General features: G+C 39.1%; 55 protein-coding genes and 1 other RNA gene (2 of these 56 running past the window's edge). 25 read left to right on the forward strand and 31 right to left on the reverse strand.

The genetic code is table 11. The features are described from left to right. From H5116_RS04955 to H5116_RS04995, 9 genes are all read right to left on the reverse strand, one after another. Positions 1-73: the 5' end (the start) of an Hsp20 family protein gene (locus H5116_RS04955; protein ID WP_024595972.1), read on the reverse strand. It extends 374 nt beyond the left edge of the window; only the first 73 of its 447 coding nucleotides appear in the window; it begins with the start codon at positions 71-73; its stop codon lies off the left edge, out of view. A 235-nt stretch (positions 74-308) separates the two neighbouring features. Then, complete coding sequence (locus H5116_RS04960; RefSeq protein ID WP_024595973.1) at positions 309-839, reverse strand: peroxiredoxin-like family protein; 531 nt, start codon at positions 837-839, stop codon at positions 309-311. Between the two features lie 113 nt (positions 840-952). Continuing rightward, complete coding sequence (locus tag H5116_RS04965) at positions 953-2,350, reverse strand: sigma-54 dependent transcriptional regulator (RefSeq protein WP_182715662.1); 1,398 nt, start codon at positions 2,348-2,350, stop codon at positions 953-955. Between the two features lie 9 nt (positions 2,351-2,359). Beyond that, the gene (locus H5116_RS04970; RefSeq protein WP_039489282.1) at positions 2,360-2,734 is read right to left on the reverse strand and encodes an Hpt domain-containing protein; all 375 of its coding nucleotides are present in this window, start codon (positions 2,732-2,734) and stop codon (positions 2,360-2,362) included. Between the two features lie 108 nt (positions 2,735-2,842). Continuing rightward, entirely contained in the window at positions 2,843-3,583 is a 741-nt protein-coding gene (locus tag H5116_RS04975; protein ID WP_024595976.1) for a bifunctional diguanylate cyclase/phosphodiesterase, read from the reverse strand. Between the two features lie 500 nt (positions 3,584-4,083). Then, on the reverse strand, positions 4,084-4,374 hold the full coding sequence (locus H5116_RS04980; RefSeq protein ID WP_182715663.1) for a hypothetical protein: 291 nt from the start codon (positions 4,372-4,374) through the stop codon (positions 4,084-4,086). Positions 4,375-5,062: 688 nt separating this feature from the next. Then, positions 5,063-7,873: a PAS domain-containing hybrid sensor histidine kinase/response regulator gene (locus H5116_RS04985; RefSeq protein ID WP_182715664.1), complete on the reverse strand. Its 2,811-nt coding sequence runs from the start codon at positions 7,871-7,873 to the stop codon at positions 5,063-5,065. Then, a complete protein-coding gene (locus H5116_RS04990) occupies positions 7,866-8,477 on the reverse strand; it encodes an isochorismatase family cysteine hydrolase (RefSeq protein WP_182715665.1) in 612 nt (203 codons plus the stop codon). Before H5116_RS04990 ends, H5116_RS04985 begins: the two co-directional genes overlap by 8 nt. Before the next feature lie 22 nt (positions 8,478-8,499). Then, the gene (locus tag H5116_RS04995) at positions 8,500-9,537 is read right to left on the reverse strand and encodes a response regulator (RefSeq protein ID WP_024595980.1); all 1,038 of its coding nucleotides are present in this window, start codon (positions 9,535-9,537) and stop codon (positions 8,500-8,502) included. Between the two features lie 258 nt (positions 9,538-9,795). Between H5116_RS04995 and H5116_RS05000 the strand changes: the two genes are divergently transcribed. The 3 genes from H5116_RS05000 (at position 9,796) to H5116_RS05010 (ending at position 12,891) form a co-directional block, all read left to right on the forward strand. Beyond that, entirely contained in the window at positions 9,796-10,059 is a 264-nt protein-coding gene (locus tag H5116_RS05000; protein ID WP_024595981.1) for a GrxA family glutaredoxin, read from the forward strand. A gap of 160 nt (positions 10,060-10,219) precedes the next feature. Continuing rightward, on the forward strand, positions 10,220-12,064 hold the full coding sequence (locus H5116_RS05005; RefSeq protein WP_024606656.1) for a DEAD/DEAH box helicase: 1,845 nt from the start codon (positions 10,220-10,222) through the stop codon (positions 12,062-12,064). Between the two features lie 236 nt (positions 12,065-12,300). Continuing rightward, a complete protein-coding gene (locus tag H5116_RS05010; protein WP_024596511.1) occupies positions 12,301-12,891 on the forward strand; it encodes a membrane protein in 591 nt (196 codons plus the stop codon). A 76-nt stretch (positions 12,892-12,967) separates the two neighbouring features. On the opposite strand, the gene H5116_RS05015 is transcribed toward H5116_RS05010, so the two are convergent. The 9 genes from H5116_RS05015 to prmB all read right to left on the reverse strand — a co-directional run bounded on the left by H5116_RS05015 (position 12,968) and on the right by prmB (position 20,633). Next, the gene (locus tag H5116_RS05015; RefSeq protein ID WP_182715666.1) at positions 12,968-14,521 is read right to left on the reverse strand and encodes an AbgT family transporter; all 1,554 of its coding nucleotides are present in this window, start codon (positions 14,519-14,521) and stop codon (positions 12,968-12,970) included. Positions 14,522-14,663: 142 nt separating this feature from the next. Then, positions 14,664-14,939 carry a YfcL family protein gene (locus H5116_RS05020; RefSeq protein WP_024596509.1) on the reverse strand — a complete coding sequence of 92 codons (276 nt, stop codon included), beginning with the start codon at positions 14,937-14,939 and terminating at the stop codon, positions 14,664-14,666. Next, on the reverse strand, positions 14,936-16,099 hold the full coding sequence (locus tag H5116_RS05025) for an ATP-NAD kinase family protein (RefSeq protein WP_154903375.1): 1,164 nt from the start codon (positions 16,097-16,099) through the stop codon (positions 14,936-14,938). Before H5116_RS05025 ends, H5116_RS05020 begins: the two co-directional genes overlap by 4 nt. Continuing rightward, entirely contained in the window at positions 16,089-16,643 is a 555-nt protein-coding gene (locus H5116_RS05030) for an elongation factor P hydroxylase (protein ID WP_182695803.1), read from the reverse strand. The genes H5116_RS05025 and H5116_RS05030 overlap by 11 nt, the downstream gene beginning before the upstream one ends. Before the next feature lie 118 nt (positions 16,644-16,761). Beyond that, positions 16,762-17,223: a zinc-ribbon domain containing protein gene (locus tag H5116_RS05035; RefSeq protein WP_029753288.1), complete on the reverse strand. Its 462-nt coding sequence runs from the start codon at positions 17,221-17,223 to the stop codon at positions 16,762-16,764. Positions 17,224-17,284: 61 nt separating this feature from the next. Next, positions 17,285-17,932, reverse strand: coding sequence for a glutathione S-transferase family protein (locus H5116_RS05040; protein WP_182715667.1), 648 nt, complete (start codon positions 17,930-17,932; stop codon positions 17,285-17,287). A gap of 106 nt (positions 17,933-18,038) precedes the next feature. Then, a complete protein-coding gene (locus H5116_RS05045) occupies positions 18,039-18,416 on the reverse strand; it encodes a DUF4112 domain-containing protein (protein ID WP_024591638.1) in 378 nt (125 codons plus the stop codon). Between the two features lie 119 nt (positions 18,417-18,535). After that, positions 18,536-19,633 carry a chorismate synthase gene (aroC, locus tag H5116_RS05050; RefSeq protein WP_002962170.1) on the reverse strand — a complete coding sequence of 366 codons (1,098 nt, stop codon included), beginning with the start codon at positions 19,631-19,633 and terminating at the stop codon, positions 18,536-18,538. A 64-nt stretch (positions 19,634-19,697) separates the two neighbouring features. Beyond that, positions 19,698-20,633 (reverse strand): 50S ribosomal protein L3 N(5)-glutamine methyltransferase, encoded by a 936-nt coding sequence (prmB, locus tag H5116_RS05055; RefSeq protein ID WP_007377743.1) that lies wholly within the window; start codon positions 20,631-20,633, stop codon positions 19,698-19,700. Between the two features lie 152 nt (positions 20,634-20,785). Here prmB and smrB point away from each other — a divergent pair, with 152 nt between their 5' ends. Together smrB and H5116_RS05065 are read left to right on the forward strand one after the other, a co-directional pair. Then, positions 20,786-21,343, forward strand: coding sequence for an endonuclease SmrB (gene smrB, locus H5116_RS05060; RefSeq protein WP_007377742.1), 558 nt, complete (start codon positions 20,786-20,788; stop codon positions 21,341-21,343). Between the two features lie 27 nt (positions 21,344-21,370). Further along, on the forward strand, positions 21,371-22,300 hold the full coding sequence (locus H5116_RS05065) for an AEC family transporter (protein ID WP_024596734.1): 930 nt from the start codon (positions 21,371-21,373) through the stop codon (positions 22,298-22,300). Between the two features lies 1 nt (position 22,301). Here the strand turns inward: H5116_RS05065 and H5116_RS05070 are convergent, their stop codons facing one another. The 3 genes from H5116_RS05070 to sixA are packed head-to-tail and all read right to left on the reverse strand — an operon-like array spanning position 22,302 to position 23,890. Further along, a complete protein-coding gene (locus H5116_RS05070) occupies positions 22,302-23,039 on the reverse strand; it encodes an SDR family oxidoreductase (protein ID WP_182715668.1) in 738 nt (245 codons plus the stop codon). An 8-nt stretch (positions 23,040-23,047) separates the two neighbouring features. Then, positions 23,048-23,401 carry a RidA family protein gene (locus H5116_RS05075; RefSeq protein WP_165743672.1) on the reverse strand — a complete coding sequence of 118 codons (354 nt, stop codon included), beginning with the start codon at positions 23,399-23,401 and terminating at the stop codon, positions 23,048-23,050. A gap of 18 nt (positions 23,402-23,419) precedes the next feature. Then, positions 23,420-23,890, reverse strand: a complete 471-nt coding sequence (gene sixA / locus H5116_RS05080; protein ID WP_024593905.1) for a phosphohistidine phosphatase SixA — start codon at positions 23,888-23,890, stop codon at positions 23,420-23,422. A gap of 191 nt (positions 23,891-24,081) precedes the next feature. On the opposite strand from sixA, the gene H5116_RS05085 reads away from it, so the two are divergent. Together H5116_RS05085 and H5116_RS05090 are read left to right on the forward strand one after the other, a co-directional pair. After that, positions 24,082-26,805, forward strand: a complete 2,724-nt coding sequence (locus tag H5116_RS05085; protein ID WP_182695806.1) for an insulinase family protein — start codon at positions 24,082-24,084, stop codon at positions 26,803-26,805. Positions 26,806-26,859: 54 nt separating this feature from the next. Further along, the gene (locus H5116_RS05090; RefSeq protein ID WP_154903373.1) at positions 26,860-29,112 is read left to right on the forward strand and encodes an EAL domain-containing protein; all 2,253 of its coding nucleotides are present in this window, start codon (positions 26,860-26,862) and stop codon (positions 29,110-29,112) included. Here H5116_RS05090 and H5116_RS05095 read toward each other — a convergent pair. Together H5116_RS05095 and yeiP are read right to left on the reverse strand one after the other, a co-directional pair. Then, positions 29,109-29,303: a hypothetical protein gene (locus H5116_RS05095; RefSeq protein WP_024604473.1), complete on the reverse strand. Its 195-nt coding sequence runs from the start codon at positions 29,301-29,303 to the stop codon at positions 29,109-29,111. The genes H5116_RS05090 and H5116_RS05095 overlap by 4 nt on opposite strands. Positions 29,304-29,442: 139 nt before the next feature. Further along, positions 29,443-30,015 (reverse strand): elongation factor P-like protein YeiP, encoded by a 573-nt coding sequence (gene yeiP / locus H5116_RS05100; protein ID WP_002962153.1) that lies wholly within the window; start codon positions 30,013-30,015, stop codon positions 29,443-29,445. Between the two features lie 194 nt (positions 30,016-30,209). Between yeiP and H5116_RS05105 the strand changes: the two genes are divergently transcribed. Continuing rightward, positions 30,210-30,596: an MmcQ/YjbR family DNA-binding protein gene (locus H5116_RS05105; RefSeq protein ID WP_024596739.1), complete on the forward strand. Its 387-nt coding sequence runs from the start codon at positions 30,210-30,212 to the stop codon at positions 30,594-30,596. Positions 30,597-30,631: 35 nt separating this feature from the next. Here H5116_RS05105 and H5116_RS05110 read toward each other — a convergent pair whose 3' ends face one another. The 3 genes from H5116_RS05110 to fadI all read right to left on the reverse strand — a co-directional run bounded on the left by H5116_RS05110 (position 30,632) and on the right by fadI (position 34,733). Further along, positions 30,632-31,141, reverse strand: a complete 510-nt coding sequence (locus H5116_RS05110; RefSeq protein ID WP_024596740.1) for a GNAT family N-acetyltransferase — start codon at positions 31,139-31,141, stop codon at positions 30,632-30,634. A gap of 74 nt (positions 31,142-31,215) precedes the next feature. Next, complete coding sequence (gene fadJ / locus H5116_RS05115; RefSeq protein WP_182715669.1) at positions 31,216-33,423, reverse strand: fatty acid oxidation complex subunit alpha FadJ; 2,208 nt, start codon at positions 33,421-33,423, stop codon at positions 31,216-31,218. Then, positions 33,423-34,733 (reverse strand): acetyl-CoA C-acyltransferase FadI, encoded by a 1,311-nt coding sequence (fadI, locus tag H5116_RS05120; protein ID WP_004335629.1) that lies wholly within the window; start codon positions 34,731-34,733, stop codon positions 33,423-33,425. The genes fadJ and fadI overlap by 1 nt, the downstream gene beginning before the upstream one ends. Positions 34,734-35,039: 306 nt before the next feature. Between fadI and H5116_RS05125 the strand changes: the two genes are divergently transcribed. The 9 genes from H5116_RS05125 to H5116_RS05165 all read left to right on the forward strand — a co-directional run bounded on the left by H5116_RS05125 (position 35,040) and on the right by H5116_RS05165 (position 44,333). Next, entirely contained in the window at positions 35,040-35,996 is a 957-nt protein-coding gene (locus H5116_RS05125; RefSeq protein WP_007377762.1) for a MoxR family ATPase, read from the forward strand. Positions 35,997-35,999: 3 nt separating this feature from the next. Next, positions 36,000-36,944 (forward strand): DUF58 domain-containing protein, encoded by a 945-nt coding sequence (locus H5116_RS05130; RefSeq protein WP_182715670.1) that lies wholly within the window; start codon positions 36,000-36,002, stop codon positions 36,942-36,944. A gap of 2 nt (positions 36,945-36,946) precedes the next feature. Then, the gene (locus H5116_RS05135; protein ID WP_004335624.1) at positions 36,947-37,381 is read left to right on the forward strand and encodes a DUF4381 domain-containing protein; all 435 of its coding nucleotides are present in this window, start codon (positions 36,947-36,949) and stop codon (positions 37,379-37,381) included. Beyond that, a complete protein-coding gene (locus H5116_RS05140; RefSeq protein ID WP_182712767.1) occupies positions 37,374-38,360 on the forward strand; it encodes a VWA domain-containing protein in 987 nt (328 codons plus the stop codon). The genes H5116_RS05135 and H5116_RS05140 overlap by 8 nt, the downstream gene beginning before the upstream one ends. Next, complete coding sequence (locus H5116_RS05145) at positions 38,360-40,291, forward strand: VWA domain-containing protein (RefSeq protein ID WP_182715671.1); 1,932 nt, start codon at positions 38,360-38,362, stop codon at positions 40,289-40,291. The genes H5116_RS05140 and H5116_RS05145 overlap by 1 nt, the downstream gene beginning before the upstream one ends. After that, positions 40,285-41,943, forward strand: coding sequence for a BatD family protein (locus tag H5116_RS05150; RefSeq protein WP_182715672.1), 1,659 nt, complete (start codon positions 40,285-40,287; stop codon positions 41,941-41,943). The genes H5116_RS05145 and H5116_RS05150 overlap by 7 nt, the downstream gene beginning before the upstream one ends. A 61-nt stretch (positions 41,944-42,004) precedes the next feature. Continuing rightward, the gene (locus H5116_RS05155) at positions 42,005-42,562 is read left to right on the forward strand and encodes a sigma-70 family RNA polymerase sigma factor (protein ID WP_032827217.1); all 558 of its coding nucleotides are present in this window, start codon (positions 42,005-42,007) and stop codon (positions 42,560-42,562) included. Next, positions 42,562-43,314, forward strand: a complete 753-nt coding sequence (locus H5116_RS05160; protein ID WP_138489429.1) for a DUF3379 family protein — start codon at positions 42,562-42,564, stop codon at positions 43,312-43,314. Before H5116_RS05155 ends, H5116_RS05160 begins: the two co-directional genes overlap by 1 nt. A 164-nt stretch (positions 43,315-43,478) precedes the next feature. Beyond that, entirely contained in the window at positions 43,479-44,333 is an 855-nt protein-coding gene (locus H5116_RS05165) for a Tim44 domain-containing protein (RefSeq protein WP_182715673.1), read from the forward strand. 46 nt (positions 44,334-44,379) lie between these two features. On the opposite strand, the gene ggt is transcribed toward H5116_RS05165, so the two are convergent. Together ggt and H5116_RS05175 are read right to left on the reverse strand one after the other, a co-directional pair. Continuing rightward, complete coding sequence (gene ggt, locus H5116_RS05170; RefSeq protein WP_182715674.1) at positions 44,380-46,053, reverse strand: gamma-glutamyltransferase; 1,674 nt, start codon at positions 46,051-46,053, stop codon at positions 44,380-44,382. A gap of 98 nt (positions 46,054-46,151) precedes the next feature. After that, the gene (locus H5116_RS05175; RefSeq protein WP_182715675.1) at positions 46,152-46,694 is read right to left on the reverse strand and encodes a GNAT family N-acetyltransferase; all 543 of its coding nucleotides are present in this window, start codon (positions 46,692-46,694) and stop codon (positions 46,152-46,154) included. A gap of 51 nt (positions 46,695-46,745) precedes the next feature. On the opposite strand from H5116_RS05175, the gene H5116_RS05180 reads away from it, so the two are divergent. After that, positions 46,746-47,111 carry a hypothetical protein gene (locus H5116_RS05180; RefSeq protein ID WP_004335608.1) on the forward strand — a complete coding sequence of 122 codons (366 nt, stop codon included), beginning with the start codon at positions 46,746-46,748 and terminating at the stop codon, positions 47,109-47,111. A gap of 101 nt (positions 47,112-47,212) precedes the next feature. On the opposite strand, the gene fabB is transcribed toward H5116_RS05180, so the two are convergent. Continuing rightward, positions 47,213-48,424 carry a beta-ketoacyl-ACP synthase I gene (gene fabB, locus H5116_RS05185; RefSeq protein ID WP_004335606.1) on the reverse strand — a complete coding sequence of 404 codons (1,212 nt, stop codon included), beginning with the start codon at positions 48,422-48,424 and terminating at the stop codon, positions 47,213-47,215. Positions 48,425-48,603: 179 nt separating this feature from the next. Here fabB and mnmC point away from each other — a divergent pair, with 179 nt between their 5' ends. The 3 genes from mnmC (at position 48,604) to H5116_RS05200 (ending at position 51,822) form a co-directional block, all read left to right on the forward strand. Then, the gene (mnmC, locus tag H5116_RS05190) at positions 48,604-50,613 is read left to right on the forward strand and encodes a bifunctional tRNA (5-methylaminomethyl-2-thiouridine)(34)-methyltransferase MnmD/FAD-dependent 5-carboxymethylaminomethyl-2-thiouridine(34) oxidoreductase MnmC (protein ID WP_182715676.1); all 2,010 of its coding nucleotides are present in this window, start codon (positions 48,604-48,606) and stop codon (positions 50,611-50,613) included. A gap of 67 nt (positions 50,614-50,680) precedes the next feature. Continuing rightward, the gene (locus H5116_RS05195; RefSeq protein WP_004335602.1) at positions 50,681-51,004 is read left to right on the forward strand and encodes a hypothetical protein; all 324 of its coding nucleotides are present in this window, start codon (positions 50,681-50,683) and stop codon (positions 51,002-51,004) included. A 182-nt stretch (positions 51,005-51,186) separates the two neighbouring features. Then, positions 51,187-51,822, forward strand: coding sequence for an NAD(P)-binding oxidoreductase (locus tag H5116_RS05200; RefSeq protein WP_182715677.1), 636 nt, complete (start codon positions 51,187-51,189; stop codon positions 51,820-51,822). Between the two features lie 178 nt (positions 51,823-52,000). Here the strand turns inward: H5116_RS05200 and H5116_RS05205 are convergent, their stop codons facing one another. Then, complete coding sequence (locus H5116_RS05205; protein WP_182715678.1) at positions 52,001-52,759, reverse strand: sulfite exporter TauE/SafE family protein; 759 nt, start codon at positions 52,757-52,759, stop codon at positions 52,001-52,003. Between the two features lie 185 nt (positions 52,760-52,944). Between H5116_RS05205 and H5116_RS05210 the strand changes: the two genes are divergently transcribed. From H5116_RS05210 to H5116_RS05220, 3 genes are all read left to right on the forward strand, one after another. Next, on the forward strand, positions 52,945-53,949 hold the full coding sequence (locus H5116_RS05210) for a YHYH protein (RefSeq protein WP_182715679.1): 1,005 nt from the start codon (positions 52,945-52,947) through the stop codon (positions 53,947-53,949). 35 nt (positions 53,950-53,984) lie between these two features. Continuing rightward, complete coding sequence (locus H5116_RS05215) at positions 53,985-54,281, forward strand: hypothetical protein (protein ID WP_182195342.1); 297 nt, start codon at positions 53,985-53,987, stop codon at positions 54,279-54,281. 135 nt (positions 54,282-54,416) lie between these two features. After that, positions 54,417-55,550, forward strand: a complete 1,134-nt coding sequence (locus H5116_RS05220; protein WP_182715680.1) for a hypothetical protein — start codon at positions 54,417-54,419, stop codon at positions 55,548-55,550. Between the two features lie 98 nt (positions 55,551-55,648). Here the strand turns inward: H5116_RS05220 and ssrA are convergent. Beyond that, positions 55,649-56,005: a transfer-messenger RNA gene (gene ssrA, locus H5116_RS05225) on the reverse strand. Positions 56,006-56,268: 263 nt separating this feature from the next. Between ssrA and H5116_RS05230 the strand changes: the two genes are divergently transcribed. Next, positions 56,269-57,671: the 5' portion of a DUF342 domain-containing protein gene (locus H5116_RS05230; protein ID WP_182715681.1), read on the forward strand. It continues 223 nt past the right edge of the window; only the first 1,403 of its 1,626 coding nucleotides appear in the window; it begins with the start codon at positions 56,269-56,271; the stop codon falls past the right edge of the window.

Raw genomic sequence — 57,671 nt, forward strand, 5'->3', positions numbered from 1 at the left:
CATCCATAAGTGATGCTAAATGTTCGAAGCCGATAAATGAACGATAAAGTGGTGATAAGTCTACTGTACGCATAATAATATCCTCATATTTAAGCGATATTTTGCATGTGCTCTTCTATTGAACAAGCTCAAGCAAAGTTTAATTAATAGTATAAATTTCAATTGTTTAAGTTTAATTAAGGACCCATCAGGCGTCCTACTTAACTATATATGGACGGTAAAATTGTTTTCAAGAGATTAATTTAAAAAAATTAAAAATAAATAAAAAAAGCACTAAAAAGTGCCTTTTGAAACCATGAAAATGAATGTTATTTAATAAATGTGCCTCGGATTGGATAGTCGTTTTCTCTAGAAAACTTAATTCCACCTAGCAGTTGCTCTAAATCAGGACGAACAAATGGGCTGTTTGATATATCGACCATTTGAAGCTGATTTTTTTCATTAAGTACAAAAATGCCTGGCTCAGCAAATGGATGATCAGTTTCTGCATCACTGCGAGGCTCGCTAATATGTAGCCCTAAATCGGTCATTTGTTCGATTGTTAAACCATAGTAAATTGGGAAGTTAATATCTATTTTTTCAAGATGTTTATTAAGCTGCTCATGGCTATCACCACTTACTGCAACCACTTCAACACCAGCATCTTTAAAGTCTTTATGAACTTTAGCAAGCTCGTTAAGTTGCGCAGTACATTTAGGGCAGTGCTGGCCTCGATAAACAACAATCATTTTCCAGGGAGAGTCACTTACTCTATCAACTAAATCTACCTTATTCTCATCAACATCTCTCACTACTAGTGATGGCATAATATCCGCAGGTTTTAAACTAGTGTTACTCATTGCGATCTCCTTTTACTGTTTCAGATTAAAAATTAATTTGCTCTTACCCATAGAGCTTAGGGTAACTTTTATTAATTCAACCTGAAAAGTGTAATTAAAAATCGATTATAACTTTAAGACCATCCCTTTATTTTTCTATAAATGGTAGATGCACTAACCCCTAGATAAGCAGCAGCAAGAGGAATATTGTCTTCACAACTTTTAATTGCATTTTCAATCGCCCTTTTTTCAACTTGCCACAAAGGTTCTATATCGTGAACAGACATAGGCGATAATTGAACACTCTGCTCGTTTGTATTGTGAACTGACTTAGCGGATATCGAATGCTTAACAGCGCCTAATCCAAATGAGCTTGGTAGCATGTCTTTTTCAATTACATCGCCATCATTAATAACAACGGTGTTTTCAATTACATTTTGTAGTTCGCGAATATTTCCTGGCCAATCGTAATTACAAAAAAGCGCCTTAACTTCATCAGAAAAACCAGTAAAATGCTTTGCATTATTATCGCTTTTTTGTTTCAAAATATACTCAGCAAGCAGTAATATATCGCCTCCGCGTTCTCTTAAAGGGGGGAGCTTTACGGGGATAACATTTAAACGGTAATATAAATCCTCTCTAAAACGCCCTTCTGCAACCTCTATGATAGGGTTTCTGTTTGTTGCACAGACTAAACGAACATCGCTGTGTAATACTTCACTACTACCCACCTTACTAAAAATGCCTGTTTGTAAAAAGCGTAATAACTTTGCTTGTAAGTTAAGTTCCATTTCACATAATTCATCTAAAAATAAGGTACCGCCGTTGGCCACTTCAACAGCCCCTTTTCGATCGCTTAATGCCCCACTAAACGCACCTTTAACATGACCAAAAAATTCTGATTCAAATAGCTCAGCAGGGATAGCTGCACAGTTTATGGCAATAAATGGTCCTGTATTTCTCGGGCTTGTATCATGAAGGGTTTGTGCGCAAACTTCTTTACCGGTTCCACTTTCACCTGTGATAAATACACACGCTTTACTTCTAGCTGCACTATCAAGTAATCTAAAAACGGTTTTCATTGCCAGTGATTCACCAACAAAATCTTGATTTTTATCTCTGTTTTTAACCAATGGTTGAACTTTAACTTGCTCTTTTGGCGTCAAGGCACTTTCTACTGAACTAATGAGTCGTTGACTTGTGAAAGGTTTTTCTAAAAAATCAAAACCGCCTAAACGCATTGCTTCCACTGCAATATCAATAGAGCTGTTTGAGGTGATCATGACTACATTAGCAGGATTTTTCTGCTTATTTACAAATTGTAATACCTCAAGCCCACTTATATCTGGCAAGCATACGTCTTGTACTATGACCGCTGGCATTTTTTCTTTAATACGTACTAAAGCAGAGTACCCATCTGTAAAGTGTTTGCATTGGAAACCAGCCTGTTCAAGCTGACTTGCATATAAAGCACCACTGGCAATGCTATCTTCAACTATATAAACAAGACCTTTATCGATTATATCTGACACGGCTTTCTCCTAGATAGCTATACTATTACTCATTATTTGATACGCATCTCGGGTTTTATCCAAGTTGTGTTTAATAACAAGCGCTGCGTGCAAGTTTTCTTGTGTAGTTGACGGTGGCGAATCGTGTAATTGTGTTGCTAACGCAGCTAAAGCAGATGCACCATATAAAGCTGCTGAATTTTTTAAGACATGCATTACTTCTTTAATTTTTATAGTATCTTCACTACTAATTGCCGTATCTAATTGGTTAGCCATAGTAACTAATTCATCAATAAATAATTTAATTAAACGAGCTAACACAGTTGTCCCAACATCCTTTTCGAGTTGAGTTAATACATTTAGCTCGGTAATACTTTTATCGACAAACTGCTCTGATATGGGCATAGATAACCTTTGTGTAAGTTAAAACTTCGTACACTAATAATATGTAAGAGTTGTAGTTTAAGAGTAATTTGTTTTTTGCATTTTGCAAATCAAAATGAATATAAACATTTACAAAGCCCAAGTATCAATACTTTTAGTTAACGTTTGCGGCTTATCTAGCAGGTACCCCTGAGCTATATCGCAACCAAGTTGTTCTAATATTTGTAATTGCTCATTCTCTTCAATACCTTCTGCTACCGTTTGTAAACCCAATCGTTGAGCCATCGCAATAATTGCGCTACATAACGTAAAGTCTTCATTATTAGTTGCAATACCACTTACAAAACTGCGATCAATTTTTAAACCATCAATATCAAATTGACGAAGTAAACCTAAAGAGGCATACCCAGTGCCAAAATCATCAATCCACACCTTTACGCCTTCTTTATGGAAGTTTTCAAACGCCTTAGCTATTTTATCAGGACTATGAATGAGCGCTGTTTCCGTTAATTCGACTTTAATAGCCTGTGGTGGTATTTGGTGCTTTTCTAGCAAAGACATTACTTTTGCAAACACATCACCATCTAAGATTTGTACCGGTGAAATATTTAATGAAACAGCAATATCTGTCATACCAAACTGCCGCATATGTTTTAAATCAGACAAACATTGCTCAAAAATCCAGTCACCTAATTCTAAAATCATTCCCGATTGCTCTACATGAGGGATAAACTCATCAGGGCCAACAATGCCAAAGCGCGGTGATTGGCACCTTACTAGCGACTCAAAGCCGACCAGCTTTCCAGATCCCAATGATACAAGCGGTTGATAAACCATTTTAAAATAATTATTTTGCATTGAATCAGACATGATCCTCTCTAACTCATGCCATCTTGCTAGATTGACTGGTTTTTCCGATTCTAGGTATTTAAACGCACTCATGATTTTGCTCCGGTTTCACTCTTAGTGACTTATTATATTAAAGAGCAATTTACAGGCCATTTTAAATACAAAAAAACAGAAATAAAAACCAATATATACAGGTAGTTAAATTAGAATATTAAATGGATTTACTTCTCCCATTTCATTCGCATTTTGCAATTCAGTTTGCAATGCAGCTACATTGGCAATGTGAGCGCTTAATCGAGCTTATAAAACACAGATAAGCCAGTTAATAGATACTGACCAAAGCTAATATTAGCAATTGTATTTGAGAAAAGAGAAAGCTTTGATAAAACCCTGTTTAGGTTAAGCACCATCTAAATTTAAGAGAAAATAAATAATTTTATGGGGAGGGATAAAAAATTAAATTGGTGGTAGGAACATAAAAAAACGCAGGCAACTATAAATAGTTACCTGCGCAAAAGTCTCTAGTTTGAAAGAGTGTCGTTATTTTCGTTTTTAGAAGAAGTTACATGTTGTGCATAGTTGGTATTTTGCGAGTCAAACGTATTACTCATCAACTGAGCGTTTTCAACATCAGCTTGTGTAAAAGTAATTGGCTGGATATCTGCCAGCGGTTCAATCGAATCGCTACCTCGTAAAACTGTTATACCTATTACTAAAGTGGCAACAAGCAAAATTGACAAAACCATAATTTCAGGTGTTAGTACCCAATTGTTACCTTTAGGCTGTTGTTTGGCTTTTGTGTTTGTTTGCATATTGCACCCCTTAAAAATTTAACTAAATTCGTCTTGATTTGATATTTAATATATTGCGAAAGTCGTGCCAACCAGATAACAACTTTACAAAAAAGTAAAAACCTTACAAAATCATGTCGTTAAAATAAATTAAAGGTATGATTGAGTATTTAAATAAAGTTCATAACATTTTATTTTTATTTTGAATTGCAATTTGCGAATCAAATTAAAAAAAACACACTAAAAAACACTCATTAATTACTAAAAAATAAATTTAACTTACCCCTAAAATACTAGGTTAATTTCTCCGTTTATCAAGTTTTATGCAACACAAACCCACTTTTTATATTGTCTGTTGATCTTTGCGGATTAAAATTCGTTCAAACTACAGGCGGTTTAATCGCGGCGCGAGGTTTATAACCTAGCGGGATCGGTAACTGCTCCTGCGTTACCCTACTGACTTACATCGATGTAAGACCGAGCAAAGCTTCCGCGTTCTGCTCACGCCCCTTACCTACATCCATGTTGGCAACAAAGAGTAAATAGCCCTTAGGAAGAAACCTTTGGGCAGCGCCTGTTTGGCATTAATGCTACGTTATCGCCCATTTATGGAAAATAACCACACTGCATAGGCTCAACTTTGCCTAAATACCAAACACACTGCTACAAACTTAACCCTAAACGTTTAACAAACCCTAGCCTTCATTGCTCAACTCAGCTTTTCCCACACTTGCGCTAAACGAGAGAGCTTTAAATTTTTAGATTCAATAACCTGCTCTGGGGCATATTTATCAAGTAATAAATAAAGTGTCTCACTTACAATTGGCTTAGCTAAATAGTCATTCATCCCCGCGTCTATAAATCGCTCTTTATCACCATGAATCGCATTTGCAGTGAGTGCTATTATGGGGGTGGTTATACCTAACTTTCTGATTGCTTTAGTTGCAGAAATCCCATCGAGTATTGGCATTTGGATATCCATAAAAATAATATCAATTTCATCGTTTTGCGCCTTTATTATTGCCTCTTGACCATCACTAACAATATGTACACGGCAACCTTTTTGTTCTAAAAACTGCCGAATTACAATTTGATTATTCGTATTATCTTCAGCAACTAATACCTTGGTTCCGCTTAACTGAGTTAACCCTAAGGGGCTTTCTAAAGTTTCTTTTTGCTCACGATTGGTAAATATAATATCCAAATGAAACAACTGCTCTTCTAATAAACTAATTGCCCGTAGTACATGGGATACTTTATAAGGGCCATTTAACCTAAGCTCTCTGTCGTTAATATTTTGCGGTAATAAGCTTTTACCTAGCAAATCTAGGATGAGTAAACACGGTGAATTAAGGGAGTTGTATGTATTTATACGCTCGCGTGTTTGGGCTAACATTTGAGGATCAGTTAGTACAATTGCATCAGGAAAACTATCGTACTTGGGTATATCTGGGCATACTTCGTAGTGTTCAAAAGTGATAGAAAACCGAGTGAGCGTATGCTCCAAGGCTGTTTTTAGAATTTCGTGACTTCCTACTATCCATACTTTTGGCTTTTTACTTCGTGCTGCAAACCCTTCTCTTAAAATTGAGTCAGTTGTGTCTATTTGCAGCGGGTAATTAACTATAAACTCGCTTCCTTTATTAAACTCAGAACTAACCGAAATATCTCCACCTACCACATCACAAATTTGCCTACATATCGCAAGCCCTAAGCCACTGCCACCATGCTTTCGAGTAATTGAATTATCGGATTGAATAAAAGGCATAAACATACTGTCAATTTTATTTTTTGCAATTCCCATACCCGTGTCTTTTACAGATATATAAAGGTTTAAATTATTACCTTCAATATGAGTGCACTTAACAGTAACCGTTATTACACCATGTTGAGTGAACTTAATCGCATTGGCTAATAAATTTATGACTATTTGTCTTATACGGGCATGATCACCAATTACTTGAGCTGGTACATCAGGATAAAAATCAAAAATAACCTCAAGCCCTTTTTGTAAAGCGCTTTGGGAAATTATATCTATTGCTTCTTCAATACACGTATCAATACTAAATGGCTGATTATTTAGTGTTATGGCTTGTGCTTCAAAACGTGAGTACGTTAATACATCGTCCAATACACTTAATAGCGCGTCAGAACTTGTTTTAATCATTTGTGTATAGCGCATTTGTTCAGAAGTTAAACCGGTATGATGCAAAATATCTGCAGATCCAATCACAGCATTTAATGGTGTGCGAATTTCATGACTAATATTTGCCATGAATCGGCTTTTTGACTCCGCTAGGGTTTCTGCCTGATGTTTAGCTTCAAGTAATATTTGCTCGCTTTCAATACGCTCTTGTATATCCACAAGTGTCGCAGCAATTGATGATAAATCACTTTCGTAGCCACCAACAATTGGAGTAAGTGTAATTTCGACCCAGTTATTTATACCTTGTGCATTAATTAAACGTATATCAAAGCGACGAATGTCACGCTTACCTTGTTTATAATCAAGTAAAGTGCTACTAATTTTTTCTACATCTTCTTTTGCTATAAACTTAATTATAGGTAAGCCAAGGCTCTCATCTACCTTGCTGTGTAGAACTCGCTGCCATGCTTGATTTATAAATAATAGATTGCCAAATGTATCAAGGCGTAAAACAATATCAGGGATATTATCAACGACAGAGTGATAATTATATTCTATCTCTGCCATTGCTTGTTCGGCTTTAACTCGCTGCGTAATATTAGTTTCTATAGCGATAAAGTGCTTTACTTGGCCTTCATCATCTCGCACTGGGTTTGCATCAATAGCAACCCAATAAATATTACCGTTTTTATCGTAATTTGTAGTTTCAACTTGAAAAGGAAGTCCATTTTTTACGGCATGAGACATGACCTTACGGCTTTTTTCACATGTTTTTGGCCCTTGCAGTAATTGACCAGGACTGGTGCCTATAACCTCATCACAGGTGTAACCTGTAAGTACTTCAAAACTATTGTTAACCCACTCAATTACGCCAAATTTATCTGTAATTATCACTAAGTTATTTGTATGGCTCGCAACAAGCGATAAGCGTTTTACATATTTTTGCTGTTGTGTAAGCAAAAGTTGTGAGTCTTTATGACGTTGAATGTCATAAAGTGAACCTATAAAACCGCTTTTTTCATCATAAACTAGCCTCAACTCAAACCAGTTTAAGAGTCCGTGACTATTTTTTATTTGTATTTCTACACTAGGAGTCTGCTTTCCTTCAAGCAAACAACAACTGTATGCAACAAAATGCATAATATCGTCACAATTCATTAACTTAGTAATATTAGAACCAATTAATGAATCGCTTGAGTAACCTAGTTTCTTCTCCCATGCTTCGTTAATATAGGTAAGATTTAAATGTTTATCACACTCAAAAATACATTCATCTAAAATAGCTAATAGCTTTGCTTGACGTCGATTACTATTGGAGAGCTTTTCGACCAATGCATATTGGATTTGCACTTGTAGTTCATCGTTGTTATCCATGCTCTCTCCAATGCTTAACAAAAGTTTTACTATCACAAACTCGCGCATAAAGAGGAAAAACCTCTTCACAGTAAAAAGTTTGTTCAAAAGGAGTGCGACTCGATGTACAGTCACTTAAAATAGTGACGTTAAAACCAAGTTCAACAGCCGTTCGCGCAGTTGAGTCAATACAAATAGAAGTCACCGTACCGGCTAAAATTACATTAGTGACACCATGTTCTTTGAGCTTTTGCGCTAGAGCAGTATGTGTAAAAGCATTTAAACCTCTTTTCCCAGGCACCATTTCTATAACATTGCTAAAAAAATCTAGCTGCTCAATGGTTTGAGCGCCGTACGAACCTGCTTTAAATGCGCCCACATCTGCAATAGCTTTTAATATGCCAATCGGATTTTTAAGCTCACTGTAGTTTTGTGTAAAATGAATGGGTGTATTAACAACTAGCGCAAAATGCTCTGCACAGGCGGCCAATAAAGAGAGTGTATTTTCTACCACGCCAGTAATTCTTGACGACTCTTCAACCACGTCATACAAAATACCTTTTGGTGAAAAGTAATCATTTTGAAAACCAATCAAAATAAGCGCTGTTTTAGAAAAGTCATGCATCATTGCCACCTTATTAACCAATTTAAGACGCTAATTGCCAAGGTTTAATAAACTTTTCAAGCACTGCTTTGGTCACTGGTTTTTGTAAATAGTGCGTAATACCTTTTTCAAATAACTCAGCTATCTGCTCATCCCCTGTTAGCCCAGTTAAAATAACTTTGGGTGTATCATTATTAGGGGTATTTTGACGCACCAATTGCTGTGCTACGTCACTGCCAAACATTCCTGGCATGCGCTCATCTAAGAGCAGTAAATCAAATGGTTCATTTTGAGCAAGCGTTAAGGCACTAGCGCCATTTTCTGCACATGTTACTAAGCAGCCCAGCATTTCGAGCATCACTTTTGTTGCAATTTGACTTGGTAAGCTATCATCCGCCACTAATACAGATAAACGTGTTTGCGTATGAAATGTTGTTAAAATGGTAATGAGGTCAGTATCAAAAAATGGCCAACCTAATATTTTTTTAGATAGTTTGTTCTCTTGGCTCAGCTCACTAATGTCGCTAATAGTGCATAACTTTATGTGTCTATTTATGCTGTCACCATTTAGTTTATCAGTTAGCGCATCACCACTAAGGTGACGTAAATCCTCAATCTGTACCGTTTCCTTAAAAGTGCTATTGAATAATTTAAAATTTAAGCCAAAGCGCTCATGGGTATTATCCGATGTTATTAAACAACTTTTAAATAACGCCTCACAATCAGTTAGAACGTCTATATTTTGGCTAATATCAAGTGCCAAACTAACAGACTCTTTTGTTGCTAAAAGCCCATGAAAATCCAGCGTGCTTACTTGCTCAGAATCATCAATCTGGTAATGAAGGCTAACCCCTTGTATATTTGCTTCTAGGTTAAGTAAAAAGCTCTGCTTTACAGATGCTAGCGCTGGAATCAGAAATTCCTCGCATTGCGCAATCATTTGCTCAAGAGGGATTTGCAAACAAACGTAGTTACATTGCAACTTGTTAATTAAAGTAACTGAAAAATTTCGATTTTGGGTTTTACAATATTTACCGATTACCCCTTGGATAATTTCTAAAACGTGACTATTAATATTCATAAAGTATTCTCGTTAACCCAATGTATAGCTCTTAATCATCAAGTTATGTGCCACAAATTAGTTCTTGTAAACACACTTGCATTCATATACTTAAGTATTAGACAGACAGCGCTTTAGTTTCTCATTCGCATTTTGCAAATCATATTACTATGCAATATATGATTTATAGTTTTTATTAGAATGGTGTAATCGATTTTTTTTGCTTTAAATAATTTTTCAATCATTTAAACTGATTTTAATCAAATTGAGGAGAAAGCTATGTTAACTGTAATTTTTGGCCGTGAAGGTTGTCCATATTGTGTTCGTGCAAAAGATGTTGCGGAGCAACTATCAAATGAACGTGATGACTTTAAATTTCGCTACATCGATATAATTAAAGAAGGCATTAGTAAAGCCGACCTTGAAAAGTCAGCTGGTAAACCTTGCCCTACCGTTCCACAAATTTTTGTGGATCAAAATCACATCGGTGGATTTACAGAATTTGAAGCTTACGCAAAAGAAAACCTAGGCTTGTACAAATAAGCGTTGTATTAAATATGTTAACCAGTTTAATAAACCCCAAATCAAACTGGTTAAATTTCGACCAACATCAAACACATAGAAATTAGTTTCAATTTATACAAGCATTTGCCTCGCGAATCCTATATAATGCGCGCCTCTTTAAATTCGTTGAGGCGTATTAATGTCAGAACCAGTCACGTTTGAATCTCTAAATCTTTCTCCTGCAATTTTGAAGGCAGTTGAAGAGTTGGGTTACAAGACACCATCTGAAATCCAAGCTCAATGTATACCGTTATTGCTAGAAAGAAAGGACGTACTGGGACTAGCTCAAACGGGTACAGGTAAAACCGCAGCATTTGCACTGCCATTACTAAATAATATTGACCCGTCTGTGAAACAGCCACAGATCCTTGTACTCACACCAACACGTGAGCTTGCGATCCAAGTTGCTGAGGCATTCGAACAATATGCTAAACATGTTCGTGGTATTGAAGTATTGGCACTCTATGGTGGCCAAAGCTACAGTATCCAATTAAGCGCACTTCGTCGTGGCGCTCAGGTTATTGTTGCAACTCCAGGTCGTTTAATCGATCACATTAACCGTGGCACTATCAAGTTTGATGCTCTACAAGCACTTGTACTTGATGAAGCCGATGAAATGTTACGTATGGGCTTTATCGATGATGTAGAAAGCATCATGGAAAAAACACCGCGCGAAAAGCAAACATGTCTTTTCTCTGCGACTATGCCTAAGCAAATTCAAAACATCAGCAGCAAGTATATGAATAACCCTGAACAGGTTCATATTTCTGCGCGTAACTCTACAGTATCATCTGTTGAGCAAGTGTTTTGGAATGCAAGCGTACATAAAAATAAAGCAATTGTTCGCTTCTTAGAAGCTGAGCAATATGAAGGTGCTATTGTTTTCGTACGTACGCGTAACGATACAGTACAACTTGCTGAGTTATTAGAGCGCGAAGGTTTCTCTGCTGCTCCACTTAACGGTGACATGAACCAGCAAGCACGTGAACGCACTGTAGATCGCTTAAAAAGTGGCATGCTAAACATTGTTATTGCAACAGATGTAGCGGCACGTGGTCTTGATGTTGACCGTTTAAGCTTAGTTATCAACTACGATATCCCACAAGATTCTGAAGCCTACGTTCACCGTATCGGCCGTACAGGTCGTGCTGGTCGTACTGGTAAAGCAATCTTATTCGTAAAACATAACGAACGTTATTTACTTAAAAATATCATTCGTCATACGAAGTCTGAAATTGCTCAAGTTGAATTACCTACAGCAAAAATTGTTGAAGAAAAACGTATCGAAGCGTTACAAGCAAAATTAACTATTGCGCTTGAAAACAAAGACATCACGTTCTTTAATGAAGTAGCTACTAACATGGCTGAAAAACTTGATCTTCCTCTTGAAAGCTTAGCGGGTGCGTTACTGTGTTTAGCACAGCAACAATCGCCAATTAAAGTTGAAGAAGTTAAGATTCAACCTCGTGAACGTAACGAGCGTAACGACCGCAATTCACGCAACGATCGTGGTGACCGTGGACGTCGTAACGAACGTGGCGGCGAACGTGGTGGTGAACGCGCTGAGCGTAAACCTCGCGAACGTAACAGCCGTGATGCAGGTCCTATGGATACGTACCGTATCGAAGTAGGTCGTGAACATGGTGTTCAGGTTAAAAATATTGTTGGCGCTATCGCTAACGAAGCTGACATCTCAAGCAAGTTTATTGGTGATATTCGTCTACACGACAATCACAGCACGGTTCAATTACCGCAAAACATGCCTAAAGATGTACTTGATCACTTCCAAAAAGTGTTTATTTGTAAACGCCCTATGGGCTTAACAATTACAACTGATCAAGGTCCTGCTGAACCACGTGGCGAACGCTCTGAGCGTCCAGCTGGTGATAAGAAACGCAGCTTTAATAAAGATGACGGCGCACGCGGTGATAAGCGCAGCGGTCCTCGTAAAGAACGTCGCCCTGTAAGCTTCACAGCTAAATAAACAACGACTCTTTAATAAAAAAACCTTGCCACGAAAGTGACAAGGTTTTTTTGTTTTTAAGCTGCTGCTACAGTGAAAACAAAGTAAACTTTCGCGTCAATTCAATAGCGGCTTGAGATAGTTTTTTTAGCCTGAGTTCGGGTTGCTTAATGCCTATAAATACATTTCTCAGATTTTTAAAATAACAAAAATTCTGTAAACTAGACAAAGGCTATAGTTCACGGACGAATTAAAAATTGAAAAAGATTTACGACAACTTGCTCTTTGTAGCAATAGTACTCCCCATTTTATTATGCATCACTATACCTATTTTAATGGACTTTACAGATCCACCATTCATCTCAAATGAACTATACGACGCTGTTTTCTTTATAACCCTCCCTATTATCTGTTGTGCACTATTTATCTATTTAAATATACTTATATTCAATAAATATAAACGCTGCAGTAAATATAGAGAATCACTTAAATACAATTTCTCAGATACTAAAATAAAATTAGCATCCATTTTCATGTACCCATTATCCCCTTTATTAATCTTTGGAATACTCTATGTTTTTATCTCTGATCCTATTAAATTATGGGCTTACTACACACAAGGCGACTATTGGTATAAAGAATACATCCTGACCGATGTACAAGAGTGTGGCACTGAGTATGAAGATAGCTGTACTCGTTTATACTTCAAAGACCCTAAAACGAATAAGATTCATGATTTTAGGTGGTATGACGATAAGTCTACAATAATGAACAACAAAAATGATTATGTGTATATTGTTGGAGAGGCCAGCTTATTTGGCTATATAGTGAGAGATTTAGAAAGATAACTTAGACTTACTTTTACATTACAGGACTTTTATTTAAAAACCTCACTCAAGTGAGTGAGGTTCATAAAGGTTTAGGCTAAGGCAATGCTGGATAAATGTAGCTTGCATCTAAACCTAAAGGAATACCAAGTGCCCAATAACCTAATAAAAAGATACTCCAGCCAATCATAAAGGCAATTGAGTACGGCAGCATAATAGCAATTAAAGTGCCTATACCGGTGCCTTTGACATACTTTTGACAGTACACCACCACTAATGGGAAGTATGGCATTAACGGTGTAATAATATTAGAGCTTGAGTCACCTACACGATAAGCGGCTTGAGTTAAGTCTGGCGAAATGCCAAGTTGCATTAACATCGGTACAAAAATGGGGCCAAGTAACGCCCATTTTGCTGAACTTGAACCTACAAACAAGTTAACAAAGCCAGTTAAAAAGATAATGCCTACAACCGTTACTGCACTTGGCAATTCCATCGCCTTTAATAACTGCGCACCTTCAATTGCGAGCAGTGCACCTAAATTTGATTTACTAAATGCAGCAATAAATAGCGAACAGAAAAACGCCATGACGATATAATATGCCATGCCGCTCATCGCTTTACTCATAGCATCAATCATATCTTTTGAAGTATTAAAGGTACCTACCGTAAAACCATATACAGTGCCTGGGATCCAAAAAAGTAAAAATATTAGTGGTACAATTGATTGCATTAAAGGAGAGCTAAAATTAGTAAGGGATCCGTCACTACTGCGCATTGCAGAATCGTCTGGAGCAGAGACAAATGCTAATAACGCAAGTCCAGCAATCATCACGGTACTGGCTATATAAAAGGCACGTTTATCATCACTACGTGCATCTTCAAATACAGGTAAATCCTCTTTAGCACCATCAACTGCTGTTTTTTGTAAACGTGGTTCAATAATTTTATCGGTAATGTACCAGCCTAATGCCACAATAAATAAGCTAGATGCTGAAGCAAATGCCCAGTTATTTAACGGGTTAATTGTTATTGCAGGATTAATTATTTGCGCCGCACTTTGGGTAAAGCTTTGTAGCAATGGGTCGATACCCGATGGAATAAAGTTAGCCCCAAAACCACCACTGACTCCTGCAAATGCAGCTGCAATACCCGCAAGCGGATGGCGTCCTGCTGCATAAAATATAACACCGGCAAGTGGAATAACTAATACATAACCTGCGTCAGTAGCGGTATGGCTCACAATGGCCACTAAAATGATTGAAGGCGTTAATAGCTTTTTAGGAGTAACTTTAAGCATTAACTTAAGGCCGGTATTAATAAATCCCGAATGCTCTGCAACACCGACACCTAACATAGCTACTAAAACGACACCTAAGGGAGCAAAGCCAGTAAAGGTTTTTACCATAGAGGATAAAAAAGTAGCGAGCGAATCACTTGCCAGCATATTATTAATAATAATCGCTTCACCGGTACGTGGGTCTATTGCATCAAAGCTCACGCCTGAAAACCACCACGACAAAAACCAAATTAATAACATTGCAAATAGAAATATTACGGCTGGATCTGGGAGCTTATTTCCTACTCGCTCAACAAAATTTAAAGAACGCGCTACAACCCCTGAAGGTAAAGCGTCTTGATTATTATTCATTTTTATTGTTCCTAAAATTTATTTTAGTAACAATATCGCATAAAAACAAAACAGTAAATTAACATGGGAATGTGCTTTAAAAGTTTTGGGCACAAAAAAACACGATAGTGATAAACAAATCGTGTTTTTTTGCCACTTAGGGTTAAGCGAGGGCTTTAACTTCATCCCACAAGCGTGCAACTAATGCCTTGTCTTCTTCGTTAAGCTCGCCGTTGCGATATGCTTTAACTAAGCTTTGCTCTACAGTTTCATTTAGCTCATCTATACTGATTGTCAGCTTTTCTACTTCGGCATAACCAACTGCAAGATCAAAATGACCTCGTAAATAGCCGCCAGCAAATAACTCATCGTCAGTTGCTTTTATTACTAAATCATCGAAGTACTGCTGGGCTGCATCGATATAGTTCACTAAACTCATTTATTAATCTCCTGGTTTTGCAAAGCACCTGTATTTTCAAGGTTTTGGTGCCCTACTGCATACATAATATGGTCGTTAAATCCGGTGGTTACTTTAATATAACCGGTTAATTCATCATCTAATTCGCCATCGCCTGTATCACAAATAAGGGGGCGACCATTAAGCGCTAGTAGTTTTGTTTTTGTTGCTACTACAATAATATTTTCTTTGCCAATTGCGCGTATAAGCAAAGGACTCAATTGCTGGTTACCACGGCCAAATATATGCCCTTGCCCGCCAATGAGCGTAATGACTAACTTAGTACTTTGATCATGTGTAAGCTCAAGCAATTGCTTAGCCGTTAAATCTTGGGCAACTAAGGTTTGATCTTTTATTAAATCAACACCAAGTAACGTATTTTCAAGCCCCATTTCTTCCATTATGGCTTCAACCGTTGAGCCGCTACCCATAATATAAAATGTGTCTTCATCCATTTGCGATACAACATGCGCTGCAATGTCGGCAAGTACGAGTTCGTCGGTTTCTTTACCGCCATTTTTAACCGCTTGCATATAGCGTACTTCGCTAGGTGTTTGCATTTCGCCGTAGCGTTTGGCTTTTACTGTGCCTTGCCTGAAAGCATCTTCATCTATATCCATTACATCTGCATCGGCTAAGGTAACTAACTCCCCCTTAACCAGCATTTCGACTACGCGCCCTGCAGCCTTTGGCGTGATAGCGTAAACACCAGAATGAATTTTACAACCTGCGGGAATACCAAGTACGGGAATGGTATCCTCTATTGCATGGCAAATGTTACGTGCTGTACCGTCGCCTCCGGCAAATAAGACTAAATCAACACCAGAGTTTTTAAGTATTTTTGCGGCTTGTTCTGTGTCATCTGGGGTTGTTATTGCAGAAGTGTTATATACAACCTCTACATTAAAGCCCAAAGCTTTTGCTGTTTGCTCACCCATGTCACCGTTAACAGTGTAAATGGTTAAGCGTTCTTTATAAGGTAATAGCACCTCAAGCGCTGCTTTTGTTCGGCTATTTGCTTTTGGCTCTGCGCCTAACTCTATTGCTTTTGCCGCTGTGTGTGCGCCATCACTGCCTTTTAAAGCGACTGTGCCACCTAAACCTGCTACAGGGTTTACAATTAAGCCTAATTTAAACGCCATTACAAAGCTCCTTTGGATGTTGCCACTTAAATTGCTGCGCTGTTAAGGGCCACGGTGTATTGTAAAAATCACACACTGCTTTTAAAAGTGACTCTGTACGAGAGTTAAAGCCATTTTCGATTAGCGATAATACCCGTGCATATACTCGCTGCTGAAAATCAAACCGACACGTTTGCTCGCCGTTTAAATTATCCACCGACACATTAAAATTAAACCCTGCTGCGGTACTTAATAACCACTCTATAGCTTGGGGCTTTATTTCTACCTTTTCAAACTCAGCTTGTTTTTGTTTGTCGCGCCCATCAGGGCAGTACCAATAGCCGTAGTCTTCTAATAACCGACGTGCATCACCGGCCACCAGCCAGTGTGCTATTTCATGTAATGCACTGGCATAAAAACCATGCGCAAATACAACCTGGTGATATGGCACCTGCTCTGTTGCTGGTAAATACACAGGCTCACAATCGCCTTTTATCAGTCGTGTATTGTGACTTTGATAAAAAGTGCGCTCAAAAATTGAAATTAGATCAGCTATTTGATGCATAAAAATTGATTAATTCGTCTCGGTTACAGCGCCATATTAGCGCACTAAAAACGAGACGAATTGTACGGGCTTTTACAACTAAAGTAAAAATAAGGCGTGATAGTAAAATATAAGCGGATTAATCTTTCACTTTATTGATATTTTTAATAATACCTAAACAGTAAAGCGTATTGGCAAGTTCTTTACGCTGTGTTTTTTCACTTGAGGTTTTATTGGCTAAGCTAGTTAACATATCGTACCGTTTACGTAGAGTTAGTATATATCTGGCATGCTTACGGCATTCAAAACAACGTGTACAGTGTGAATCGACCCAAAAATCAAGTACCTCAAACCAATATTGCTGCTCTTGAGCAAAAAAAATAAATGCCTTAGAGCAACTTTCGCACTTCTCTTCAATATCAACATAAAGTGCCCGAGGGTCAATGGCATAGTTTTGCTTTTTTATATCTGCCAATATTACCGTATTAGGGAAGTATTTAAGCCTCGAGTAACGCCAGTGCGCATTCTCTATCGCCTCTATTGTCACTGAGGTATTGGTAGTTATCGGTTTATTGCCATACCTTGGGTGATTTAGATACATGAGCAGCCTAGTTTAAACTTATGATTTTAAGGCACATAACATGCCATATGAAAAACAATAATTATACAGGCGTTCCTGCTTCATCACACTCTACAATATCGGTTTCGGTTAATGCCTGAGTGATCCATGCTTGCAATACGGGGCAACGCATAACAAAGTCACAATATTGTTGCGCCTCTGGCGATAACGTAATTTGATACGTTTTTAAACGCAATACAATAGGTACGTACATAGCATCAGCAATACTAAAGTCACCAAAAAACCACTCGTTTGGAAACACATCTTGTTGCTGTGCAAATATCTCGTCTATACGGGCTATGTCTTTTAATGCTTCGCTCGATAGGTCTACTTTACGGGTAGCTCTTATATTCATTGGCACTTCGCTGCGCAGCGCCATAAAGCCTGAATGCATTTCAGCGCTTAGCGCACGCGCTTTAGCTCTTTGGGTAATATATTTTGGCCATGCAGCGCCTGATAAGTAAGCATCGTTAATATATTCACAAATTGCTAGTGAATCCCAAACCTGTAAATCGCCATCAATTAACGCTGGAACTTTTTGCACAGCAAAGGTCTTTTTTAGTTCACTGTAAAAATCAGGGGTGTCGAGTACCAGCTGGGTTTCACTAAACTCAACATCAAATTTACTCATTAAATACCATGCGCGTAATGACCAGCTGGAGTAGTTTTTATTACCGATAAATAATTGCATATTGTAAATACCAAAGTGAATAGACGCTCCTACCTTACTAGGTGATTAAACAACCAACAACATTTTGTTTAAAGTCTCTTTGCTAACGGTTACTTAAAGCTATTAATTACTCACTTAACTGCTTGTTTAAATGTTTTTTTAATAGTTGTGTATTACGCGTATTAGCTTTAAAAAACGCATCAAATATATCGCCAAAAAACGGCACTAAGCCGCCCACAAAGTCAATGAGCATATTGATAATCATCTTAGTCTTTATACGTTTACTCACACCTAAACGCTGCGCTTCTATAAGCACATAGCTTGATAAAATTAGCCCTGCGGCATCACCTATAACGGGAATTAAACCAATCACAGCCTCTAGGCCTATATTAAATTTAGTAAAAGGAATACCAATGCTGCTATCCGTTAACTTACTGAAACGTTCTAAGCGGGCTATTGCAGCCTGGGCTTTTATTTGTGAGTGTTCATTAATATTATCGTTCATGATTACTACCCTCCTTCTTGCAGTATATAGGACCTACTTGAACAACTCCTGAAAGGCTTTAAACTAAATTACAGACATAAAAAAACGCGGTAATCCGCGTTTTTTATAATTATAAATACTTAAACAGAGCCGTTAATTGGGCCGTGCTGATGATTTACATGCGGATTTTGTCCGCGTTGACGCAGTAAATGGTCCATTAATGTAATAGCCATCATTGCCTCAGCAATCGGGATTGCACGAATACCTACACACGGGTCGTGACGACCTTTAGTGATCATCTCAACCGCTTCGTTGCTTGTATTAATGCTGTTACCTGGAATAGTAATGCTCGACGTTGGCTTAAGCGCAATAGAAGCAATAATATCTTGCCCTGTCGAAATACCCGCAAGTACGCCACCTGCATGATTTGATGTAAAACCCTCAGGGGTTAGTTCATCACGATGCTCAGAGCCTTTTTGCTCAACTACGTCAAAGCCATCACCAATTTCAACGCCTTTAACAGCGTTAATACTCATTAATGAATGTGCAAGTTCGGCGTCAAGACGGTCAAATACTGGCTCTCCAAGACCAACAGGTACATTGCTTGCCACTACTTTTACTTTAGCGCCAACTGAGTCACCTTGCTTTTTAAGGTCACGCATATATTCGTCAAGCGCTTCAAGCTTACTTGCATCAGGGAAGAAGAATAAGTTATTTTCCACTTCATCCCAGTCAAACGTTTCCGCCTTAATAGGGCCAAGCTGACTTAAACATGCTTTAACTTCAATCCCATGAAATTGCTTTAAGTATTTTTTAGCAATAGCACCTGCCGCTACGCGTATCGCGGTTTCACGTGCAGATGAACGACCGCCACCGCGATAATCGCGCAAGCCGTACTTATGCCAATACGTGTAATCGCCATGACCTGGGCGAAATACATCTTTAATTTTGCCGTAATCTTGCGAGCGTTGATCGGTATTTTCAATCAATAAACCAATGCTGGTACCTGTGGTTTTACCTTCAAAAACGCCTGCTAATATTTTTATTTGATCACTTTCACGGCGCTGCGTTGTGTAACGGCTTTGGCCTGGTTTTCGGCGATCTAAATCAATTTGTAAGTCGGCCTCTGTGATTTCAAGACCTGCGGGAGTACCATCAACAACGCCGCCTAATGCAACGCCGTGGCTCTCACCAAAGGTGGACACTTTAAATAACTGCCCAATGCTATTACCTGCCATTAACTTTCCTCATTCCTAATGACTACCAATAGCCAAGCACAGGGCTTGGCTATTCATTTTTTACTTATTTTGCAAAATACTCATCTAGCTGCTTTTTACTAATTACAAATACACCTAAGCCGCCTTGTTCAAATTCAATCCATTCAAACGGCGCGCCCGGATACAGTGCATCCATATGTACCATAGAGTTACCAACTTCTACAAATAACAAACCGTTATCAGTTAGATGTTCACTCGCTTCGCTCAATATAGTACGGGTTACATCTAAACCATCGTGGCCTGATGCAAGCCCAAGCTCTGGCTCATGATGAAATTCGCGTGGTAAGTCAGCCATATCTTCTGCATCAACATACGGTGGGTTTGCTACTATAAGGTCGTATTTTTGACCTGGTACACCGCTAAATACATCAGACTGAATAGGTAACACGCGATCACTCAACATGTAATCGTTAATGTTAATGTCTGTCACTTCAAGCGCTTCATACGATATATCTACCGCATCAACTTGTGCCTGCTCAAAAGCTTGCGCAAGTGCAATTGCGATACAACCCGAACCCGTACATAAATCTAATATACGGTTTACCGATTGTGGCTCTTCAAGCCACGGCGTAAAGCGGTTACTAATAAGCTCGGCAAATGGTGAGCGAGGTATAAGTACACGTTCATCAACATAAAACGGCATACCCGCAAACCATGCAATGTTTGTTAAGTAAGGTACTGGTGTGCAGTCGTTAATACGTTCTGCAATAAGACCCGCAAGTCGGTTTTTTTCTGTGCTTGTTAAACGCGCGTGCATTAATTCTTTTGGCGCATCAACAGGCAAGCTAAGCGCAGGCAGTAATAAGCTTACAGCTTCATCCCATGCGTTATCTGTACCGTGTCCAAAAAATATACTACTACTTGCAAATTGGCTTGTAGTCCAACGTAACCAGTCATGTAAAGTTGACAGTTCTGCAACGGCTTCTTCGAGTGTTGCTTCTTCTATTTGTAAATCGCTCATATATTTTTACCTGTATTAGCTTACTGACTGTTTTGAGTCTTTAAGACGATTGCATTGCCTATCTGCGCTGGGCAAATTACAATTGCCCCTCATTTAAGTATTGTACCGCCTTTTGCGCTGCGTTTTTACGTTTTTTTGTTTAGGTAATAGTTATGAAAAAAGACACTCCATCACATTCGTCCCTAAGCAATGACGACATAAGCTTATTTCGTCAAACGATCACAGGCGCCAAAGTATTTAAACAAGATACTCATCGTTTTGATACAAAGCCTAAGGTGTCACAAGCTAAGCAATTTGCCCAGCAAAAAAAGCAGGCTCAATCTGAATTTTTCTTCTCAGACGTTTATATTCCCGATATAGACACCCACGGCACGGTTAAATATGTAAAACCTGGCCAAGATACTTTCCTAGCTAAACAGCTTCGCCGTGGTGACTTTGCACCCGATTTGACGCTAGATTTACACGGCTTAAATAAAGAACTTGCTAAAGATGAACTCGCTGGACTCATTCACGAATGTAAAAAGCAGCATTATTATTGTGCATGTGTAGTGCATGGTATTGGTGGCGGTGTACTAAAGCACAAAGTACCGCAGTATTTAGTACAGCACCCTGACGTAATAGCGATGCACCAAGCCCCTCTCGAATATGGTGGAAGAGGCGCTGTACTTATTTTAATTAATTTACCGCAAAGTGATGAATTTAGACGCTAACTTTAGCCATTACTAGGATGTAACTACGTGCATATTTTTTCAATTATTTTTCCGCTCATTTTTATTGTTGCGCTGGGTTATAGCTGCTGCCGATTAAAATTTTTCGACAAGCAGCATATCGCAGGCCTGAGTAAGTTTACTTTTTATATTAGTTTGCCTGCTTTTTTATTATTAAATATGTCGCAAATTAACTTACAGCAAAGTATTAGCCTTTTTGCATTTTTGAGCTTTTACATACCTGTTTTGAGTGTATTTGGGGTGGGTATATTAATTGATCGCTTTTATTTAAGTAAAAAACATTTAAAAAACTACCAACAACACGGTGTATTTGGACTTGCTTCTAGCTATTCAAATATGGTGTTAGTGGGTATTCCTATTGTTATTGCCTCGCTTGGCAAAGAAATGATAGCCATTGCATTTATGATCATTACTTTTCATAGCACATTGTTATTTGCACTTACATTTTTAATAGGCGCTAAAGGTAGCAGCGATAAATTTTCGTGGTCGCACTTTGGAAAAAGTATGGTACTAAATCCTATTGTACTGAGTATTGGGTGCGGGCTTATATTAAACATATTAGGAGTTACACTGTTTACCGACTTAGCAAATAGTTTGGAGCTATTAGCTAAACCAGCAATTGCCTGTGCGCTATTTGTACTTGGTGCTAATTTAGCTTTTTATAAAATAGCTGCAAATTGGCAACCGGCGTTAATAGCATCAATTTTAAAAATATTTTTATTGCCTGCGCTAGTTTTATTGGTAGGCACCTATGTATTTAAGCTAGACACGCAAATACTTAATGTATTGGTACTTTTAAGTGCGTCCCCTGTTGGCGTAAATGCTTATCTTATTGCGACTCAAATAAAGCAGCATGAAGCTACTCTTGCTGGGGCTGTCGTACTTTCTACTATCTTAAGTGTTATTAGCTTTACGTTTTGGCTAGCTTTATTACTTTAGCTTACAAACCGCCGGCTACATCAACAAAGCTACCCGTTGTAAAAGAAGCGTGCTCTGAAGCTAAAAAGTAAATTGCTGCAGCAACTTCCTCGGGTGTACCGCCTCTGCCAAGGGGTAATTTACTTTTAAGACGATCGACTCGATTTTTTTCACCGCCATCGCTATGCATATCAGTGTAAATAAGCCCTGGTCTAACCGAGTTAACTCGAATACCTTTACTTGCCACCTCTTTTGCCAAGCCAATAGTAAATGTGTCCATTGCACCTTTAGATGCTGCATAATCAATGTACTCATTAGGAGAGCCCGTTTTAGCTGCCCCCGATGAAACATTAACAATACTACCGTCATTTCCCATTCGCTTTATTGCCTCTCGGCTACATAAAAAAGCACTGGTAATATTTGTAGTCAAAACTTCGTTTATGCGCTCAGCACTCATTTCTAACAAGGGCATTTGTGGTTTTAAAATACCGGCGTTATTTATTAGTACATCAAGTTGACCAAAGACTTTATCTATATGCATAAATAAAGCTAAAACGTCAGCCTCTAGTGACACGTCACCTTGAATTACTTCAGCCTCAACTCCTAATTGCTTTACTTTTTCTGCCACCAATATTGCACTAGCTAAATCTGCTTTATAATTAATGCAAACATTATAACCGTGCTTTGCAAAATATAGTGCGGTAGCTGCGCCAATACCTCGGCTAGAGCCTGTGATAAGTACAACGGGGGAGCGATTCATTAAAGCTATTATTCTTTTAAAGCTGCGACTACTGAAATTTCAACAAGTAGTGCTTCACGTGCCATTTTAGCTTCCACACAGGCACGTGCTGGTGCATAACCCTCGGGTACCCATGCATCCCATACTGCATTCATATCAGCAAAGTATTCCATGCTCTTTACATAAATAGTCGCGCTAAGCATATGTTCTTTTGAACTCCCTGCTTCATCAAGCAGCGCCTCTACTTTATCAAGCATAGTTTGAGTTTGCTCTTTAATACCTTTTTGCGCGTCGGCGCATACCTGCCCACATAAATAAACAGTGCCGTTGTGTTTTACTATGCGGCTCATGCGCGCACCTGTTTGTAAGCGTTCTATCGTCATAATACTTTTCTCAATTATTTAAAGGTTTTCTGGGGCATTTATACTTATATAACTACTACGCTGGGTTTGCTCATCATAACTAATAACAGCAACAGCACCTGTATTAAAAATTGGCATATTACCAGGGCTTAATTGGTCCACTAAATAACTTACAATAGGCATGTGTGCCACTATAAGCCATGTGTTGCATTGGGGATGAGTAGCAATAAGCGTTTCAAGATAGTCAGCAGCAATTTGAGGTTTGCCTTCGGGGATAATATCGGATGTGGTTTCACTAAATTTAAATACGTTATTTTTAGCCACACCTGCAGCTGTTTGCTGTGCACGAATGTAAGGACTAACTAACAGTGCATCAGGGCAATGTGCTTTACTGAGCCAAAGGCCCATTTTTTCAGCTTCATCGTGCCCTGCTTGGGTTAAATTTCTACCTGCATCATCAGCCTGCATGGGTGTTGCTTCGCCGTGGCGCATTATTAGGATTGTTTTCATAAAAAATCAACCGATTAAAGAATATAAAACAGTAGCCAGTTTGCCCATTTGTCAGCTATATTAACAACATAAATCTATTTATTTCTAAATAATTCTTTCATGAGATTCAGGTAAATCTTTAAGCTGTATTTCGCTTTCCTGAAGCCATCATCTGTTGTTAACAAGTAAACGTTTAGTTTCAGGAGCATCATTTGAATATCAGCCGCAATGATAACAGAGCATACCGCGCCTTTACACTGGACAATGGTCTAAAAGTACTATTAGTGCAAGATAAAGATTCTACAAAAGCGGCAGCATCAATGGCAGTTAACGCCGGGCATTTTGACGATCCTCTTGATAGGCAAGGCCTAGCACACTTTTTAGAGCACATGCTTTTTTTAGGCACTGACCAATACCCAGATTCAGGCAGTTTTAATAATTTTGTTTCGCAAGCTGGCGGGAACACTAACGCGTGGACTGGCACTGAGCATACCTGTTACTTTTTTGATATCAATAACCAAGAATTTGAACAGGCGCTTACCCAATTTAGCCGTTTTTTTATTGCGCCACTTTTAAATTCAGCCGAAACAGAAAAAGAACGCAACGCAATTGAAGCCGAGTTTAAACTAAAAATAAAAGACGATGGTCGCCGTATTTATCAAGCCCACAAAGAAACGGTAAATCCAGCTCATCCATTTGCTAAATTTTCTGTAGGAAACCTACAAACCTTAGCTGACAGAGAGCGCTGTATTAGTGATGAGCTTCGCGACTTTTTTAATAGTCAGTACCAAGCTCAGTGGATGACTTTAGTTATTTGCGCAAACGAAACATTAAACACACTACAAAGCTGGGCACAAACTTACTTTGGCGCAATTAAGGGTAATAAAAACCTCAAAAAGCCAGAGATCAGTGAGCCACTCTATCGCAAACAAGACATAGGAAAAATACTTCATATTGAGCCGCATAAGCATATGCAAAAACTTATCATAAGTTTTGCTATGCCTAATATTGACGACTTTTATCGCCACAAAACAGTGAGTTTTATTGCCCATTTACTTGGCTATGAAGGCGCGGGTTCCCTTTATTCTATTTTAAAAGAGCAAGGCTGGATAAACGCGCTTTCTGCTGGCGGTGGTATTAATGGCAGCAACTTTAAAGACTTTAATATTAGTTTAGCGCTTACCGATGAAGGTATTGAATACTTCGAAGACATTATTGAAATGGTGTTTGAATACATTTGCTTAATTAACGATAACACCGAAAAATTGCCGCGCTTATACCAAGATAAAAAAAATCTATTACAAATAGCATTCGATAACCAAGAAAAGTCACGCTTGATTGATTGGGTCAGTAATTTAAGCATTAATATGCAGCATTACGACGAAGCAAATTACGTGCAAGGCGACTATTTAATGGAAGGCTTTAAAAAAGCGACCCACGAAATGGCCATGCAGTGGTTAACGCCACATAATATGCGCATCGTACTTATACATCCAGATGTAGAGCCTGAACATAAAACCGCATGGTACAACACACCATATAAAGTAGAACATATTTCACCTAATTGGCTTGATGCACTTAGCGAGATAAATAAACCGCTGAGCGAAATGCTGCTGCCTACCGCTAATCCTTATTTGACAAAAGAAGTGGTGTTATTTGATGTCATAAAACCACAAACGAAACCCGAGTTATTAGTAAAAGAACCCGGTTTTGACTTTTGGTTTAAACAAGACAACACATTTCGTGTTGCTAAAGGTCATTTTTATTTGGCCATGGATTCTGATTTTGCCGTAAAAGATGTAAAGCATATGGCACTCACCCGCTTATTTACAGATTTATTTATGGATAGCGTAGGCGAGCAATTTTATCCTGCAGAACTTGCAGGACTTAGCTACCACTTAACCTCGCATCAAGGTGGATTAACTCTACATACCGCTGGGCTTTCATCCAGTCAGTTAGAGCTTGTTGATCAATTAATAGATGCTTTATTTAATGTAGAAATTTGTGCAAAACGCTTTGCTGAATATAAAAAACAACTTGTAAGGCATTGGCGCAATAGCAACCAAAACAAACCAGTCAGTGAGTTATTTAGTATTTTAGGCGCAAAAATAATGCCTTGGAACCCTCAACCTGGGGAGCTTGCATCGGCATTAAAAAACACCTGTTTTCAGCAATTTAATGAGTTCAGAACAGACTTTTTTAAAGCACTACATGTTGAATCATTTTTACATGGTAACTGGCAGCAAAGTGATGCATTAGCCTTTCAAAAAAAGGTCGCCGAACACCTAAAAAACGCAGCCATAATTGAAGATTTAAGACGCCCCCTTTTTGAAATTAAAAAAGTAACTCGCTACGAGTTAGAACTTCCTTGTAGCGACCATGCCATGGTAGTTTACTATCAGGCGCAAACGGATTGCGTGGCCGAAAAAGTAAAAATGATGGCGTTAAATCATTTAATTAATCAAGATTACTTTAACGAATTACGAACAACACAACAGCTAGGTTATTTAGTGGGCGCAGGTTATGCACCTTTTAATACTCGTGCTGGAATAGCATTTTATGTGCAGTCACCTAAGTTTGATGCAAAAACATTATTGCATCGTCATAACAGCTTTATTAAAAAATACCTTGATAACATTGATGCACTTGATGAAAACGATTGGCAACAGCAAAAACATGGCCTTAGTACTCATATTGCAGAAAAAGATAAAAACTTGCGCCTGCGCTCACAACGGTTATGGCTTGCTATTGGTAACAGAGATCACGAATTTCATATGCAGCAGCGACTTTTAGATGCCCTAAACGCACTAACACTAAGAGAAGTAAAAGTTTATGCACTAAGCCTATTTGATGATAATAGACCAAGATATGAGCTTTTAAGCTCGGCGAAAGTCAGTAAATCTCAAAATATGCCCGTTTACTCTCAATCTCTTTGACTCTAGGTTTAGCTTGTTTTAAATTATCATTTGTAAATTAGAAGTAATCAAAAAATGATAAAAACAATAATAAAACTAAGCATGCTTGTAGTACTTGCTTACTCATTTGAGCTTTTTGCCTTTGAGTCATCACTTAATTACAACTCAGACAATATACTTATACTAGCAAGCGCCATTATATCGCTTGCTTTGCCCTACCTGTTATTTGTAATCCATAAACTTAGACGTTCACGCCGCCAACTTCGACTTTCGGAAAAACGCCTTAAAAGTACCGTAGAAGGTAGCGGCGATACACTTTGGGACTGGAACATAAAAACAGGCGAAGTTATTCGTATTAACGATAAGTATTTAATGGACTCAACTACGTTAATGGGGTTTCCACCAAATAAAGGCCTTATCCATCCTCACGATATTAATAACGTTGAGCACTTGCTAAAAGTGCACTTTGCAGAGCAGTCTGCTTTTTTTGAAGCCACCTACCGAATCAAAGATACTTTTGGTCGTTGGCACTGGGTGCTCGATCGCGGAAAAATAATTGAAAAAGACGCCAACTTATCCCCCCTTAGAATGACAGGTACCGTTCGCGATATATCACAGTTAAAATCAACTGAAGAGCGCTTAAACCTTTTTGCAAAATGTGTTGAGTCGCTTACTGACGCCTTAGCAATTTACGATAAAAACTTTAAACTGGTTGATATAAACCCTAGCTTTTTAACCTTGTTTGGTGGCGTACGCGAACAATACTTAGGAAAAGATTTTAGCCTATCTGGGTATGAGCCAAGCTACACAAACAGAATTATTGAAATAGTAAAAGAGCGCGAACATATTCAACAAGAAGTGAAGCTTCGTAATAGTGAGCGTATTTTATTACCGATAGAAATATCCATAGATGAAATTAAAAACGATCAAAATCAAATAACTAATTATGTCGTTGTATATTCAGATTTAACAGAGCGTAAAAAAGCAGAATCGCAATTACATAACTTATCGAATCGAGATCGCACAACCAGTCTGCCTAACCGAAATTTATTTTTTACTGATTTGCATAAACTAGTAAAACTCAATTCGCATCACGCCTTGCTTGTATTCGATTTAGATAACTTTAAAAAAATAAATGACTCGTTAGGACATCAGCTAGGTGACAGCTTATTAGCTAAACTAGCAATGCGCTTAAATAAACTAACCCGCGAAAATGATGTGTTTTATCGTTTAGGCGGCGATGAGTTTGCTCTGGTAATGTCTGACACTAACGACATACATGTAATTACACGCATGGCTAAACAGTTTTTAGCAGCCATTGCTACACCATTTAAAATGGCAGGCCACGAACTGGCAATCACCTCAAGTGTAGGTATTGTATTATTCCCTGAAGACGGTAATACGCCAGAGCTTTTATTAAAAAATGCAGATACCGCCATGTATCATGCTAAAAAGAAAGGTAACAGCTACCTATTTTTTAACGACACGATGAACCGTCAAGCCGTTAAACGACTGCAAATTGAAAACCTCATGCGCTTTGGTTTAAAAGAAGACCATTTTGAAGTGTACTACCAACCAAAAATGAATATTCGCACAGGCAAGCTAACCGGAATGGAAGCATTAGTGCGCTTTATTACACCCAAAAAAGGCATTATTAGTCCGGGAGTTTTTATACCTATAGCCGAGGAAACGGGCCAAATAATTGAAATTGGTGAGGTGGTATTAAACAAAGCCTGCAGAGACGTAAAAGAATGGCTAGATAGCGGTTTATTTAGCGGCCGAGTAGCTGTCAACTTATCAGCAAAGCAATTTAGCCTCCCCGATTTAACCTCTCGTATTGACGTTATTTTGCAAAAAAATGAATTACCTTCTTACTTTTTAGAGCTTGAAATAACAGAAGGTACTGTAATGGATGACCCTAAAGAAGCCATTGCAATTATGCGTTCGTTAAGTGCCCGAGGTATTCATTTAGCAATGGATGATTTTGGTACTGGTTATTCATCATTAGCGTATTTAAAGCAATTTCCGCTTAATACACTTAAAGTAGACAAAGCATTTATAGATGACATGACCAACGAACGTGGCCGTAATATGGTCGACTCAATAGTCACTATTGCGCATAACCTTGATTTACATGTAGTGGCTGAAGGTGTAGAACAAGCCCATCAAATTGATATACTCAAAAAGCTTAATTGCGAAACAGTACAAGGTTATTATTATTCCAAGCCACTATCAAAAAGTGAATTTACTGAATTTTTAAAGCAGCAACAAACTAAAGCAGCCCCAAGCTTAATTAGAAAAAATAAAAATGTGGCGTCGATAAATTAAGGGCGCCATATACACGCATTTATTCCTACATTTCTAACTAAAGCGCGACGATAATGTAGATTAAACAAGCACCAGGCTACAGGTCCAAGTAAACCGCCTAAAATCAGCCATCGTTTAATTGGCATGCCTTTTTTAATGGTTTCTAAATACATTAAAGCTATAAATGCACTGCTTAGTAAAACTATAAACAAAGCTCCCCCTTAAAGTTGCTCAAAAATACGGCGCTTATTCTAACGCTAACGTGATTAAATTTAAAGCAACAAATCCCCGCGCACAAAAAAGCCGAACCTGTTAAACACAGATTCGGCTTTTAAAATTATAATTTACGCGTTACTTTTCAGCACGACCCATAAATTTGTGTTCAACAGTATTAATACGGATACGGTCACCTGTTGAAATATGCTCTGGCACAGAAATATTTAAGCCAGTAGACATACGTGCAGGTTTTGAACGAGCACTTGCAGATGCACCTTTAATAGATGGGTCTGTTTCTTCAACAACAAGTTCAACACTTGACGGTAAATCAAGTCCTACTGGCGCGCCATCAATAACAATGACGTGTACGCCTTGCGTTTCTTCATTAACAAATAAAATTTCTTCGCTAATAGCATCTTTGTTTAAGTTGTAAGGCGTGTAATCTTCATTATCCATGAACACATACTCGTCGCCATCAATGTACGATAGCATTACTTCACGGCGTGTTAAATCAGCCAGCGTTAGCATGTCACTGTCTTTAAATGTTTCGTCAACTTTACCACCGGTTACCACATCGTATAAACGCATACGGTATAAACTACCACCAGCACGACCTTGCGGCACAGAGCGCACAATATCTTTTACAACTAAAACGCGGCCATTGAAGTCAATAGCAGTACCTTTTTTAACATCACTCGCCTTTGGCATGTGTGAATTCCTATTATTTTTTTGATTGGCAGAAACATACCACGAACTGGATTTTGTTCAACTAAAATTACGTTGGTTTTACGCTACATGTTGTATTAGCTTGTAAAATTTTAATTTATACTAAAATACATATAATCAAATGTGAAAAAAACTGCTATGGTAGCTTTACCGAGTATGACTTCAAGGAATGGATCATGGACCAGAAAAAAGTACATGAGTATTTAGTTAAAAAACCACTTGTTCAGGTTACAAAACCATTTGCGCAAGAGGTTGATGTATATAAAGTGAATCATAAAATGTTTGCGACTCTTGCTATTGGCAATGACGGTCAAACTAATGATGATGGTGAGGTTATTTGGTGGCTTAACTTAAAATGCGATCCTGATGAAGCAATATCATTGCGTGATACTTTCCCGGCAGTGATCCCTGGTTACCATATGAATAAACGCTTATGGAACACAGTAATTTTAGACGGCACAATTGCACAAAGTGAAATTGAGAGAATGATTGATAACTCATTTAATTTAGTCGTAGAAAATATGCCAGAAAAAGACCGCAAAGCTATCGCACTTCACTTGTAGCACTTTTTGGGCTAGGCTACTAGCCCATTAAAACCTTAAACCTTAAGCGTATAAATTAAATCGTCATATAACTTTTCGCCTATTGTATGCACTTTAAAAAGTGTATCGGTATGGGTTAAGCCACACTTACTAAGCACCTTTTCAGAACCAATATTGCCACGCGTTACGACAGCTTTAAACTGCCTAATACCACATTCTTTCCAAGCCCAATCAATCACAGCTCTTAAAGACTCTGTCGCGTAGCCTTTATTAAAATACTCTGGCAATAATAAATAACCAAGCTCTGCGGTTTCTCCGTCATAGGCAAAGCCTGTAACACCCACTGGTTGTTTTGTTTTATTATTAATAATGAGTAAGCACAGTGGGTGGCGTGATTTAGTATTCCACTTAGGTAAGCGTATCTCAAAGCGGTTTCTTATCAGTGACTCCATTGGCATATCAAAACAATACTTAAGGACTTGAGGATCGCGATGAAGCGCTAGAAAAAGAGGCCAATCAGATTCTTCCATTTGGTACATGCTCAATCTTTGTGTAAATAATGTCATTAAGCTCCTCATTTAAATATTAAAAATCATAAAAAAACCGCATCTAAATGCGGTTTTTATAAACAGTAGAAACTTTATTCTTTTGTTTCAATCTCTTTAGTAACTTCAGGCTCAGTGACACTTTGCTCTTGTGGCTCAGTGCTTTGTACTTCAGGAGCTACAACCTCAACAGTTGCTGCATTATAAAAAGTAGTACCAGAGCTTGCCATTGTTACCAGTGACTCACATGGAGCAAAGTTAGCATCGCTGTTAGCCAATGTAGACATATCAGAGCTTATTTTACTTGCGCCTAATTTATCCATATAGCTAAACGGGCCACCTAAAAATGGTGGGAAACCAATACCAAATATTGCACCAATGTCGCCATCACGAGGGCTTGCAATAATGCCATCATCTAAACAGCGTACTGCTTCGTTAAGCATTTTCGATACACATCGCTTAGCAATTTCGCTTTTGTTTAAACGTGGAGCTGGGGTAACATCCAATAGTTCGTAAACTGACTCATCAACCTTTTTGCCTTTTTTATCGTATTCATAAAAACCACGACCGGACTTACGGCCAAGGCGTTTTGAATCAATCATACGCATAAATGCATCAGGGCCTTTAAAACGCTCACCTAATTCTTTTTCAAGAATTGGAGCAATTTTAGAGCCAATATCAATCCCTACTTCATCAAGTAGAGCCAGCGGTCCTACCGGAAAGCCAAACTCAACTAGGGCTGCATCAATCTTTTCAATTGGCTCACCCGCAAGCATTAAATTAGCAGCTTCGTTTAAGTAAGGCGCTAAAATACGATTTACGTAAAAACCGGCCATGTCTTTTACAACAATTGGCGTTTTACCTTGCTTACGTGCAAAGTTAACAACGCGAGCAATAGTCTCTTTAGATGTACCTTCGTGTGGAATAATTTCCACTAATGGCATTTTTTCTACTGGTGAAAAGTAATGTAAGCCAATTACATTTTCAGGACGTGCTGCCTGCGCTGCAATTTGCGAAATTGGTAATGATGACGTGTTACTAGCAAAAATTGTATTTTCTTGGCATTGCTGCTCTACGTCGGCAACCATACCTTGCTTAAGCGCAAGATCTTCAAACACAGCTTCTATTACTAAATCAATGTGTTTAAAGCCGCTGTAGTCTGTTGTACCTGTAATACGGTTCATTGTTAACTGCATATCAGCTTTAGACATAATACGGCGCTTAAGGCGCTTGTCTAAAATTTTGTAGGTGTAGCTCATTGCATTACTAATGCCCTGCTCTGCTACATCTTTAATACGTACCGGTACTTTAGCTTTAACAGCACTTACGTGCGCAATACCTGCGCCCATTAGTCCACCACCTAAAACAGCAGTTTTGCTAATTGCGGGTGCGTCATCATTGCGCCACTCTTTTTTCATTTCAGTGGTTGCAAAGAAAATACCGCGAAGCGCTTTCGATTCGTCACTCATTACAAGTGTTGCAAAGCTTTCAGCTTCTGTTTTATACGCTTTTAGCTCATCAAGCTCTACACTAGCACGCACAGCTTTAATAATAGCGAGTGGTGCTGGGTAGTGCCCGCCCGTTTTTTTAAGTACGTTTTCTTTAGCTTTTTTAAAGATAAAGTTACGGCCAAACGGGTTTGACTCTAGTAATTTACTAATATTGTCGAGCTTTGGCTCTTTTGCTTGTGGCTTTTTCTTAGTCGCAAATTCTTTTGCAACTTTTAGCAGCACACTGTGTGGTACACAGTCATCAAGCACGCCTGCTTTTTTAGCTTGCTTAGGGCGAATTTGTTTACCTGTTAGCATCCACTCAAGTGCTTTTTGAATACCAACAATTTTAGTTAAGCGCTGCGTACCGCCGCCACCTGGTAGTAAACCAAGTTGCACTTCTGGTAAGCCAATTTTTGTTAAATCGCTGTCGGTACCAACACGGTAGTCACACGCTAAAGCAAACTCTAAACCACCACCTAATGCAGCGCCATGAATCGCACTTACTGTTGTGTATGGCAGTTTTGTCATATCAAAAAATGCTTGATGGCATAGTTCGCTAATAGCTAAAGCATCATCACGCTTTTGAACGCTATCAAGCATTTTTACATCGGCGCCCGCGATAAAGTTATCGGTTTTTCCGCTTATAAATACCATGCCTATTACATTTTGCGACTTAGCGTCTTCTAATAATGCTTTTAAGTCATCGGCAAAACTACTGCGCAGGGTATTCATTTTCTCCCCTGGCACATCAATCGTTACTACGGCAATTTTGTTTTCATCTACCGCTAAATTAAATACTGAATCAGTCATTACGCGCTCTCCAATACAAAGGCTGCACCTAAACCACCAGCAGCACACGCTGTTGTTAATGCCAAACCGCCACCACGACGTTTAAGCTCGTGTAAGCTTTGCGTAATTAAGCGTGCACCTGTTGCTGCAAATGGGTGACCATATGCTAAAGAGCCGCCGTTAACGTTAAACTTATCCATGTTAATTTCGCCAATTGCTTTGCTGCGACCTAAATGCTCTTGTGCAAATTTGTCTGAGGCAAACATTTTCATATTGGCAAGTGTTTGCGATGCAAACGCTTCGTGCATTTCAATTAAATCTAAATCAGCAAGCGTAATACCCGCTCTATCTAGTGCAATAGGCGTTGAATGAGCTGGGCCCATTAACATGTCTTTTTCTACGCCAATTGCCGAAAATGCAAAACTACGTACGTAACCTAGTATTTCATAGCCAAGTGCTTTTGCTTTGCTTTCGCTCATCATAAGTACGGCCGCTGCACCATCAGTTAATGGTGTTGCATTTGCAGCGGTAACAGTACCGTGCTGACGGTCAAAAACAGGTTTAAGCTTGGCGTAGCCTTCAACCGTTGAGTTTTTACGAATGTTGTTGTCTTCTGAAATAAAGCTTTTATATGGCGGTAAATGCGCCGTCATTACTTCATCTTTTAACTTACCATCAGCCCATGCTTGCGTTGCAAGTGAGTGAGAACGATGCGCTAACGCATCTTGATCTTCACGGCTAATGTTGTGTGTTTTAGCCATTTGCTCAGCAGTTTGCCCCATTGAAAGGCCTGTTGAGTACTCTGCAACTGCAGGAGGCACTGGTAATAAGTCTTTTAAACGCAGTTTTGAAAATATTTTTAAACGTTGACCAAGCGTACGCGCTTTATTTAAATCAACTAAGCTGCCTGCTAGCTTTTTACTTACACCAATTGGCAATACTGATGACGAATCTGCGCCACCTGCAATACCTACACTTACAGATCCCGCCATAATAGACTCAGCTACATTAGCAATAGCCTGAAAGCTGGTAGCACATGCGCGCGATACAGAATATGCATCAACCGATACAGGCATACCTGTGCCCAATACAATTTCACGTGCAATATTTGGCGCTTCTGGCATTTGTACTACTTGACCAAATACAAGTTGATCAATTTCTGACTTATTGAAATTTAATCGTTCAAGCATTTCGTTAACCACCAATTTCCCCATATCAAGTGCAGGTACATGGTGAAACGCTGTTGCTTGTTTTGCAAAAGGTGTACGTAAGCCGCTAACGATGGCAATACGGTCGCCCTTTGGTGTTTTTAGTATGTTTTGCTCAGACATTTATGCTCTCCCGCTGACAGGTCTGACCTGTTTGTTTTCCTCGATTCTAAACAACCCGTGCCCTAAAGCCAATAGATAAACACAAATTTATATAAACAGTGTTTAATTACGACTATCACAATAGGCTTTTTTAGACGCATTTACAAAGTTTTGTGGTACGCTAAAATTCGTTAAAAAATAACGAACTATTTTAAAAAATACAGTCTAACTCTTGAGTTACCCAATTATAAACCTTATAAATAGGTCAGTATTTATCACCTAACACTATTAGGTACAAACCCAGCTGACGAGGACAGTCCACTTATTATGGCAGCTAACGCATTTTCACAATTAAAAACGTACTTAGATACACAAATCATTGGCCAGCCAGAGCTTACTCAAGCGCTACTTATTGCTATTTTAGCTGATGGTCACTTATTAGTAGAAGGCCCTCCTGGGCTTGCAAAAACACGTGCAGTTAATGCACTTGCTAAAGGCATTGAAGGCTCATTTCAGCGCGTACAGTTTACGCCAGATTTATTACCAGCTGATGTAACAGGTACCGATATTTACCGCCAACAAACTAGCGAGTTTGTATTTGAAAAAGGCCCTCTTTTTCACAACCTAATTTTAGCTGACGAAATTAATCGTGCACCTGCCAAAGTACAATCAGCACTATTAGAAGCCATGGCAGAGCGACAAGTTACCGTGGGTAAAAATACCTATCCGCTTAGCGAACTGTTTTTAGTTATGGCAACGCAAAACCCGCTAGAGCAAGAAGGGACTTACCCGTTACCAGAAGCCCAGCTGGATCGCTTTTTACTGCACCTAAGTATTGACTACCCTGGCGCAGAGCATGAGCTTGATATACTGCGTTTAACACGCGGCGAAGCGCTTAACGAGCAACAACCAGTAATGCAAAAAATTAGTCAAAGCGATTTATTTGCAGCTCGTAAAGAAATATTAGGCCTTTATTTAGCAGAGCCACTTGAGCAATATTTAGTACAACTTATTATTGCCACTCGTGAAGGCGCTAAATTAGACGCGCAACTAGGTAGCTGGATTGAGTTTGGTGCAAGTCCGCGTGCAACAATAGCACTTGATAAATGTGCTCGTGCTCATGCATGGCTTCAAGGCCGTGACTTTGTAGCACCTGATGATATTCAAGCTGTTGTGCATAACGTACTGCGTCATCGCATTATTTTAAGTTACGAAGCCCAAGCCGATGGCATTACTAAAGATCAAGTAATAAGCCGTATAGTTGAACTTGTAGCCGTACCATAAGTTATGCAAAAACAATTAGAAATCCAAGCATGGCTCAAACAGAGCCATAGCCACGGTGTTAATTTAGCACTCAAAGAGCTGATGTATTACAAAGCCAAAGCGCAATTGCTTGAACTTGCCCCTAAGGTAAAAATAAAAAACACCTTAACAGGGCAATACCTTGCACCGCACAAAGGCCGAGGAATGGAATTTGCCGAAGTGCGACATTATCAGCAAGGTGACGATATTCGCTCTATTGATTGGCGAGTTACTGCGCGTACCGGCGAGACTCACACAAAGCTCTTTCAAGAAGAAAAAGAGCGCCCTGTGTTTGTGTTCACTGATTTTTCTAACTCAATGCTGTTTGGCTCAAAGTTACTGTTAAAGTCGGTGCAAGCTGCGCATATAAGCGCTCTTGTTGCATGGTCGGCGTGTCAGCGCGGCGATAGAATTGGCGGTATTGTGTTTAATCAGCACTCGCATTTAGAGCTAAAACCCAGCGCCCGTGAAAAAGCCGTGCTTAAGCTTTGTCATAATTTATGCGACAACCACCAGCAAGCGCTTAACAATATTGATAAAACAGCCACTAACAACTTTAGCGATAACCTAAAGCGCCTTAACCATTTAGCAAAACCAGGCAGTTTAGTGTATTTAGTGTCTGATTTTAATGCTCTGGATGATGCCAGCTTTAAGCAACTTGAAATATTAAGCCGCCACTGCGAGCTGATTGGTTGCCACATAAGCGATCCATTTGAGCATCAGTTACCTGCGTTTAAGCAAGCCGTTACCGTTAATGCAAATGGTCAAGACTTTGCCCTACCATTAATGGATAACAGCTTTAGAGAACGCTTTGCTAAAAATGCTGAGCAAGCATTTAGCGCGCGCTTTAATCGCCTAACTAAATCGGGTCTTAATTTAATATCATTCAATGCAGCAACACCGCTTGAGCTGCAATTAGTGAGAAAATAACCATGCAAACCAATCCACTCGATGGCCTGCACGATATAATAGCGCCAAGCCAAGTTAATTGGTGGCCACTCGCCCCTGCTTGGTGGGTTATTATTGCACTGCTGTTTTTAGCACTGTGCGCAGCTATTTATATATTTTATAAAAAACATAAATTTAAAAAGCCTAAACGCTACGCAATACAATTGAGCCAAAGTGAGCAAAACCCTCAGCAACTGCATATTATTTTAAAACGTTTAGTGATTGAATATTACGACAAGCGACTTGCTGCGCAATCTACCTCTAAATGGTGCACAACACTTAATACACTCACCGGTTTAAGCTTTACAGAACAAGAAATACTAAGCTTGTATAACCCCAGTCAAAAAGATACAACACTGTGCGAAAAATTTCGCCAAGGTATTAAGCAATTTAAAATAAAGGAGTCAGTAAATGTTTGAATTTAGCTGGCCATGGTTATTTTTATTACTACCCTTGCCTTTATTACTTTTACTATTAAAACCCGCAGCAAGTAATGCCAGTACGCGTTTACGTATACCCAGTTTTGCAAAGCACAATTTAACCAGCCAAAGCATCGAGCCACACGCACGACGTTTAAATCCCCTCGAGTGGGTAATTTGGTTATTACTTGTTACTGCTGCTGCCAATCCAACATGGTTAGATGAGCCAATTTCATTACCAAATGAAGGACGCGATATAATGTTAGCGGTCGATTTATCAGGCTCGATGACCGAACAAGACATGGCTTATAATGGCCAATATGTTGACCGCCTTACCATGGTAAAAGCTGTACTCAGTGATTTTATAGAGCAACGTCAAGGCGACAGGCTTGGGCTAATATTATTTGGCGACACCGCGTTTTTACAAACCCCGCTCACCCGCGACGTTAAAACAGTAAGTAAAATGCTCAGCGAAGCGCAAATTGGTTTAGTGGGGCGCGCAACAGCCATTGGTGATGCATTGGGTCTTTCGGTAAAACGCTTTGCCAATAAAGATGAAAGTAACCGAATTGTGGTGCTATTAACCGACGGACAAAACACCGCGGGCAATCTAAACCCAGAAGATGCCCTACTGCTAGCTCGCGAAGAAGGTATTAAAGTGTACACCATTGGTGTTGGCTCAGATAATCCGCGCGGCTTTAGTCTCTTTAATGTGGGAGGCTCTAGTGGCAGTAATTTAGATGAAAGCTTACTTAAAAAGATTGCCGAGCAAACTGGCGGATTATACTTTAGAGCTAAAGATGTAGCTGGCCTTCAACAAATTTACGCAGAGCTTGATAAGCTTGAACCTATTAGCGCTGATGAACAAACTTTTCGCCCACAAAGCTCATTATTTTACTACCCGTTACTTATCGCTATTTTACTTATTAGCTTAAAAGTAATGCTTAGTACACTGCGTGCATTAAAGGAGCCAAACTAATGGATTTTGAATTTATTCGCCCCGCTCTTTTATGGTTACTCATACCTGCTGTGGCATTATTTTTTGTTGCCTTAATTAAGCATAAAAAAACGACTAGTGAGCAGCTAATTGCACCTCATTTAGCACAATTTATAATGAGCGAAGCAAACACTAAAGCCAGCCAGCCACTTTGGTTAGTTGCTTTGTTTTGCAGCCTTGGCATTTTATTTAGTGCTGGGCCTAGTTTTGAGAAAAAACAAGTTCCTGTATTTCAAAGTAAAAGTGCCCGTGTAATTGTTATGGATATGTCGTACTCAATGTACAGCACCGATATTTTGCCAAATCGTTTAATGCAATCACGCTTTAAAGCGCTTGATATGATTGAGCTATTTAAAGAAGGTGATACCGCGCTTGTAGCTTACGCAGGCACGGCCTATGTAATTTCGCCACTAACAAACGATGCCACAACACTCAGTAATTTAATTCCAAGCTTAAGCCCTGAAATAATGCCAGACAAAGGCTCAAACGTTTTAGCCGGTCTTGATATGGCCAAAGAGCTATTAACGCAAGCGGGTTATATTGATGGCGACATTATTTTAGTAACCGACGGTATTGACCAACAAGAACAAAGCGACGTGAGTAGCTTTACCAGTAACACCCAATATAGATTAAATATTTATGGTGTAGGTACCGCTCAAGGCGCACCAATTAAGTTACCTGAAGGCGGCTTTTTGAAAGACAGATACGGCCAAATTGTAGTACCTACAATTAATGCCTCTCAGCTTAAAAATTTAGCATCAAGCAGCGGCGGTAAATTTGCTAGTTACCAACCTAGCAATAACGACATAAATACGTTTGCTCCAAATGCGCAGAGTGAATTATTGAAAGACGAAAAACAAAGCCACGCACTTTGGCGAATAGATGCAGGTATTTACGGACTCTTGTTATTACTGCCATTTGGTTTGTATTTATTTAGACGCGCTGCCTTGTTAGGCGCATTTTTAGCTTTTGGTTTTTTACCGCAACAAAATGCGTATGCCGTAGAGCTCCCTACTCTTTTGCAAAATGCAGATCAACGTGCATTAGAGGCTTACAATAATAAAGAATACGATGCAGCAACACAGGCGCAATCGAGTGAGTTGAAAGGCGCGGCGCTTTACCAGCAAGGTAATTTTGATGCTGCACTTAATGAGTTTAGTAATGATAAGTCGGCTACCGGATTATACAACTACGGTAATGCCCTTGCCAAAGCTGGCAAACTTGAGGACGCAATTGAGGCGTACAAACAGGCCCAAACCTTACAAGATGACTTTACACAAGCAGCCGATAACCAAGCCTTAGTTGAGCAATTACTAAATCAACAAGAGCAACAAAACCAGCAAGATCAGCAAAGCGACGGCGACGACTCTCAAGACCAAGATGATAATCAGAAAAAAGATGAGCAAAACCAAGGGCAAAATTCTGATGAGTCAAAACAGGATCAGCAACAAAATGGTGATAAAAGCGATTCTGAAAAAGGCGAAAACGAAAGTCAAAGCTCAAGCGATGAAAAATCAGATAAAGAATCTGAACAACCCAAAGATCAACAAGGTGAGCTTGGCGAGCAATCAGATAAGCAAAATGAACCTGATATGCAAGCCCAGCCACAAAGCGAACAAGGGCAAAATAAAGACGCTGATCAGCCTAAAGAGGATGAGCAGCAACAAAGTAAGCCACAAGCAATAAGTGAGCAACCTGCCACTGATGAGCAAAAACAAAATGCTCAGCAACAAGCGATGCAAGCCCAAGCAAGTGAGCTCACTAATGAAGAAAAAGAAAAAGCACAACAGCTTAATCAACTACTTAGAAAAGTCCCGGACGATCCGGCTATTTTATTACGGAATAAAATGCAATTAGAAGCCCAAAAAAGACAATACAAACGTCGCCCTACAGGAGTCGAAAAATCATGGTAATGCGATTATTTTGCTGTTTATTGCTATTAAGTGCGATGCCTTCGTGGGCTGCCACCAAATTAGAAGCCAGCGTAGATAAAAACCCTGTATTAGCGGGTGAATTTTTTATGCTTAATATATCGATAGACGATACAGTTAAAGGCGAGCAACCAGACACCTCATCGCTGTTAAAAGACTTTGTTGTAGGCCCGACGAGCTTAAGCTCTCGTACCAACATTATTAATGGCAGCATTAATAAACAAACTACGTGGTCAGTTAAACTAATGACCCGTACAGAGGGTGATTACACGATACCGGCATTTAGCGTTGCAGGGTTAACCTCACAACCTATTAAGTTAAAAGTGGCAAAACGCTCAGTTGATGCAGATAAAAATAACGAAATATTTTTAAAAACGTCACTCTCGAGTAATTCATTATTTGTCCAAGAAGCCGGTGTTTACACTGTTAAGCTCTACCTTGCCAAAGAACTGCTTGATGGCAGCTTAAGCACACCAAGTATGGAAGATGCTCAGCTAACCCAATTAGGTAAACAAACTGAAAGTTATGAGCTAGTTGATGGCAAACGCTACCTTGTTATTACTCGTGAGTATTTGATTCAGCCACAAAAAAGTGGTGCCTACACGATTGCAGGCCCTGCGTTTCAAGGGCGAGTACAGCAAAATTACCGCCAACTGGAGGTATCTGCTCTTGGCGATGATCAGCAAGTAGAAATAAAACCAATCCCGAGTGACTATAAAGGTGCATGGTTACCAAGCGAATTGGTTAACCTTGATGAAGAATGGCAACCTAACGACAACACAGTAGAAGTAGGTACGCCTATAACTCGTACTATTACACTTACCGCGCTTGGAGTTACAAAAGAGCAATTACCTGAAATCTCTATGCCTACTATTGATGGCATACGCAGCTACCCTGATCAAAAAGAAAATAACAATGCAGTGCGAGACGGACGCGTTGTGTCGCAGCAAACGGCATCATATGCCTTACTGCCGCAAAAACCAGGTACTTATACTTTGCCTGAAATAAAGCTGCCTTGGTTTAATACCAAAATGAACCGTATTAGCGTAGCTACATTACCAAAGCGTACTATTACAGTAACGCCAAGTACTACCGCGCCTAATACAGCCATAGCAAACCCACAACCCAGCACAAATAATTCACCTACTCTTGAAAATATTTCGAATCAAGCAACTGGCACACAACCTATTGAAACTAAAAGTGATACTCCTCTTTGGTTAATAGTTGTTGCCGCTTTAGGGTATATTTTATGGATTGGTACTGTAATTTTTTACTTAATAAGCCGTTCTACTAAAAATACGACTGAAAAATTACAGCTAAACACCCGTGGTACTTCTCAGCCAAGCTTAAATGAGCTTAAAGCATTAGCTAAAACACACGATGTGAAAGCCTTTTACACCGCATTAAATAACTTTTCTGTAAAGGTGACCCATAAAAATGTTGGCGCGATTGATGAGCTCTGCATCCGTGTAAACAGCAGCGAGCTTAATGGTCTTATTAGCCAATTGCAGGCACAACTTTATAGTAATAAAGGCGCAAACATGGATCTTAATGCTATTATTAAAATTCTTGAGAACTATCAAACTCAGGCATCAAAGTCGCAACAAACTGTATTAAAAGACCTTTATGATTAATAACTACGAACCTCAGGTCTTTTTTTGCAATAACTAATAATTTTTAATTAAAAAAGTGCTTATGCTTGGAAAGAAAAAATCAAACAATCAGGTCTTAATCGATATGGCAGAGAAACAAAAGCGTTATGAAGCCTTGGTCCACGTTTACAATAAAGAGCTTTATCGCTTTGCTTATTGGTTATGCCGTGATCCGCACATAGCAGATGATTTAGTACAGGAAACGTTTTTACGCGCATGGCGTTCACTCGACTCTTTACTTGATCAAAAGGCAGCTAAACCCTGGCTGCTTACTATATTACGAAGAGAAAACGCACGCCGATTTGAACGTAAACAGTTTGATTACAGCGACGTAGAAAACGATACGCTTGTTGATGAAACCAGCCATTCATTAGACGATGAAATGGAACAAACGGTAATTCAACGCCAGATTGCACTGCTATCTGATGAATACCGAGAGCCATTATTACTGCAAGTTGTAATGGGCTGCTCTGGTGAAGAGATTGCAGGCATACTTAATTTAAATAAAAACACGGTAATGACTCGTTTATACCGTGCCAGAAATCAACTTAAAGAGGCTTTAAGCCGTGATGATGAACAACTTAAAGGGGCATCAAAATAATGGATGAACTTGAGTTTCGTCGCCGCACTATTGCGCAGCCAAACGACATTGACAAGGAGCTTATGGAGTTTGCTGACAATAACCCAGAGCGACAAAGTTTTATTAACGATATGAAAGATTTTGATAAATTCATTCAAGATTCTTTAGATATACCTGTGCCTGAAAATCTTGCAGACCGCATTCTTTTAAACACATCGTTAAAAGAAAAAGCACTCCAAGAAGAACAAGCAACTGGTAAAAACGTGGTTGATGCTCGATCGCGTTTTAAGTTTGATCGTGTACATCTTGCGTTAGCAGCGTCTTTTGTAGTGGCGATTAGTGCCTTCTTTTTTAGTACAGAGCAAAATATTGCACACGAAGCAGGTGAGCATGCGCTTGCCCATGTGTACTACGAAATTAATGCGCTTGATAAAAAAGAGCCCATTAGCCTACAAAGCGTCAACGACAAGCTTGCAGTATTAGGTGGTCATCTTGATGAACTTCCTGGCGCTGTAACTTATGCGATGTTTTGTGATTTTAAAGGCGAAAAAGGACTGCATTTAATATTTGAGTCTGACTTTGGTCCTATGACGGTATTTATAGTGCCTTCTGAAAATAAATCATTTGGTTTTGGGGATGACAACTTCCGCGATGAGCGCTTTGAAGGTCACATTAATCGTGGCTCACAAGCTGATACTATTTTAGTGGCAAGTCTTGGAGCACCTCTAGATACATACAATGAACGCGTTACTGGCGCAATTCGCTGGCTTTAAAATAGACAAATTTACCGCTTAGTTTCTACTGAGCGGTTTTTTGATTATATACTCACCAACAAAGCGTTTCTTCACTCCCCAAAACCTCTGATTTTTAAAGTAATTAATTAAATTCCTAAAGAAAGTAAATTATAATCGCGGCTCGATTTTAATTAGGGAATTTCATGAAGAACATCATCGTTATTTTTTCATTATTGGCATTATTATGTACTGCCAGTTTTGATGCACACGCACGTAAAAAATTTGGCAGTAGTAAACGCGGACAGACACCTGCAACACAACAAACAGCGCAAAAACAACAAACAGATACAACAACACCTAACGCTACACCTAAAGCCACATCAAATAAAAAAGGCATTATGGCAGGCATTTTTGGAGGGCTTTTAGCGGGTGGCTTAATTGCAGCAATGTTAGGCGACGATTTTGAAGGTTTTCAGCTATTAGAAATGATTTTATTAGCTGGCGCACTCTTTATTTTATTTAAGCTAGTAACGGGCTTTTTACGTGCTAATCGTGCCCCACAACTTGCCAGTGCAAGTACAAGTGCTCAGCAAAATGCTTTTAAACAAGCACCTATCGAGCAACCAACAAGTACCGGCTTTGCAAGCAGCGCCCCACAAGGTGAAAGTGTGCCTTTTAATTTACCACCTAACTTTGACGTTAATGGCTTTTTGCAAGGTGCCCGTAGTCATTACCATACGCTACAAACTGCATGGAACAATGCCGATTACACCACAATGGCTGAATACTTAAGCCCTGCACTTGTTGCCGAGTTTAAAGCTGAACGTGAAGCTATACAAAGCGTAGAAACAGAAGTGATGTTTATTGATGCCGAACTTGTGCGCGCAGATACAAACGCGCAATCGTGGCAGGTTAGTGTTCGCTTTAAAGGTAAGTACCGTGATTTAGGCGATAAAAAAGAAGAGCCTATTTTAGAAATTTGGCACTTAGAGCGTCTAATTTCAGACGACGCTCCATGGCTAATAGTGGGTGTTGAAGATTTAATTGATACTCAATAATTTTGTATTGTTTAAAGCACCGCGCTTTTAGCGCGGTGTTTTTTATTTAAAAAACAATCGATTTTCCACGTCCTGATGCTTCAGAAGCGGCATCTAGTTGGCCCTCTTTATTAATAATAACGTGTAAGTCACCAAAGTGATTCTCATCTATGGTGTAACCCATTTTTGTAAGCTCTGCTTTTACGCTATCGGTTAAACCTATGTGTGTTCTAATTATATTTTTAGGCCACAGTTGATGATGAAAACGAGGGCTATTTACAACCTGCTCTGCAGTCATATCAAACTCTACCGCATTTAAGATAGATTCGTACACAGAGCTAATAATTGTTGTGCCACCTGGCGAGCCTGTCACCATTTTAACGGTGTTGTCTTTAAGGAGTATTGTAGGCGTCATAGAGCTAAGCATACGCTTGTGCGGCTGTATTTCGTTAGCTTTGCCGCCTATTGCACCAAACACATTCATAACGCCTGGTTTGGCACTAAAATCGTCCATTTCATCATTTAAAATAAACCCTGCACCTTCAACAACTACACCGCTACCAAACCCTAAGTTTATTGTGGTGGTATTTGCGACAGCGTTACCCATTTTATCAACGATTGAAAAGTGTGTAGTTTGCTCACTTTCTTTAAGGCCCGGTTTAATATTTTCGGTAGTCGAGATAGCGGTTAACGAAATGCCATTACTGCGCTCTTTGAGGTAGTTAATATTAGTTAATGCGTTGACTGGTACATCAAAAAAATCAGGATCGCCTAAATACTCCGCCCTATCTGCAAATACACGTTTACCTATTTCAGAAAGTAAGTGTACATACTGAGTAGAGTTATGCGCTAAGCCCGCATCTGGTTTTTGTAACTCATACATTTTAAGCCACTGTAAAATAGCAATACCACCTGAACTCGGCGGTGGAGAAGTAAGTACTTCATAACCATTCCAACTCGCTTTAATAGGTGTACGTGATTTAGCGGTGTAACCTTTTAAATCATCTTGATTAATTATACCGCCATGTTGGTGCATAAATTTAGCAATAATATTTGCAGTTTCGCCTTTATAAAACCCATCTTGGCCGTTATCACGGATACGCTTTAGCGTTGCCGCTAACTCGGGTTGCTTAAATACTTTATTAACTTTTACATCAGCAAAGTATTTTTCGAAGTTTACATTTATTTTTTGCTCTTTTAGGTGGGCTATATAATTGCTCACACCTTTTGCTAACTTAGGCGGAACTACAAACCCTTGCTCAGCCAACGTTACCGCTGGTTGTACTAATTCTTCCCACTTTAAAGTGCCATGTTTTTTATGGGCAAGCCACATGCCCGCTACACTGCCAGGTACACCGCTTGCATGAATACCATATATTGATTTGTTTGCAATAACATTACCTTGCTCATCTAAATACATATCACGATGAGCCGCTGTTGGCGCTGTTTCGCGATAATCTATAAAATCGCCCTTGCCATCTTTTTGAATAAGCATAAATCCCCCGCCGCCAATATTGCCGGCTTCAGGAAGCGTTACTGCAAGTACAAATTGTGCCGTAATAGCCGCATCAACAGCATTACCGCCTTGCTCTAATATACTTTTAGCAGCATCGGCACTGAACGAGTCAGGCATTGCTACCGCACTTTGCGATAAAGGCTGCGCTAAAACACTAAAAGCAGCGAACTGTAAAACCAGCACACTTTTGACGATTAATTTACGTGGTGAAAAAAGCAATCCCATACAAAATCCTTAATTTATTATTTTTTAGTTACGCATTCTTATTAATGCACGTCAGTTAAGGACAGGTCAATCTTTATACTGTTGATATTTAATCATCTTTAAACACTTTTTGAATAAAGCACCGCAGGTAAGTCGCCTTGCTCGTCTGTATGTGTATAATTTTTTATAAATTGCAGACCTAGCTTTTTCATTATATTTATAGAAGCCGTATTATCTTTTAGTGCCGTTGCACTTATCGCCTTAACGTCATCTTGCTTTATAAGTTCATCACATAATGCTAAAGCCGCCTCGGTTGCATAACCATGCCCCCAACTTGCTTGCTTAAAGCGCCAGCCTATTTCAATATCACTGTAGTTTGGTGCATCAGTAAAAAAGCCCATAGGCCTTATTAATACCCAACCTATAAATGTATTGGTTTGCTTTATAGTGATACTCCACAGCCCCCAACCTTTAAGCTCATTTCGATATGCGAGCATACGAGGCACTCCCTCATTTTTTATTTGCTCTAAAGAGGTAGGTTCACCTCGTGTTAAATACTGCATTACAGCTGGGTCTTGGTCGAGTTCAAATAATTGAGGCCAATCATGCTCATTCATTAATTTAAAATTTAATCGTTTTGTTACGGGGGTGTTCATTTTCATTGTTGTATAGTCTGCCTCGAATTAATTATCAGTCTCTAAAGGAGATAGCACATGAATAAATTAGCAGGTTTAGCTTTATTAGGCACTTTAATTACATTAACTGGTTGTGAAGATGCCAATGAAGTTAAAGAAGATACAAAAGATAAAAGCGCACAAATGCAAGAAAAGCTTGGTGATGCATGGAACGACGTTAAAGAGACAACTAACGATCTTAAAAATGACGAGTCTTTAAACGAGCTATTAGAGCAAAGTAAAGCAATGGGCTTAGACATGTACGACGACGGCAAAGAGATTGCGGTTGACGCATGGATTAAAAGCAAAGAAGCTGCTGGCGAGTTAACTGAAAAAACTAAGCAAAAAGCGCAAGAAATTGCAGACGAAATTGAGCAAGCGCGTCAAGAACATAACGAAGGTTAATTAAACTTTCGATAATAAAAAAGGAAAGCCTCGGCTTTCCTTTTTTGTTTTGGGCTATTTAGCCCAGATATGCGTTTGCATATAGGGCTTATAAGCTCAAATTAACCTTTGTACTTACTCATAACTAAAGTCGCGTTTGTGCCACCAAAGCCAAAGCTATTAGACATTACAGTATTTAACTCAACATCACGACGCTCAGTAATAATATCTAAACCTGTCGCTTGCTCATCTAGCTCATCAATATTAATTGAAGGTGCTACAAAGCTGTGCTCTAGCATTAATAATGAGAAGATAGCTTCGTGAACACCTGCAGCACCTAGGGCATGACCCGTCATTGCTTTAGTTGCGCTGATCATTGGTGATTTGCCACCAAACACTTCTTGTATCGCACCTAACTCTTTAACGTCACCTACTGGTGTAGATGTACCATGCGTGTTTAGGTAATCAATACTATCTACATCTTGCATAGCTTGGCGCATACAACGTGCTGCACCTTCGCCAGATGGCGCAACCATGTCGTAGCCATCTGATGTTGCACCGTAGCCAACAATTTCAGCGTAAATGTGCGCGCCACGTGCAAGTGCATGTTCAAGTTCTTCAACTACAACAATACCGCCGCCGCCAGAAATAACAAAACCATCGCGATTTGCATCATATGTACGAGATGCTTTTTCAGGGGTTTCATTGTATTTAGTAGAAAGTGCGCCCATAGCGTCAAATTCCATTGCCAATGTCCAGTGTAGCTCTTCACCACCACCAGCAAACACAACGTCTTGCTTGCCAAGCTGAATTTGCTCTACGGCATTACCAATACAATGCGCAGATGTTGCACATGCAGAGCTAATTGAATAGTTAACACCTTTAATTTTAAAAGGTGTTGCTAAACAAGCAGATGTAGTGCTCGCCATAGTACGTGGAACCATATAAGGCCCTACACGTTTTACGCCTTTTTCACGTAAAATATCAGCAGCTTCTACCTGCCATTTAGACGAACCACCGCCAGAGCCAACAATAATACCCGTGCGCTCATTTGATACTTGGTCGTCAGACAAACCTGAGTCTTCAATTGCTTGCGTCATTGAAATATAAGAGTAAGCAGCAGCATCTCCCATAAAGCGCATTGCTTTGCGGTCAACGTGTGCTTTAACGTCAATATCAATTTTACCCGATACGTTACTACGTAACTTATAATCGGCAAATTCTTGATTAAAAGCGATGCCGCTTTTGCCCGTTTTTAACGATTCTAATACTTCTTCTTTGTTGTTACCTATACTTGATACAACACCGATACCTGTAATTACAGCTCTTCTCATGGGTAATTCCCTTAGCTTAATACTTAATTGCATTCTATTTTACGCGAATTTAATCACCTAAGTGGTCAGCTTTCTAGCGTACACTTGTACTCTGAACTGCTAGCTTATAAATAACGCCAGACTATTTCAAAGAAAACCCGTAAAATAATTAAAAAATATATCTATAAAATTAAAAAATCATGATCAAAAATGCACATATACACTTTAATAATTTAGGTACACCTTTCGCTAATGACTTCGGTGATATTTATTTTTCTAATGACGATGGCTTAGCTGAATCGCATTATGTGTATTATGAGCAAAATAATATAGATGCACGATTACAAAATCATGACCAGCCACATTTTGTTATTGCCGAAACCGGCTTTGGTACAGGTTTAAACTTTTTAAATACATGGCAACGCTTTACTGACCACCTTGCACGTCAACAAGTTCAAAATCAATTAGATAATGGTGTTAAACGCTTACACTTTATTTCATTTGAAAAATATCCACTGCACATAGACGATTTAAACAAAGCACTACAGGCATGGCCTTCATTAAGCGCCTTTAGTAACAAATTATCTAAACAATACCCAATTAATTTAGAAGGATGCCACAGACTCGAATTTGACAATGGACTGGTTGTTCTCGATTTATACTTTGGTGATGCACTTGAATCAATACAAGCAATGAGCTATCCGCAAACAGGAATAGTTGACGCTTGGTATTTAGATGGTTTTGCGCCAAGTAAAAACCCCGAAATGTGGCAGCAAAGTTTATTTAATTCTATGGTCAATATATCAAGGGCAAGTGCAACCTTATCAACATTTACTTCAGCAGGTTTTGTTCGCCGTGGATTAATTGATGCAGGCTTTAATACTAAAAAAGCCAAAGGCTTTGGCCAAAAAAGAGATATGCTTGTTGGCCAACTAGAGTGCGTAAATGATGCTCAATCAGCTCCTGCATATTTTCATCAAGATAGCAGCGCTTTAAAAAAAGTAGCGGTCATTGGCGGCGGTATAGCCAGTAGCTGCATTTTATATAGTTTGGCTAAACGAGGCATAGCAAGCCAATTATTCTGCCAAGATGAAAAACCAGCTATGGGGGCATCGCACAATGTGCAAGGCGCTATCTACCCTCACCTACAAGCTAAAAATTCACCGCACAGCGAATTGTTTGCACATAGCTTTTTATACGCAAAGCGCCTATATAACAACTTACTTAGCAGTGGTTTTAATTTTGATTACGATTGGTGCGGCGTATTACAACACGCAGTAAAAAAGCCTCTGGCCGATAAACATGAAAACTTAGCACAAAAACAACTGTGGCCAACCCAGCTAATGCACAACGTAACCGCAGAGCAAGGCGACGTAATAGCCGGCGTAGAAACAGGTTATTCGGGCGTGTTTTTTGAACAAGGCGGCTGGGTTAACCCTCCGCAATTAGTAAACACCATGTTAAGCGCTGCAAATAGCATAAACCCATTTAAAAGCGTATTTAACTGCAATATAAAACAGCTTAAAAAAACTGACAGCGGTTGGTTTTTATTAACGAATGATGAGCAGTTAGGTCCTTTTAGTGATGTAATTATTTGTGCGGGCGAGCACAGTGATGCATTTGAGCAAACAAAAGCGCTACCAATAGTAGGCGTACGCGGGCAAGTTTCACATATTGAGGCAAGTGAGCAATCACGCAAACTTAAAACAGTGCTGTGCCATAAAGGGTATTTTACCCCAGCCTATTTAGATCATCACTGTATGGGAGCCACGTTTGAAAAAAACACCAAAAGCCGTCAAGTTACAGCGCTCGACAACCAATTAAACCAAGAGCAACTACTTAGCTTTTATCAGCAAAGTGAATTTGCCTCAACCCTTGGCAATATTACCTCGGCAAAAGCAGCTGTACGATGCACATTTATAGATCACCTACCAATGGCAGGGCAATGGTGCGAACAAAGTGATTATACAATGGCCTTTGCTAACTTACGCTTAGGAAAACGCTATCAGTACGAGCAACTTAATAAGCCACAACAAGGCCTACATATTTTTACCGGCTTTGGCGCCCGCGCTTTATGTAGCGCACCGCTAAGTGCAGAACATCTCGTAAGTTGTTTAAATAACGAGCCTCGCCCATTAAGCGAACGTGTAAGCCAAGCTATTCACCCTGCTCGATTTATAGTACGAGATTTAATTCGTAATAAAATTTAAATGACAAAGGTGCTTATTGAGGTAAAATGAGTACCAATAAATGGAATTTATTATTTAAAGGACTTTAATGAAAACTTTAGCATTTTTAATAATACTGCTATGCACTCTATCGTTTAATGTACTTAGCCAAAACGTCACTGAAATCCCACTTCCTGAAGAGTTTGTTACAACAATGGATGTAGCCGGCGAATATCCAATGGTTCGCACTGGTTATTTAACAGATTCAATTTCTGATATCGCTCGCTTTTATCAGCAAAAATTAGGTGAGCCGTTAAAAACAAACGGCAATAATACATATCGCACTTTGTTTTATAATTACCAAGAACATAAGGTTCGTATTAGTCTATATCGCCGTAGTTATGTGACCGAAGTGAGTATAATGGTTGAATAAAAAGTTCTAAAAAACACGCCAAAAGCAGCTAATTTTAATGCTCAGTTAAGTATTGAATTTTAATTAAAGTATTTTTTGAAATTAGCTCATTTAAACTCTTTTTTACCCTTTAAAAATTATCCCCTACCCCAAGGTCTGTTTGTAAGCACATTACTTTTACTATTTATTGGAAGGAGTTAATTATGAGTAAGACCCTAATTATTGGCGCAAGCGGACAAATAGGTAAAATGGCAACTGAGCTACTTTTAAAAAATGAGCAAAATGTTGTGGCATTAGTGCGCGACAAGAATAAGCTAAGCGATTTAAACAGCTCTTTTTTAACTATTGTTGAGCAAGATCTTGAAGGCGATTTTGGCAAAGCAATAAAAGGCTGTGACCAAGTGATTTTTGCTGCAGGTTCTGGCGGAAGTACAGGCGATGATAAAACTGTACTTATTGATTTATGGGCTGCAACTAAAGCAGCTACCTTTGCAAAAGAGCATGGCGTTAAACACTTTATTATGGTCAGCTCAATCGGTGCAGACGACCCAGATTCGATTCAAGGTGATTTAAAACCTTACTTAGTTGCCAAGCACATGGCTGACGAGCACTTAATAAATAGTGGTTTAAATTATACCATTGTTCGCCCTGGTACACTGACTGATGATAGCGCTTCAATGCAAGTAACAACGCAGCGACCAAGTGATCGTTCTGAGGCTAAAATTAGCCGCGAAAACGTAGCCAATGCATTATTACATATTGCGACTAACTCATTTATTAGTAACCGCATTTTTGAGTTATTTGATGGCGACAAACCAATTAAAGCCGCTGTTAAATAAGCTTTAATACCAATTTAATTAAACGTATGAACAATTATTGCAGATTAGTATAGTTCATGGATAAGCCAAAAAATTACAGTGTAGTCGCTCTATATCAGTAACTTTTTGGCGCAATGAATTATTTAATCCGCTTAAGTGATTTATGTTTAATAAAATTAAATTTACTCCACTAAGTAAATTAGTGGAGTAATATTTTAATACCTTGCCAACCGAGTTGTAGCGTTAATAACGTTAAAACGACTCTAAAAATACGCTTAAATTTATCCCCAGACATACTTTTAAGTAATTTAATTCCAAACCAAGTCCCTACAGCACCACTTATTACCATAGCAATTACAAGCGGCATCCATTGCCAAAAGCTAAAGCCAACAGCACCATAAATTACCGCTTTTAATAAATGCTGCACACTCATAATGCTCGAAAACGTTGCCGTAAATTTTAACTTTTCGTAATTATTTATATATAAACAGCTACCAACTAATGGCCCGCTCGCCCCCACAAACATAGAAACAAAAGTTGTTATGCCACCGGCGACCATGCGCCATAGCTTAGAGGTTAGTTTTACTGGCGGCGTTTTACCCCACAGTAAATAAATAACAAAAATAGCGACCACTAACTTCATAGCATCAAGCGATATATCATCAATTACAAAACTTGATAACCCCGCCCCTACTAAGCCGCCTAACGCAAAATATACAAACATGCTTTTATCAATATGCTTAAAGCTGAGTAATAACCTATTTGCATTAGAGCCAAGCTGTACTAAACCATGCACAGGCACAACAACTGCCATAGGCATAAACGACGCCATAACAACAAGCAACATTAGCCCGCCACCCGCACCAAATGCAGCAGATATAAAAGAAGTAAAGCCAGCGGTGATCATCATTAATAGAAACAAAAATAAAGACATACTGTCGGGAAATAAAAAGTCCATAAACTCCACTGCCTATTTAGGTACTTTAAAGTCGCAGTATTTTAAAAAATAAAAGGTACAACATACACCTATAGCAAGTGTTATAAGTCTCTATTTCAGGCAATGTATTATGTTGCGTTGTTTTTGCACTTTGTTTGCACATTTAACAAATATTATACATTCAACTTCATTACCGGATATTTCTGATGAGAAAACTTAACGCACTAATTTTAGCACCGCTTACAGTGTGCATACTTGCACTGGGCTTAGCTGCCTGTAACGGTAGTGATGCTGAAAATACCGTCGTAACTGAAACAACCACCGATGAGGGCACTACAACAGATACTTCAACCGATTTCGTTGTTGAAGTTGACCCTTTTAACTTTGAAAGCGATGCGCTCATTTCATCAATTACAACTCAAACATGTACGCTAAGTAATGGCGATGAAGCTTCATGCTACAAAATTGATATAGCCGGTGCGCCTTCAAATTACGAGATTGGTGTATTCTGCCCTAGAAATATCACATCAACAGCAGACGAAGCCGGTATTTGGTTTGATGGCACCGGTGAGGTTTACGATATAACTGGCGACTTTATTTTAAATCTACCAACATTGTATAACGATAGCCATTGGAAGCTATACGACGAAGGTACAGGCCTTGTAAATGTAACCGATACACAAGAATCGTGTGATGGTGCTGCACGTCCAAACGTAGAGGAGCAATACCAAAATCACTGCGTAGAATGCTCTATTGATTATGTTGATGGCGGTATATCAGAATCATTTTTAATACCAATAACGCCTGTTGCAACTACTCAAAATAGCAGTATTGGTAACACTAATGTAGGTGTTGCTCTAAATGGTGTTGTACTTGCTGCACCCGCCCCTGTTGAGGCTATTTTAGGCGCATACACTATTGCAGCCTTTGATGATTGCGCCGGGCATATTAACTTAGTAGCAGGTTATCACTACCACGGTGAAGCAGGCTGTAGCCAAACACAAATCCAATCAGACGGTCATGCCGCCATGATGGGTTATGCACTCGATGGATTTGGTATATTTGGCATGCTTAACGAAGATGGATTAGAACCCACTGATTTAGACGAATGTAGAGGCCACACCGACGATACACGCGGATACCACTACCATGCAGCCGATGTATCTGAAAACATGTTTATTGGTTGTTTTAAAGGTGCTACCGCAAGATAACTCGCATTCTGGCCAAATAATTAACTGAGATACTAATGAAAATATTTAACGTAATAAAAGCACTAACCACTGGCTTTTTACTTGCTACCTCATGCTCAGCGCTAAGTCATGCAGGCCACGGCTCAAACGCGCCTTGGGAAGCATGTGAAGAAAAAGCCATTAATGAAGGTTGTAGCTACACAAGCCATGATAAAAAAGCGACAGGCACATGCCAAGCAATGAACAAAGTACTTATGTGCGTTCGAAATAAACCACTTGAAACATTAATAGACAAAGCAACCCAATCTGCCAGTGATCAAAAGCAATCTGTAAAATCACTCGCAAAACGATAAAGTAAAGTAACAGCTACACGCCAAAGTCTTAACGCTGTTTGTTAAGGCTTTTTTTAATCACAAATCATTAGAAAGCATACCCTTTATCTGTTAAATTAGCTTTGTGTATCAAATAATAAAAATAGAATTCCAAAAATGGAATTACACAAGCAAGGTACTAACGTGAGCGCTACATTTAAAATTGTTTTTAATGGTCAGTTATATCAAAATACTGACCTTACCTCTGCCCAAGAAAAACTTAGCCAACTTCTAAATATTCCTCATAATATTGTTGTTCAGTTATTTGATGGAAAAGCTTACGCTTTAAAAAAAGACTTATCGAGTATTGATGCTGTTAAAACAGAATCCTCACTAAAAAAGCTAGGATTAATTACTAAAGTAGAACCGCAACTCTCTACTGTAATCTCTCAATCTCAAAATAATCAAATAGCACTCACTGAGCACAGTAAAAATACAGATAAACACATTAGTGAAAGTACTGAAGTCAAAAGTATCTCAGTACAAAGTGAACGCCTAGATACGGGCAAAGCCCCAAATACAGCTGCCGCTATTAAGCAAAGTTATAATAAATATAAACTACTGCGTAACACTTTAAAAAGCGCATTGTACTTTTGCTATAGCGCACTTTGTATTATTACCTTAATAGGCGTAGTGATCAGTGTTAATGCACTGAAAAACAACTTTGGCACTCTAAATAACGGAACTACAAATAACACAACTACAAACAACTTAAGTTACCAAAATTATAAACAATATTTGATTGATCAAAATAGCCTAAATCAACCAGCAAAAAAAGTAACAAACGAGCAAGCAGCTAGCCCTACACAGCAAAAAAGTAATGAGTACTTTAGACGCTTTTCATCGCTAATAAATAGCTACGCGCAAAGTACAGGACAAGCTGATATAAAAACGATGGGGGGCGATAAATTACAACAGCACCTGCAAGAAATAGATGACCTAGGCCCTAAAAATGAATTTTGGCAGCAACTGGTACAACTTTCAAAAGGCTTAGATAACGATAAGCATGTAATAGGGATGCTAAACAATACTGATCCCGCCAAAGTACAATGGATAAACGCGGTAGATTGGATCAGCCAAAGCTATATTAGGCAACAGCAAAACTCGCAAACTACAAACAATTCTCCTGTCACTACCTACGAGCCAAGTAACCCTATACTTAACCTAACGTTGTTAATAAGTATGCTGTCGTTATTTAGCCTGCTTGTGATTGCAATAAAAATGAAGCTACGCGCAATAAGACATTCTTAAACTTTATTTTATAAATTCCATAAAAAAACCCGCAAATTTGAATTAACAAATTTGCGGGTTTCTTATGGTTTTCGAATAACGAGTTCAAAAACCTTTATTGGTGGAGCTGGGGGGATTTGAACCCCCGTCCGAAAAGCCTCGACCGTCGGTACTACATGTTTAGTATTGTCATTTAATTAACCTTTAAGTCCCGGACAAACACGGTAAATAAAGGCGAGGCCGCTTAGTTTTAACGCTTCAACCCCGGCCAGGGTTTCCGTCGCGATCAGGTGTTAGGGTGACACTCCAAAATCCAGTCCACAAGAATACATGGAAGGAGCGCTAGCCAGCCTAAGCTGCTAGAGAGTAGTTATCGTCGTTTGCGATTACTTTAGGTTGCGGCTGTTTAACGAGGCAAACCGCACCTCGACATGCACCTTGGGCTTCTTGAATTCCGTCGAATCCTAATCAGCCCCTGAATTAGTAACTCAATTCAGAGCGTGCAAACAGTATAACTGAGTAAAGTACTGATACTCAAGGCCTAATAACGCTTTATTTTAATTGCGTGCACTAACCGAGCATTAAGTAACCAAAATTTAGTTTATGCAAGCCCATATAAACATTTGCTTAACAATGTGTTTAACCTGTGTTCAAATAAGGAGTTAAGGTTTTTGTCATTTCTAAACCTTTAGTTGTAAAAAACAAAAATAATAACAGGCATAGAGTAGGGAATTAATAAATGTCGGTTTTTTCATTTGATCAAAATACAGGGTTTGTCTCTTTAGTTAGTCACCCTATTGATAGTGGCTTTCCTGTTACGAGTACTCAGCTTACGCAAATGCTCGAACAATCTGAGTTTAGTGAGTACGAAGCTGTCATTGCCAATATTGGAAAGCTTTTTGCGCCAACTAAAAACTATCAGGAAGTATCACTTGTCGTTGCTAAAGCGGTAGATGCGTCGCTTGTCATTAATATTGATGAAAAAAACATGGTCGCAGAAGCAACATTAACTACCGCTAAAGGTGGTGCGCTTTTGTCTATGGAAGGTGCGCAAAAAGCGCTTGCTGATGCAGGTGTTAAAAAAGGAATAAGCCCACGCGCGCTTGATACCTTTTTAGGCCAGCAGTTTGAAAAACCAGCAGGAAGCTCTTATAGCGCCATAATTGCACATGGGCGTAATCCTAAAAAAGGCAGCGATGCTAAATTTGTGCGCTTATGTTCAACAGCCCAAGACCGTGTGCTTAGCCCACAAGCTAAGGAAGGTGGTAAGGTTGATATGAAAAATCTTGGCGCTATTATCACCGTAAAACCTGGTACTCCCTTAATGCAGCGTATTGCCGCTACTCCTGGAGAAGATGGCTATACGGTATTTGGCGATTCAATTAGTGCAAAACCAGGTACAGATCACCAACTCCAGCCTTTCGAAGGTACAAAAGTAGATCCTGATAATCCTAATATGCTTATTGCCGACTGCAAAGGTGTGCCCGTTGCCCTACCCCGAGGTATGCGTGTAGATGACGTTTTATGCTTTGATAACGTAGATGTAAGTACAGGCCACGTTGATTTTGATGGTAGCGTAATTATTACTGGCGATATTAAAGACGGCATGCGTGTAAAAGCCAATGGTGATATTACGGTACTGGGTTTTGTAGAATCAGGAGCTGTTGAAAGTAAAAGTGCGGTAACCATTATGCTTGGCGCAATTGGTAGAAAACGTGAAAGCGAGGAAGCATTTACATGCTCTATAACCGCTCAACGAACCATTTCGATTGGTTATGCTCAGTACTGCAATATTAAGTCCGAACAAGATTTATTTATTGAACGCCAAGCTCTACATTGTGATTTAAGTGCTAGGCGGTTAATACGTGTAGGTAAAGCAAACGATCCGCGAGGTAAAATTATTGGCGGTAATATCTTAGATGCTATGCGCATTGAAACGGGTGAGCTGGGCGCGCCAGCCGGTACTAAAACGCGCGTATTTTTAGCGCAACTCTGGTTTGAGCTTCGCCAAAAGCAAACACAAATAACCGATTTTGAAAAAGTACTTGCGACTAAAGTAACCGCTTTACAACAGGCTCGTGAAAAAGCGAGTAAAATTGCGGGGGCTGCTCAGCGCCAGCAATTCATGAATAAGATAACTGA

The sequence above is a fragment of the Pseudoalteromonas sp. SG45-2 genome (assembly GCF_014164115.1).
In the GTDB taxonomy this organism is placed as follows: Bacteria; Pseudomonadota; Gammaproteobacteria; order Enterobacterales; family Alteromonadaceae; genus Pseudoalteromonas; species Pseudoalteromonas distincta.

What these genes read in the sequence shown, in the direction of transcription:
- mnmC (WP_182715676.1), top strand. Translation starts at nt 48,604, where the DNA reads ATGATCAAAAATGCACATATACACTTTAATAATTTAGGTACACCTTTC.
- H5116_RS04990 (WP_182715665.1), bottom strand. Translation starts at nt 8,477, where the DNA reads ATGCATGACTTTTCTAAAACAGCGCTTATTTTGATTGGTTTTCAAAAT.
- H5116_RS05015 (WP_182715666.1), bottom strand. Translation starts at nt 14,521, where the DNA reads ATGAATAATAATCAAGACGCTTTACCTTCAGGGGTTGTAGCGCGTTCT.
- H5116_RS05210 (WP_182715679.1), top strand. Translation starts at nt 52,945, where the DNA reads ATGAGAAAACTTAACGCACTAATTTTAGCACCGCTTACAGTGTGCATA.
- H5116_RS05195 (WP_004335602.1), top strand. Translation starts at nt 50,681, where the DNA reads ATGAAAACTTTAGCATTTTTAATAATACTGCTATGCACTCTATCGTTT.
- H5116_RS04960 (WP_024595973.1), bottom strand. Translation starts at nt 839, where the DNA reads ATGAGTAACACTAGTTTAAAACCTGCGGATATTATGCCATCACTAGTA.
- H5116_RS05150 (WP_182715672.1), top strand. Translation starts at nt 40,285, where the DNA reads ATGGTAATGCGATTATTTTGCTGTTTATTGCTATTAAGTGCGATGCCT.
- H5116_RS04985 (WP_182715664.1), bottom strand. Translation starts at nt 7,873, where the DNA reads ATGGATAACAACGATGAACTACAAGTGCAAATCCAATATGCATTGGTC.
- H5116_RS05180 (WP_004335608.1), top strand. Translation starts at nt 46,746, where the DNA reads ATGAATAAATTAGCAGGTTTAGCTTTATTAGGCACTTTAATTACATTA.
- H5116_RS05130 (WP_182715670.1), top strand. Translation starts at nt 36,000, where the DNA reads ATGCAAAAACAATTAGAAATCCAAGCATGGCTCAAACAGAGCCATAGC.
- H5116_RS04975 (WP_024595976.1), bottom strand. Translation starts at nt 3,583, where the DNA reads ATGTCTGATTCAATGCAAAATAATTATTTTAAAATGGTTTATCAACCG.
- H5116_RS05025 (WP_154903375.1), bottom strand. Translation starts at nt 16,099, where the DNA reads ATGGCGTTTAAATTAGGCTTAATTGTAAACCCTGTAGCAGGTTTAGGT.
- H5116_RS05165 (WP_182715673.1), top strand. Translation starts at nt 43,479, where the DNA reads ATGAAGAACATCATCGTTATTTTTTCATTATTGGCATTATTATGTACT.
- sixA (WP_024593905.1), bottom strand. Translation starts at nt 23,890, where the DNA reads ATGAAAACAATCCTAATAATGCGCCACGGCGAAGCAACACCCATGCAG.
- ggt (WP_182715674.1), bottom strand. Translation starts at nt 46,053, where the DNA reads ATGGGATTGCTTTTTTCACCACGTAAATTAATCGTCAAAAGTGTGCTG.
- H5116_RS05105 (WP_024596739.1), top strand. Translation starts at nt 30,210, where the DNA reads ATGGACCAGAAAAAAGTACATGAGTATTTAGTTAAAAAACCACTTGTT.
- H5116_RS05215 (WP_182195342.1), top strand. Translation starts at nt 53,985, where the DNA reads ATGAAAATATTTAACGTAATAAAAGCACTAACCACTGGCTTTTTACTT.
- H5116_RS05200 (WP_182715677.1), top strand. Translation starts at nt 51,187, where the DNA reads ATGAGTAAGACCCTAATTATTGGCGCAAGCGGACAAATAGGTAAAATG.
- H5116_RS05075 (WP_165743672.1), bottom strand. Translation starts at nt 23,401, where the DNA reads ATGACGATAGAACGCTTACAAACAGGTGCGCGCATGAGCCGCATAGTA.
- H5116_RS05020 (WP_024596509.1), bottom strand. Translation starts at nt 14,939, where the DNA reads ATGAGTTTAGTGAACTATATCGATGCAGCCCAGCAGTACTTCGATGAT.
- H5116_RS05000 (WP_024595981.1), top strand. Translation starts at nt 9,796, where the DNA reads ATGTTAACTGTAATTTTTGGCCGTGAAGGTTGTCCATATTGTGTTCGT.
- H5116_RS04980 (WP_182715663.1), bottom strand. Translation starts at nt 4,374, where the DNA reads ATGCAAACAAACACAAAAGCCAAACAACAGCCTAAAGGTAACAATTGG.
- H5116_RS05045 (WP_024591638.1), bottom strand. Translation starts at nt 18,416, where the DNA reads ATGAACGATAATATTAATGAACACTCACAAATAAAAGCCCAGGCTGCA.
- H5116_RS05160 (WP_138489429.1), top strand. Translation starts at nt 42,562, where the DNA reads ATGGATGAACTTGAGTTTCGTCGCCGCACTATTGCGCAGCCAAACGAC.
- H5116_RS05030 (WP_182695803.1), bottom strand. Translation starts at nt 16,643, where the DNA reads ATGCATCAAATAGCTGATCTAATTTCAATTTTTGAGCGCACTTTTTAT.
- H5116_RS05005 (WP_024606656.1), top strand. Translation starts at nt 10,220, where the DNA reads ATGTCAGAACCAGTCACGTTTGAATCTCTAAATCTTTCTCCTGCAATT.
- H5116_RS05205 (WP_182715678.1), bottom strand. Translation starts at nt 52,759, where the DNA reads ATGGACTTTTTATTTCCCGACAGTATGTCTTTATTTTTGTTTCTATTA.
- H5116_RS05145 (WP_182715671.1), top strand. Translation starts at nt 38,360, where the DNA reads ATGGATTTTGAATTTATTCGCCCCGCTCTTTTATGGTTACTCATACCT.
- smrB (WP_007377742.1), top strand. Translation starts at nt 20,786, where the DNA reads ATGAAAAAAGACACTCCATCACATTCGTCCCTAAGCAATGACGACATA.
- H5116_RS05155 (WP_032827217.1), top strand. Translation starts at nt 42,005, where the DNA reads ATGCTTGGAAAGAAAAAATCAAACAATCAGGTCTTAATCGATATGGCA.
- H5116_RS05125 (WP_007377762.1), top strand. Translation starts at nt 35,040, where the DNA reads ATGGCAGCTAACGCATTTTCACAATTAAAAACGTACTTAGATACACAA.
- H5116_RS05090 (WP_154903373.1), top strand. Translation starts at nt 26,860, where the DNA reads ATGATAAAAACAATAATAAAACTAAGCATGCTTGTAGTACTTGCTTAC.
- H5116_RS05040 (WP_182715667.1), bottom strand. Translation starts at nt 17,932, where the DNA reads ATGCAATTATTTATCGGTAATAAAAACTACTCCAGCTGGTCATTACGC.
- H5116_RS05070 (WP_182715668.1), bottom strand. Translation starts at nt 23,039, where the DNA reads ATGAATCGCTCCCCCGTTGTACTTATCACAGGCTCTAGCCGAGGTATT.
- H5116_RS05035 (WP_029753288.1), bottom strand. Translation starts at nt 17,223, where the DNA reads ATGTATCTAAATCACCCAAGGTATGGCAATAAACCGATAACTACCAAT.
- H5116_RS05110 (WP_024596740.1), bottom strand. Translation starts at nt 31,141, where the DNA reads ATGACATTATTTACACAAAGATTGAGCATGTACCAAATGGAAGAATCT.
- H5116_RS04995 (WP_024595980.1), bottom strand. Translation starts at nt 9,537, where the DNA reads ATGAATATTAATAGTCACGTTTTAGAAATTATCCAAGGGGTAATCGGT.
- fadJ (WP_182715669.1), bottom strand. Translation starts at nt 33,423, where the DNA reads ATGACTGATTCAGTATTTAATTTAGCGGTAGATGAAAACAAAATTGCC.
- H5116_RS05220 (WP_182715680.1), top strand. Translation starts at nt 54,417, where the DNA reads ATGGAATTACACAAGCAAGGTACTAACGTGAGCGCTACATTTAAAATT.
- H5116_RS05140 (WP_182712767.1), top strand. Translation starts at nt 37,374, where the DNA reads ATGTTTGAATTTAGCTGGCCATGGTTATTTTTATTACTACCCTTGCCT.
- H5116_RS04970 (WP_039489282.1), bottom strand. Translation starts at nt 2,734, where the DNA reads ATGCCCATATCAGAGCAGTTTGTCGATAAAAGTATTACCGAGCTAAAT.
- H5116_RS05175 (WP_182715675.1), bottom strand. Translation starts at nt 46,694, where the DNA reads ATGAAAATGAACACCCCCGTAACAAAACGATTAAATTTTAAATTAATG.
- fabB (WP_004335606.1), bottom strand. Translation starts at nt 48,424, where the DNA reads ATGAGAAGAGCTGTAATTACAGGTATCGGTGTTGTATCAAGTATAGGT.
- H5116_RS05135 (WP_004335624.1), top strand. Translation starts at nt 36,947, where the DNA reads ATGCAAACCAATCCACTCGATGGCCTGCACGATATAATAGCGCCAAGC.
- fadI (WP_004335629.1), bottom strand. Translation starts at nt 34,733, where the DNA reads ATGTCTGAGCAAAACATACTAAAAACACCAAAGGGCGACCGTATTGCC.
- prmB (WP_007377743.1), bottom strand. Translation starts at nt 20,633, where the DNA reads ATGAGCGATTTACAAATAGAAGAAGCAACACTCGAAGAAGCCGTTGCA.
- yeiP (WP_002962153.1), bottom strand. Translation starts at nt 30,015, where the DNA reads ATGCCAAAGGCGAGTGATGTTAAAAAAGGTACTGCTATTGACTTCAAT.
- aroC (WP_002962170.1), bottom strand. Translation starts at nt 19,633, where the DNA reads ATGGCAGGTAATAGCATTGGGCAGTTATTTAAAGTGTCCACCTTTGGT.